This window comes from Levilactobacillus sp. HBUAS70063, assembly GCF_038374745.1.
Classification (GTDB): Bacteria; Bacillota; Bacilli; order Lactobacillales; family Lactobacillaceae; genus Levilactobacillus.
Map to the genome: position 1 here is coordinate 173014 of NZ_JBANSM010000004.1, position 57671 is coordinate 230684.

Annotated in this window: 52 protein-coding genes and 1 other RNA gene (2 of these 53 only partly in view); 40 read left to right on the forward strand and 13 right to left on the reverse strand. The window is 52.7% G+C overall.

From position 1 onward, the window contains the following. The 5 genes from V8I28_RS07655 to V8I28_RS07675 form a co-directional block, all read left to right on the forward strand. Positions 1 to 210, forward strand: the end of a protein-coding gene (locus tag V8I28_RS07655) for an alpha/beta hydrolase (protein WP_341779530.1). The gene continues 534 nt to the left of window position 1, outside the view; 210 of the gene's 744 nt are visible here — the last part of the coding sequence; the start codon falls outside the window, past its left edge; it ends in the stop codon at positions 208 to 210. 19 nt (positions 211 to 229) lie between these two features. Beyond that, positions 230 to 2623, forward strand: coding sequence for a ribonuclease R (gene rnr, locus V8I28_RS07660; protein WP_341779531.1), 2394 nt, complete (start codon positions 230 to 232; stop codon positions 2621 to 2623). A gap of 15 nt (positions 2624 to 2638) precedes the next feature. After that, positions 2639 to 3112: an SsrA-binding protein SmpB gene (smpB, locus tag V8I28_RS07665; protein WP_341779532.1), complete on the forward strand. Its 474-nt coding sequence runs from the start codon at positions 2639 to 2641 to the stop codon at positions 3110 to 3112. A 385-nt stretch (positions 3113 to 3497) separates the two neighbouring features. After that, positions 3498 to 5279: a DUF5776 domain-containing protein gene (locus V8I28_RS07670; protein ID WP_341779533.1), complete on the forward strand. Its 1782-nt coding sequence runs from the start codon at positions 3498 to 3500 to the stop codon at positions 5277 to 5279. Positions 5280 to 5680: 401 nt separating this feature from the next. After that, positions 5681 to 7420, forward strand: a complete 1740-nt coding sequence (locus V8I28_RS07675; RefSeq protein ID WP_341779534.1) for a DUF5776 domain-containing protein — start codon at positions 5681 to 5683, stop codon at positions 7418 to 7420. 63 nt (positions 7421 to 7483) lie between these two features. On the opposite strand, the gene V8I28_RS07680 is transcribed toward V8I28_RS07675, so the two are convergent. Next, positions 7484 to 8065, reverse strand: a complete 582-nt coding sequence (locus tag V8I28_RS07680) for an LURP-one-related/scramblase family protein (RefSeq protein ID WP_341779535.1) — start codon at positions 8063 to 8065, stop codon at positions 7484 to 7486. 124 nt (positions 8066 to 8189) lie between these two features. Here V8I28_RS07680 and V8I28_RS07685 point away from each other — a divergent pair, with 124 nt between their 5' ends. The 4 genes from V8I28_RS07685 to V8I28_RS07700 all read left to right on the forward strand — a co-directional run bounded on the left by V8I28_RS07685 (position 8190) and on the right by V8I28_RS07700 (position 11056). Next, positions 8190 to 8909 (forward strand): uracil-DNA glycosylase, encoded by a 720-nt coding sequence (locus V8I28_RS07685; protein ID WP_341779536.1) that lies wholly within the window; start codon positions 8190 to 8192, stop codon positions 8907 to 8909. Positions 8910 to 8952: 43 nt separating this feature from the next. Then, complete coding sequence (gene pta / locus V8I28_RS07690; RefSeq protein WP_341779537.1) at positions 8953 to 9930, forward strand: phosphate acetyltransferase; 978 nt, start codon at positions 8953 to 8955, stop codon at positions 9928 to 9930. A 147-nt stretch (positions 9931 to 10077) separates the two neighbouring features. Then, entirely contained in the window at positions 10078 to 10554 is a 477-nt protein-coding gene (gene tsaE, locus V8I28_RS07695) for a tRNA (adenosine(37)-N6)-threonylcarbamoyltransferase complex ATPase subunit type 1 TsaE (RefSeq protein ID WP_341779538.1), read from the forward strand. Further along, entirely contained in the window at positions 10547 to 11056 is a 510-nt protein-coding gene (locus V8I28_RS07700) for a GNAT family N-acetyltransferase (protein WP_341779539.1), read from the forward strand. The genes tsaE and V8I28_RS07700 overlap by 8 nt, the downstream gene beginning before the upstream one ends. A gap of 621 nt (positions 11057 to 11677) precedes the next feature. Here V8I28_RS07700 and V8I28_RS07705 read toward each other — a convergent pair. Then, on the reverse strand, positions 11678 to 12214 hold the full coding sequence (locus V8I28_RS07705) for a 3'-5' exonuclease (RefSeq protein WP_057733132.1): 537 nt from the start codon (positions 12212 to 12214) through the stop codon (positions 11678 to 11680). 25 nt (positions 12215 to 12239) lie between these two features. Continuing rightward, positions 12240 to 13004 (reverse strand): exodeoxyribonuclease III, encoded by a 765-nt coding sequence (locus V8I28_RS07710; RefSeq protein WP_341779540.1) that lies wholly within the window; start codon positions 13002 to 13004, stop codon positions 12240 to 12242. A gap of 302 nt (positions 13005 to 13306) precedes the next feature. Between V8I28_RS07710 and murB the strand changes: the two genes are divergently transcribed. Both murB and V8I28_RS07720 read left to right on the forward strand, forming a co-directional pair. Then, positions 13307 to 14215 carry a UDP-N-acetylmuramate dehydrogenase gene (murB, locus tag V8I28_RS07715; RefSeq protein ID WP_341779541.1) on the forward strand — a complete coding sequence of 303 codons (909 nt, stop codon included), beginning with the start codon at positions 13307 to 13309 and terminating at the stop codon, positions 14213 to 14215. Between the two features lie 21 nt (positions 14216 to 14236). Further along, positions 14237 to 16375 (forward strand): cation:proton antiporter, encoded by a 2139-nt coding sequence (locus V8I28_RS07720; RefSeq protein ID WP_341779542.1) that lies wholly within the window; start codon positions 14237 to 14239, stop codon positions 16373 to 16375. A gap of 537 nt (positions 16376 to 16912) precedes the next feature. Here the strand turns inward: V8I28_RS07720 and V8I28_RS07725 are convergent. Continuing rightward, positions 16913 to 17578 (reverse strand): DUF1361 domain-containing protein, encoded by a 666-nt coding sequence (locus V8I28_RS07725; RefSeq protein ID WP_341779543.1) that lies wholly within the window; start codon positions 17576 to 17578, stop codon positions 16913 to 16915. A 246-nt stretch (positions 17579 to 17824) separates the two neighbouring features. Here V8I28_RS07725 and cdaA point away from each other — a divergent pair, with 246 nt between their 5' ends. The 17 genes from cdaA (at position 17825) to V8I28_RS07810 (ending at position 36102) form a co-directional block, all read left to right on the forward strand. Next, positions 17825 to 18673 carry a diadenylate cyclase CdaA gene (gene cdaA, locus V8I28_RS07730; protein WP_341779544.1) on the forward strand — a complete coding sequence of 283 codons (849 nt, stop codon included), beginning with the start codon at positions 17825 to 17827 and terminating at the stop codon, positions 18671 to 18673. Next, positions 18673 to 19641: a CdaR family protein gene (locus V8I28_RS07735; protein ID WP_341779545.1), complete on the forward strand. Its 969-nt coding sequence runs from the start codon at positions 18673 to 18675 to the stop codon at positions 19639 to 19641. Before cdaA ends, V8I28_RS07735 begins: the two co-directional genes overlap by 1 nt. 32 nt (positions 19642 to 19673) lie before the next feature. Continuing rightward, complete coding sequence (gene glmM, locus V8I28_RS07740; RefSeq protein ID WP_341779546.1) at positions 19674 to 21029, forward strand: phosphoglucosamine mutase; 1356 nt, start codon at positions 19674 to 19676, stop codon at positions 21027 to 21029. A gap of 285 nt (positions 21030 to 21314) precedes the next feature. Further along, complete coding sequence (gene glmS, locus V8I28_RS07745; RefSeq protein ID WP_341779547.1) at positions 21315 to 23132, forward strand: glutamine--fructose-6-phosphate transaminase (isomerizing); 1818 nt, start codon at positions 21315 to 21317, stop codon at positions 23130 to 23132. 316 nt (positions 23133 to 23448) lie between these two features. Beyond that, a complete protein-coding gene (locus V8I28_RS07750; RefSeq protein ID WP_255459908.1) occupies positions 23449 to 23571 on the forward strand; it encodes a hypothetical protein in 123 nt (40 codons plus the stop codon). Positions 23572 to 23782: 211 nt separating this feature from the next. Beyond that, positions 23783 to 24487, forward strand: coding sequence for a glucosamine-6-phosphate deaminase (locus V8I28_RS07755; protein WP_341779707.1), 705 nt, complete (start codon positions 23783 to 23785; stop codon positions 24485 to 24487). Between the two features lie 102 nt (positions 24488 to 24589). Next, positions 24590 to 26017, forward strand: a complete 1428-nt coding sequence (locus tag V8I28_RS07760) for a glycoside hydrolase family 73 protein (protein WP_341779548.1) — start codon at positions 24590 to 24592, stop codon at positions 26015 to 26017. Positions 26018 to 26191: 174 nt separating this feature from the next. Beyond that, entirely contained in the window at positions 26192 to 27277 is a 1086-nt protein-coding gene (locus tag V8I28_RS07765; protein ID WP_341779549.1) for an ABC transporter ATP-binding protein, read from the forward strand. 683 nt (positions 27278 to 27960) lie between these two features. Continuing rightward, positions 27961 to 29106 (forward strand): Gfo/Idh/MocA family protein, encoded by a 1146-nt coding sequence (locus tag V8I28_RS07770; RefSeq protein WP_341779550.1) that lies wholly within the window; start codon positions 27961 to 27963, stop codon positions 29104 to 29106. A gap of 7 nt (positions 29107 to 29113) precedes the next feature. Further along, complete coding sequence (locus tag V8I28_RS07775; RefSeq protein ID WP_341779551.1) at positions 29114 to 29536, forward strand: VOC family protein; 423 nt, start codon at positions 29114 to 29116, stop codon at positions 29534 to 29536. 426 nt (positions 29537 to 29962) lie between these two features. Beyond that, positions 29963 to 30271, forward strand: a complete 309-nt coding sequence (locus V8I28_RS07780; RefSeq protein ID WP_341779552.1) for a hypothetical protein — start codon at positions 29963 to 29965, stop codon at positions 30269 to 30271. 297 nt (positions 30272 to 30568) lie between these two features. Next, positions 30569 to 31291: an NEAT domain-containing protein gene (locus V8I28_RS07785; protein ID WP_341779553.1), complete on the forward strand. Its 723-nt coding sequence runs from the start codon at positions 30569 to 30571 to the stop codon at positions 31289 to 31291. Between the two features lie 196 nt (positions 31292 to 31487). Then, on the forward strand, positions 31488 to 32675 hold the full coding sequence (locus V8I28_RS07790) for an NEAT domain-containing protein (RefSeq protein ID WP_341779554.1): 1188 nt from the start codon (positions 31488 to 31490) through the stop codon (positions 32673 to 32675). After that, positions 32662 to 33459 carry an NEAT domain-containing protein gene (locus V8I28_RS07795; RefSeq protein WP_341779555.1) on the forward strand — a complete coding sequence of 266 codons (798 nt, stop codon included), beginning with the start codon at positions 32662 to 32664 and terminating at the stop codon, positions 33457 to 33459. Before V8I28_RS07790 ends, V8I28_RS07795 begins: the two co-directional genes overlap by 14 nt. 12 nt (positions 33460 to 33471) lie before the next feature. After that, positions 33472 to 34368 carry a heme ABC transporter substrate-binding protein IsdE gene (gene isdE / locus V8I28_RS07800; RefSeq protein ID WP_341779556.1) on the forward strand — a complete coding sequence of 299 codons (897 nt, stop codon included), beginning with the start codon at positions 33472 to 33474 and terminating at the stop codon, positions 34366 to 34368. Further along, entirely contained in the window at positions 34365 to 35336 is a 972-nt protein-coding gene (locus V8I28_RS07805; RefSeq protein ID WP_341779557.1) for an iron ABC transporter permease, read from the forward strand. Before isdE ends, V8I28_RS07805 begins: the two co-directional genes overlap by 4 nt. Next, a complete protein-coding gene (locus V8I28_RS07810) occupies positions 35317 to 36102 on the forward strand; it encodes an ABC transporter ATP-binding protein (RefSeq protein ID WP_341779558.1) in 786 nt (261 codons plus the stop codon). The genes V8I28_RS07805 and V8I28_RS07810 overlap by 20 nt, the downstream gene beginning before the upstream one ends. Positions 36103 to 36485: 383 nt before the next feature. Here V8I28_RS07810 and ppx read toward each other — a convergent pair whose 3' ends face one another. The 5 genes from ppx to V8I28_RS07835 form a co-directional block, all read right to left on the reverse strand. Next, complete coding sequence (ppx, locus tag V8I28_RS07815; protein WP_341779559.1) at positions 36486 to 37421, reverse strand: exopolyphosphatase; 936 nt, start codon at positions 37419 to 37421, stop codon at positions 36486 to 36488. Continuing rightward, on the reverse strand, positions 37421 to 39580 hold the full coding sequence (locus V8I28_RS07820; RefSeq protein WP_445928200.1) for an RNA degradosome polyphosphate kinase: 2160 nt from the start codon (positions 39578 to 39580) through the stop codon (positions 37421 to 37423). The genes ppx and V8I28_RS07820 overlap by 1 nt, the downstream gene beginning before the upstream one ends. 2 nt (positions 39581 to 39582) lie before the next feature. Continuing rightward, positions 39583 to 41088: a Ppx/GppA phosphatase family protein gene (locus tag V8I28_RS07825; RefSeq protein WP_341779561.1), complete on the reverse strand. Its 1506-nt coding sequence runs from the start codon at positions 41086 to 41088 to the stop codon at positions 39583 to 39585. 171 nt (positions 41089 to 41259) lie between these two features. Further along, positions 41260 to 42078 (reverse strand): LicD family protein, encoded by an 819-nt coding sequence (locus V8I28_RS07830; RefSeq protein ID WP_341779562.1) that lies wholly within the window; start codon positions 42076 to 42078, stop codon positions 41260 to 41262. A 62-nt stretch (positions 42079 to 42140) separates the two neighbouring features. Next, a complete protein-coding gene (locus tag V8I28_RS07835; protein ID WP_341779563.1) occupies positions 42141 to 42710 on the reverse strand; it encodes a DUF5067 domain-containing protein in 570 nt (189 codons plus the stop codon). A 141-nt stretch (positions 42711 to 42851) separates the two neighbouring features. Here V8I28_RS07835 and V8I28_RS07840 point away from each other — a divergent pair, with 141 nt between their 5' ends. Further along, positions 42852 to 43295, forward strand: a complete 444-nt coding sequence (locus V8I28_RS07840) for a MarR family winged helix-turn-helix transcriptional regulator (protein ID WP_341779564.1) — start codon at positions 42852 to 42854, stop codon at positions 43293 to 43295. Positions 43296 to 43354: 59 nt separating this feature from the next. Next, a complete protein-coding gene (locus V8I28_RS07845) occupies positions 43355 to 43531 on the forward strand; it encodes a hypothetical protein (RefSeq protein ID WP_341779565.1) in 177 nt (58 codons plus the stop codon). A 58-nt stretch (positions 43532 to 43589) separates the two neighbouring features. On the opposite strand, the gene V8I28_RS07850 is transcribed toward V8I28_RS07845, so the two are convergent. Then, positions 43590 to 44039: an OsmC family protein gene (locus tag V8I28_RS07850; protein ID WP_341779566.1), complete on the reverse strand. Its 450-nt coding sequence runs from the start codon at positions 44037 to 44039 to the stop codon at positions 43590 to 43592. Between the two features lie 390 nt (positions 44040 to 44429). On the opposite strand from V8I28_RS07850, the gene V8I28_RS07855 reads away from it, so the two are divergent. Continuing rightward, positions 44430 to 44609 (forward strand): hypothetical protein, encoded by a 180-nt coding sequence (locus V8I28_RS07855; RefSeq protein WP_341779567.1) that lies wholly within the window; start codon positions 44430 to 44432, stop codon positions 44607 to 44609. Between the two features lie 464 nt (positions 44610 to 45073). Here V8I28_RS07855 and V8I28_RS07860 read toward each other — a convergent pair whose 3' ends face one another. Further along, a complete protein-coding gene (locus V8I28_RS07860; RefSeq protein WP_341779568.1) occupies positions 45074 to 45445 on the reverse strand; it encodes a DUF1304 domain-containing protein in 372 nt (123 codons plus the stop codon). 216 nt (positions 45446 to 45661) lie between these two features. Here V8I28_RS07860 and V8I28_RS07865 point away from each other — a divergent pair, with 216 nt between their 5' ends. The 3 genes from V8I28_RS07865 to V8I28_RS07875 all read left to right on the forward strand — a co-directional run bounded on the left by V8I28_RS07865 (position 45662) and on the right by V8I28_RS07875 (position 49345). Further along, positions 45662 to 46156: an alcohol dehydrogenase gene (locus V8I28_RS07865; protein ID WP_341779569.1), complete on the forward strand. Its 495-nt coding sequence runs from the start codon at positions 45662 to 45664 to the stop codon at positions 46154 to 46156. 149 nt (positions 46157 to 46305) lie between these two features. Continuing rightward, positions 46306 to 47688 carry a class II fumarate hydratase gene (locus V8I28_RS07870; RefSeq protein ID WP_341779570.1) on the forward strand — a complete coding sequence of 461 codons (1383 nt, stop codon included), beginning with the start codon at positions 46306 to 46308 and terminating at the stop codon, positions 47686 to 47688. Positions 47689 to 47977: 289 nt separating this feature from the next. Continuing rightward, a complete protein-coding gene (locus V8I28_RS07875) occupies positions 47978 to 49345 on the forward strand; it encodes a M20/M25/M40 family metallo-hydrolase (RefSeq protein ID WP_341779571.1) in 1368 nt (455 codons plus the stop codon). 343 nt (positions 49346 to 49688) lie between these two features. On the opposite strand, the gene V8I28_RS07880 is transcribed toward V8I28_RS07875, so the two are convergent. Beyond that, entirely contained in the window at positions 49689 to 50342 is a 654-nt protein-coding gene (locus V8I28_RS07880; RefSeq protein WP_341779572.1) for a C40 family peptidase, read from the reverse strand. Positions 50343 to 50597: 255 nt separating this feature from the next. Beyond that, positions 50598 to 50968, reverse strand: a transfer-messenger RNA (tmRNA) gene (ssrA, locus tag V8I28_RS07885). A gap of 268 nt (positions 50969 to 51236) precedes the next feature. Here ssrA and V8I28_RS07890 point away from each other — a divergent pair. The 6 genes from V8I28_RS07890 to V8I28_RS07915 form a co-directional block, all read left to right on the forward strand. Beyond that, positions 51237 to 51971 (forward strand): response regulator transcription factor, encoded by a 735-nt coding sequence (locus tag V8I28_RS07890; RefSeq protein WP_341779573.1) that lies wholly within the window; start codon positions 51237 to 51239, stop codon positions 51969 to 51971. Next, positions 51968 to 53434 (forward strand): HAMP domain-containing sensor histidine kinase, encoded by a 1467-nt coding sequence (locus tag V8I28_RS07895; protein WP_341779574.1) that lies wholly within the window; start codon positions 51968 to 51970, stop codon positions 53432 to 53434. The genes V8I28_RS07890 and V8I28_RS07895 overlap by 4 nt, the downstream gene beginning before the upstream one ends. Positions 53435 to 53512: 78 nt before the next feature. Next, positions 53513 to 54661, forward strand: a complete 1149-nt coding sequence (locus V8I28_RS07900; protein ID WP_341779575.1) for a class I SAM-dependent methyltransferase — start codon at positions 53513 to 53515, stop codon at positions 54659 to 54661. A 184-nt stretch (positions 54662 to 54845) separates the two neighbouring features. Continuing rightward, on the forward strand, positions 54846 to 55712 hold the full coding sequence (locus V8I28_RS07905; protein ID WP_341779576.1) for a GRP family sugar transporter: 867 nt from the start codon (positions 54846 to 54848) through the stop codon (positions 55710 to 55712). Positions 55713 to 55843: 131 nt separating this feature from the next. After that, positions 55844 to 57190, forward strand: a complete 1347-nt coding sequence (locus V8I28_RS07910; protein WP_341779577.1) for a glucose-6-phosphate isomerase — start codon at positions 55844 to 55846, stop codon at positions 57188 to 57190. Between the two features lie 298 nt (positions 57191 to 57488). Continuing rightward, a protein-coding gene (locus tag V8I28_RS07915; protein ID WP_341779578.1) for a YfhO family protein crosses the window boundary here: on the forward strand, positions 57489 to 57671 show its 5' end (the start). Its footprint extends 2838 nt past the window's final position; only the first 183 of its 3021 coding nucleotides appear in the window; its start codon is at positions 57489 to 57491; its stop codon lies beyond the right edge, outside the window.

Consider the following 57671-nt stretch of genomic DNA (forward strand, 5'->3'; position numbering starts at 1 on the left):
TTGGATCAGATTAAGCAGCCGGTCTTCATCGCCCAAGGGGATGCGGACCAGATGATTGATCCGCGTTCGGGTCAGTGGTTGGCCGCGGCCTATCGTAGTCAACAAACCGATTTTCACGAGTATGCTGGTGCCGGCCACGTCTTGACGGTCAACTCGGCACACCACGCCCTAGAGGCGGATATATTGACGTATTTACACACAATCTTTTAAAAATAACGAGGAATCGATAGTGCAAGATAATTTAAAGAGTGATTTAACAGCGTTCTTCCGAGCACACTCGGACCAGGACTACACAGTAGAAGATATTTCAGATGCCCTGCATTACCACGGCTCAGCGGCCTTTAAGCTGATCGTGCAAGAGCTGGCGCAACTGGAACGGGACGGCTTAGTTCAAGTGACTGAACGCGGCCATTTTCAGCTCGATCCAAGCCAACGGACATTGACCGGGATTTTCCACGGCAATGACAAGGGCTTTGGGTTCGTGGCTTACGACGAGAATAAGGTTGAACCGGATGCCTACATTGCACCCAACAATACGTTGCGGGCGCTGAACGGGGATACGGTTAAGATCGAAATCGTCCGGGCCGGCGATCCTAGGAGCGGCAAGGGTCCTGAAGGTAAGGTCACGGAAATTGTTGAACATCACTACGAACAAGTCGTTGGTGAGTTCATGCAGACGGACGATGACGCCGGTTACTTAGGCCAAGTTCGGTTGACCGACAAGAAGGTCATGAAGTACAAGTTCTACGTCACCAACGTGGGGTTGAATCCAACGCCGGGTGAAGTTGTGACGGCCGAGATTACGGAGTACCCGAACGAGGCGCATCCCGATGCCATGGTCGGAATTGCTAAGCAGGTCATCGGGAGTGTGGACGATCCGGGAATTGATATTCTCCAGATTGTTTACCAACACAACATTCCATCCGAATTCCCCGAAGAGGTCATGCAGGCCGCCGATGAGATTCCGGATCACGTGCTCCCCGAAGAAATGAAGGGCCGCGAAGACATTACGGACCAAGACCTGGTTACCATTGATGGCGAGTCATCCAAAGATTTGGATGACGCCGTCACGGTGTGGAAACTGGATAATGGGAACTACCATTTAGGGGTCCACATTGCCGATGTTTCCCACTACGTTCAAGAAGATTCTATTCTGGATAAGGAAGCCTACAAGCGCGGAACCAGTGTCTACTTGACCGATCGGGTTATTCCAATGTTGCCACGGCGCTTGTCCAACGGCATTTGCTCTCTAAACGAGGGCGAATTGCGGTTGTGCATGAGCTGTGACATGGAAATCGATCCCGATGGTCACGTGGTTAAGCATCGGATTCACCCGTCTGTCATGCGTTCTAAGGCGCGGATGACCTACACGGCCGTTAACCAAATCTTGGAAGCCCACGACCCAGTTACCATGGATCGCTACAAGGCACTCGTCCCAATGTTTGAACAAATGGGCGAATTGCACCGTATCTTGGTTAAGCAACGCAAGCGTCGCGGGGCCATTGACTTTGATGACCGTGAAGCCGAAATCATCGTGGATGACAAGGGTCACGCCATCGATGTTAAGCTGCGGACACGGGGCATGGCCGAACGGATGATTGAATCCTTCATGTTGGCCGCTAACGAAACGGTTGCGGAACACTACTTCCGCGCTAAGGTGCCGTTCCTTTACCGGGTCCACGAAACGCCAGATGGCGACCGCGTACGGAGCTTCTTCGAATTCTTGACGGCCTTCGGGATTAACGTTAAGGGTGATCCCAACCACTTGCGGCCAAAGATGTTGCAAGGCATCTTGAAGCAAGTCGCTGGTAAGCCGGAAGAGGCCATGGTTTCCGTGATGATGTTGCGGAGCTTGAAGCAAGCACGGTATGCCGATCAATCCCTGGGACACTTTGGGTTGGGCGCCGAGTTCTACACCCACTTCACGTCCCCAATTCGACGGTATCCTGATACGATGGTTCACCGGATGATTCATTACTATGAAGACCACGGGATTAACGATGCCAGCAAGGAAAAGTTTGCGCCCATCTTGGAAGAGATCGGGGTTCACACCTCCGAAGCCGAACGGCGGGCAATTGACGCCGAACGGGATACGAACGACATGAAGATGGCCGAATACATGGCCGATCACGTGGGCGAGGAATTCGATGCTGTGGTCAGCTCCGTCATGAAGTTTGGGATGTTCGTGGAACTGCCAAACACGATTGAAGGATTGATTCACATCAGTCGGATGCAGGATGACTACTACGAATACGTCGAAAAGTACCTGGCCTTAGTGGGTCGGAATACGCGGCGGACGTACAAGATTGGCCAGAAGATTCGGGTCAAGGTCATTCATGTTGACAAGGAACAAAGTGAAATTGATTTCGAACTGTTGAACCCAGAGGATGCCCCGGTCAGCGACCTGCTGCCGAAGAGAGAACACCGTTCACGCGGTGGCCGCAACGGCAACTTCCACGGGCGTAACAACAATCATAATAATAGTAACGGCAACCAGCACGGCGGTAACCGCAATGGCAATCACCGGAATGGTAACCAACGGTCGACCAACCAACACGGCAATGGCAACCATCGTAACAATGGCGGTCAACACCGGAATAATTCACAAGGTGGCCGACACTAAGCGAGGTGACAGCACTTGGCTAAGAAAAAGTCTAAGAAGACGCCGGACAACGTGCTCGCCCAGAACCGGAAGGCCCGTCACGATTACTTTGTGACGGAAACGGTTGAGGCGGGACTGGTATTGACCGGAACCGAGATTAAATCGATTCGGGAACGGCGCATTAATTTACAAGATGGCTTTGCCCAGGTTCGAAACAACGAAGCGTGGCTAATGAACGTTCACATTAACGAATACGTTCAAGGCAATCGTTTCAACCACGATCCGTTGCGGAACCGGAAGCTACTCCTGCATAAAAAACAGATTCACCGGCTCGGACTAGCGGCCCAGGATAAGGGGGTTACCCTGATTCCGCTCAAGGTCTACCTGAAGCATGGTTTTGCGAAGGTACTCATTGGGGTTGCCCACGGGAAACGTGAATTCGATAAACGAGAGACCATCAAGCGGCGGGAACAAGACCGGCAGATTGCCCGGGTCATGAAGCGCTACTAGGTGATTGAGCTGGCGAAACGAAGCCGTGCGAGCGACCGTTTTGTTAGCCGAAAAGGGTCCTGTAAATCTTAAATGATTTACAGGACTTTTTGTCTACCATGAAATTCATCAATTGATTGCAAACTAACAAATTATGCACGAATTATAGTGTGAATAAACATTATGCTTTTATAAGCAACTCAACCGCTGGCAAAGGGCGTATTCTAGGCCATGCCGGGTGATAAAAGACAAGAAAAAACACTCGATTTACTAACCGGACAGATAATCATAAAAGTAACAAAAAAGTCTAGAATTATGTTATTGGATGTGTTATCTTTTAATCATAATAATATTTATAGTAAACAAAAATTGATTGGGGCAATGCAAGTTGAGGGGGCAGATTAAAATGAACAAAAGAGTAAGCGCTTTACTACTAGGGACGGTGCTGGCTGTAGGATTGGGGACGGTCACCACGGGGGCTTCACCCGCACCACTGACGGCGCAGGCCGCGACGACCAGTGCGGTGAGTAGCCGGGCAGACAACATCGCCCAAGGCACCTATGGTACGGTCGATTGGTATTTGACGGCCAGTGGTGAACTTCACCTGGGTGCCGGGACGTTGGGCGAGGACAGTAGCTTAGGCGCATTGGTTGGTCGATTGGCTGCGCAGATTGCAGCGGCTCAGGGGGTCACGGATCTAACGACCACTCAGGTCCAGTCGGCAGCGGATCAGGTCACTAAGGTGGTACTCGATGGTCAAGTCGTTGCACCCGCCGATTCGACGGGACTGTTTGGCCAATTTCGGTACGTGACCGCGTATGAACATTTAGATCGATTGAATACCAGTCACGTAACCAAGATGGAGAGCATGTTTCGTGCGTCAAATTTAGATGGCGAGACCCCAGCGATTGACGTTTCTCACTTTGATACGAGTCACGTCACCAATATGGACTTTATGTTTTACGGTCAGAGATCGGTTGAAGAACTGGATGTATCGGGCTTCAATACGGATCAGCTCCAGACTATGATGAGCACCTTCTACGGCACGAAGGGGCTTAATCAGCTTAATTTTGCGCAGGGAACGTTTAAGAACCTCGCTGGGGCAAGCTTTGCGTTTGCGTCCAGTAACATTCAGATTATCAAGTTACCACGCTTTGCGCCGCCAGCAGCTTGGGGTGGTGGGTCCATGTTTAGCTACGCGTCAATCATCAATGAGCTGACGTTAGGACCAGACGCTCGCTTCGACAAGGTAGGTGGCGTCGGTTTAAATACGCCCCCGCAGGATATGCCCGATGATTTCACGGGACTCTGGCAGGCCGTGGGCAAGGGGACCGTGGGCAACCCGCTGGGCGATGAGTACGCGAAGGGTAAAGACATTACGGATCTGTACAACGGCATTACGAATCCAAGTACCGTGGAAACCTACGTTTGGCAGCCGGTCAACCGCGTGACTGAACCAACCACACCACCGATTACGCCACCGAGCGAGACGGCGCAACCCGTGACGGTCCAGTATTTGGATGAACAGGGCCACCGCTTGGCAGATGACGTGACGTTGACCGGGGCTTTAGGCGCTAGTTACAGCGCCGATCCGCTCACGTTTACTGGCTACAAGCTGACCAAGACGGAGGGGACGACCACGGGCGTCTTTACCAGTCAAGCCCAGACGGTGACGTTCCACTACGCACCGAGCCTGGTTTCCGGCGGGGATGCCGCGACGGTTGCGCCAATCAACGCCGTGGTCTATGCCACGAAGAAGATTGGGTTGTATCGAACCAAGAACTTCTCCAACCAATCGCGTATTCAGTGGTATGCCAAGACAAAACGGACCGATCGACCGATGTTTGTGGTGACGGGATTTGCGACCTCTAAGAACGGGAATCTCCGCTACAAGGTTCGAGACGTTAACCATCAGTCGAAAACGGCTGGCAAGACCGGGTACATCACCGCGAAGAAGAGCTACGTTATCTCGGTTTACTACGCAACCAAGCAGCCACGGATTAAGGTCATCAATGCGCGCGGCATCAACGCCTATAGTCAGAAATCATTGAAGACCGTTCGCCACCATTACCGTAAGGGACAGACACTCAAAATCCGAAAGATTGTGCAATATCATAAGACCACGCGCTTCCAGCTTACCAACGGGCAGTACGTGACCGCTAACAAGAAATTAGTCCTAGCAGAATAGGCATCAAGGGGCTTCGGAATCCCGTTCCGAAGCCTTTTTGCTGTCAAATTTCGAAAAATGCGTGGGCCGGTCTTAATCTTTGCGGCGGGTTGGCGGAAAGGATTGTCCTACGATAGACGAGATGAGGCCCGTCGATGGTAAAAAAAGTTAGGGTTTGCACAATAACGCGAAGCGCGCTGGGTAGTCGGTCGGTGAGACCAGCATTACCCGGGATTAAAGCTGGAACGGAATAGGCGAGACGTGAACCTATTTCACAAGTCAAAACTTACGAGTGATAATCGTTTGGTAAGTTGACGAACCGTGTTATCATGTGATTGGTAAGATTGGTTAAAACATTAAACGATTCACCAGACACTTATGGAAACTTTCCACTTCCCACCAACGAGAGAGGAGGAGCAACCATGAAGAAGGTCCGGGTCTTGTTAGCGCTTGTCTTAGGCTTGAGTGTGTTTCAACCAGTGGTTACGGTGAGGACTCCCACATTGACGCCGACCGCACAGGCCGCCGTTGTCCGGGCCGTACCCACCAGTGGACGTTACGGTGATGTTGACTGGAACTTAACCGCAGAGGGCACGCTTCACTTAGGTGCCGGCAGATTAGGAGAACCGGAAAATTTAGTGGCCAATGCTGGGCAATTGTCAACGCAAATTGTGTTGGCACAGGGCGGTGTCCCTAGTCTGAGCACCACACAGGCTGCGGCCGATCAGGTCACGCGCGTCATTTTAGATGGGACCGTGGTGGCTCCTCGAAACGCGACGGGGCTGTTTCGGCAGTTACGCAACGTGACCGCTTATCAGAATTTAACGCGACTTGAGACGTCCCAGACGACCACGATGAGCGGCATGTTTATGGTCAATGATTTTGATGCGCAGATCACAACGCTAGACGTCAGCCATTTCGATACCGCCCAAGTGACCGACATGAACTTCATGTTTTATGGCTTGCCGGCGTTACAACAGCTGGACTTACGGCGGTTCGACACGTCGCAGGTGATAAACATGATGTCGATGTTTAATGGAACGGCGGCGCTACAGGCGGTCGACTTCGCTAACGGGACATTTGCCCGGTTGCGGAGTGGCATGTATGCCTTCTCCGGCTCCGGGGTCACGCGCGTGGCCTTGCCTAAGTTTGCGCCGGGAAATGATTTTTACGGGAGCGCCTTGTTTTATAGGGCGAAGAGCCTAGAACAGTTAACGCTAGGTCCGCAGTCCCGCTTCAGGAGCGCCACCAATTTAAATACGCCGGTTGCCGATGACCGGTATACCGGAGACTGGCAGGCGGTGGGCACCGGGACGGTCCAGAATCCGCTGGGTGAGCGGTTCGCGAGTGGGGCCGACCTCATCAGCCTGTACGATGGTGCTGACCGACCTAGTGCGGTTGAAACCTACGTCTGGGAACCGGTCGACCGGGTCGTTGTGCCACCAATTGTGCCGCCGGTCGAAGTCGCGGCGCCCGTCACGGTTCAGTATCGAGACGAGCAGGGCCAGCCGTTAGCCGCCGATCGGATTCTGACGGGCCAGCTAGGGGAATCATATACCGTCGAACGGCTGGACTTTGCCGGCTACCACCTCACCAAGACGGTGGGGGCCGTGACCGGAACCTTTTCACCGACGGCCCAGACCGTGACCTTTCACTATGCGCCGGACGTGGTGACCGGTGGGGATGGCGATCACGTCGCGCCAATCAATGCCGTGGTCTATGCCACGAAGAAGATCGGCCTGTACCGTACCAAGAACTTTTCCGATCAGTCGCGTCGGTTCTATTATGCCAAACGAACGCGGACCCAACGGCCGATGTTCGTGGTGACCGGCTACGCGACCTCGAAGAATGGGCATCGGCGGTACCGGGTCAGAGACGTCAACCATCAGAGTAAGACGGCCGGTCAGACGGGCTACGTGACGGCGAAATCGGCGTACGTCACGAACGTTTATTACGCCAAACGGCCGGCCAGAGTCAAGGTGATTAATCGCCAAGGGGTTAACGGCTATCGACGGGCGGCCTTGACGGGCAAGGTTCGTCATTACCGGAAGGGTCAGGTTCTGAAGGTAAAGAAGCTGGTGACCTATCGCAAGACGACCCGATTGATCTTGACGAACGGCCAGTATGTAACGGCCAATAAGAAATTAGTAATCGCAGAATAGACCAAGAAATTTAGCGTAAACGAAACGGCCAGGATTTTACACTGGCCGTTTTTTGTTTTCTGTTTAATTTTTACCCGCGTCCCGTGGCGTCTTGGCCCGGTCGATGATGGGCGCGACGCCGTTGGAAGGTAGCGCGTGCGGGGCCCACGCCGAACGGACGGGGAGCGCCGACCCTTGAGACTTCTTGCCCCAGCGATCGAGGATCGAAGCGAGGCAGATGACCAGCGCTTCGTGATCGGGCTGATCGACGGTCAAGGCGATGGTTCCACCGCCGGACTGACTGACCCGGTCAATACTGGCAATGCTTTCGCGGCCGTGGGTGATGCTGAAGTGACCACTGGTGATGTTGCCCATGATCACCCAGTTTAAGCCGCGGACGAAGAGCACCTCACGAATGACGCCGAAGGTCTTGCTGACGCGGCCCACGGTTTGCCGATGATAGATGAGCCGGAACTTCGGTAATAAGCCCAACGATTCTTGCTTGACCTCGGCCTCAAGGGCGCCGTCAATGGTGTAGACGGAGAGCACATCGGATCGTAACCCCCATTTCCCCACCAGGAGGTAGCGCGAGGTGTTATCGGCATCCCGAATCACTGTGGTTGCTTTGGCCGATAGGGCGGCCTGATTAAGATACAACTTACGCATGGGAACCTCCTTTGAAAAAAGTGTGACAGCTCGATTAAGTTCATTTTAACATGTTTTGCGGGTCACGTTCGACAATATCATTTGCGGCTGGGTTATGATAGAATAAAAGCGTGAGGTGTTGGGAATGAAACCGTTTATTCATAATGATTGGTGGCCGGTGCTGGAACCGGAATTTGAACAGCCGTATTATCAACAATTACGGCAGTTCTTAGTCTCCGAGTATCAGCACTATCAGATTTTTCCGGATATGTACCATATTTTTACGGCGTTCGAGTGGACCCCGTTCAGTCAGGTCAAAGTGGTTATCCTGGGGCAAGACCCGTACCACAATCCTGGCCAGGCGCACGGTTGTAGTTTCTCGGTCCTGCCGGGGACGCCACTGCCGCCGTCATTACAGAATATTTATAAGGAGTTGCAAGACGACTTGGGCATCAAGCCGGTCAATCACGGCTACCTGGAGAAATGGGCCAAACAGGGCGTGTTGCTCTTGAACTCGGTGTTGACCGTGCGGTATGGCAAGGCCTTTTCTCATCAGGGTCACGGCTGGGAACGCCTGACCGATGCGGCAATTTCTAAATTGTCGGAGCGGCCGGAACCCGTCGTCTTCATCCTGTGGGGCAGTGCGGCGCGGTCCAAAATTAAGTTGATCGATACCAAGACCAACATCGTCTTGCAGTCGCCCCACCCCAGCCCATTGTCGGCTTATCGGGGATTCTTCGGCTCCAAGCCGTTTTCCAAGACCAACATCGCATTGACATCATTGGGTGAAACGCCCATCGATTGGCAGTTACCCGAACACGTGACGGCTGACGATGGACCCACCGCAACTAACCAACAAGCATAGGCACAGAATTGATTCGTGGGATATTTTATGGAGGTCATCATCTATGGAACTTTTTGATAGTCTTAAACAAAAGATCAACGGACAACATAAAACCATTGTATTTCCGGAAGGCGCCGACGTTCGGGTCCTGGGCGCGGCCAGTCGTTTAGCCGCCGATGGGCTGATTGAGGCCGTGGTTCTGGGCAGTCAAAGTGAGATTCAAGACACGGCCGTGAACAATGCGATCGACCTGAACCCCCTGACCATCTTAGACCCAGCGGCGATTCCAGCCGATCAACACAAGGCCATGTTAGACGCGCTGGTTGAACGGCGCAAGGGGAAGAATACGCCGGAACAAGCTGCTAAGATGCTGGAAGATCCCAACTACATCGGGACCATGATGGTTTACATGGGCCAGGCCGATGGGATGGTCTCTGGAGCCATTCACGCGACTGGCGATACGGTGCGGCCAGCCTTACAAATCATCAAGACCAAGCCCGGGGTTCGGCGGATCAGTGGGGCCTTCATCATGCAAAAGGGTGATGAACGCTACGTCTTTGCCGACTGTGCGATTAACATTGAATTAGACGCTGCCGGCATGGCCGAAGTGGCCGTTGAGAGTGCCCACACCGCCAAGGTCTTTGACATCGACCCTAAGGTGGCCCTGTTAAGCTTCTCCACCAAAGGTTCTGCCAAGGGTGACATGGTGACAAAGGTCCAAGAAGCCACGAAGATTGCCCACGAAACGGCCCCCGATTTGGCCGTGGACGGGGAACTTCAATTCGACGCGTCCTTCGTGCCAAGCGTGGCGGCCCAAAAGGCACCCGATTCCAAGGTGGCCGGTCACGCCAACGTCTTCGTCTTCCCAGAATTACAGTCCGGGAACATTGGATACAAGATTGCCCAACGCTTCGGTGGCTTCGAAGCCATTGGCCCAATTCTGCAAGGCCTGAACAAGCCCGTTTCCGACTTGTCACGGGGCTGCAACGAAGAGGATGTCTACAAGGTGGCCATTATTACGGCGGCGCAATCCTTGGATTAATTAAGTGCTTTAACGAATAAATATTTAAAACAAGAACTATTAAGTACCCGGATTGCTATTTTTTAGCAGTCCGGGTATTATTTGTAATGGCGAGTTTTCATCGCGATTACAATGTTTCTTAATTTAAGAACAAAAGGGGAAAGCAAAATGTATGAAGTAACGGTCACAAGTCCTGAAGCGACAATGGCACTCGGCCAACGGTTAGCCCCGAATCTTCAACCACGGGATGTTATTTTACTCGATGGCGATTTAGGGGCGGGGAAGACGACCTTTACCAAGGGCTTGGCGCTCGGCCTGGGGATTACCCGTAACGTGAAGAGTCCGACCTTTACGATTATTCGGGAATATCAGGGTGGCCGCATCCCGTTGTACCACATGGACGTTTACCGTCTCGAGGAAGGCGGCGGGGATGAGCTCGGCCTGGATGAATATTTCAATGGCGACGGCGTCAACGTGGTGGAATGGTCCAAGTTCATTGCCGATGAGTTACCGGAAAATTATCTGCGCATCGTCTTTAAGCGTGACGATGATGCCGGCGAGAATCAACGGACGTTGCGGTTCGAACCGCGTGGGACGCATTTTGAAAAATTAGTTCAGCAACTGGAGGACGCCACCCATGAGTGATGAAGTAGCCATTCGCCTGCCGAATGCGGCTGATGCCAAAGCTTTACTGGCACTGTTAGAACGTTTGCAACAAGAGAGTGATACTTTTAGCCTGGCGGACGCCGATGATCCCATCAGTGCCGCTCAAGAGGCGGATCAATTGGAACAAATTAAGGCGAGTCCGAAGCACTTGTTGCTGGTGGCTAGCCTCGGTGACCAACTCCTAGGCGTGCTGTCGATCTCACCGACACCGCAAGGCAACGTGGGCGAGCTGGGAATCGCTGTCGAAAAGAAATACTGGCACCTCGGCATCGGCACGGCGCTGGTGGATGAGGCCCTATACTGGGCGAATACGGCCAGTCAGCTGCAGGCGGTGGGATTAATTGTCCAGACGCGTAATGTGCCAGCCATGAAGCTCTACCAGAAGATGGGCTTCGTCCGAACGTCGACGCCACCCGAGCTGGTGACGGACGATGACGGCGAGCACGTCACGGCGGTGGAAATGGTCTATCCTTTAAAATAGCGCAAACAAAACCGGTAGAGACGGCGTACAGTCTCTGCCGGTTTTTGGTTGTCTTTGAGGATCAAGCGTCAGACTCGGTTTAACGTGGAAGCTGGCCGCCTACCGTTCGCCCCAGATGAGCTGGAACGCGGTGGGCGGACGTTTCGAGCCAAAGCGCGGTCTCGCAACTCGCTTTGAGCCGAAAATGAACGTCTCAAAGACGCCATTCCCTAACCGGCGAGAACCAGCCGCTAAGGGAATCCCACGGCTGAGCTCATCTGGGGCTTCGCTCTCGGCTACGTGTGATGCGGTCAGCCATGACTGGTTCCAATCATCGGCAGATACGCCGTATGGGAACGCCATGTCTGCTGTAACCGTCACCGTGTCGGAAGAGGTCAGGAGTGGAGCCAGCCGTGTCGATGGTGTTGGCTGAGGTTTTGTCTCAGCCTACAGCATGGGGCGACTCGGAAGACTTGCGTTCTTGGCAAGGCTTCTGAGCGAGGTGGAAGCCCGTTCCTTGGCTGGAACCGTCCCCCACAGCAGGCGGAACTCCTGACAGCCGCAGACGCCTGACTTAGCTGATCTTGAACAGCTCATAAGGTGCGAGCGGAAGGCGGACAGCACGTCACAGTCCACTGGTCGTTACGCGTTGACCGTGACGAAGTTCTTGAGCGGCTGGGTGCCGAAGTGGTTGGCCTCGTACAGAAGAATATTCGCGCAGGCCAAGCTATCGTCCAACGCGTTGTGATGGTGGTGGAGGTCAATCCCCAGCTCATCGCAAACCGTGTTTAGTTTATGATTGGGAAATTCCGGGAAAAACTTCCGGCTGGTCTTGACCGTATCGAGCGTCAAGTAGCGGGCCGTGGGTAAATTGTAGTGTTCCAGCGTGCTACGCAACACCCCGTTATCGAAGGGGGCGTTGTGGGCAATGACGAGCCGATCGCGCTGGAAGAATGGGGCGACGTGCTCCCAGACCTCCGGAAAGGCCGGGGCGTTGGCGACGTCGCGTTCGTGAATCCCATGAATTTGAACATTCCGCCAAAAGAAATCGGTATCTGGCTTGATTAGTGAGTAGAATTCATCGACCACCTGGCTGTTGCGCACGATGGTTAACGCCAAGGAGCAGGCGCTGTATCGTTTACCACTCGCCGTTTCAAAGTCCATAGCAACGAAATTCAAAAGGTCATCTTCCCTTCAAAGTAATTTAGACGGTTAAGCCGTCAATGTCGAGTTCGACCGGACAGTGGTCGGACCCCATGACTTGGTCTAGTATTTTAGCGTCTTTTAACTGGTCTTGCAAGCGTTGGCTGGTGATGAAGTAGTCGATGCGCCAGCCGGCGTTGTTGTCGCGGGCGTGGAACCGATAGCTCCACCAGGAGTACCGGCCAGTGGCGTCCGGATTGAAGTACCGGAACGTATCGGTATACCCGGCGGCGAGGAGGGCCGTGAACTTCTCCCGTTCATCATCGGTGAAGCCGGCGTTCTTATGATTGGTCTTCGGATTCTTCAGGTCAATCTCCGTGTGGGCAACGTTGAGGTCACCACAGAAGATGACGGGTTTCTTGGCGTTTAGTTGCTGGACGAATGCTAGGAAGGCCGTCTCCCAGCCCATCCGAAAGTCCAGGCGCTTGAGGCCGCTTCCGGAGTTCGGCGTGTAGCAGGTCAGAATATAGAAGTCGGGGTATTCCAGCGTAATCGTCCGGCCCTCGTGGTCAAAGTCCGGTGCGTCAATCCCGTAGATGACGTTGAGTGGCTTGTGCTTGGTAAATAACGCTGTCCCCGAATAACCCTTGCGTTCGGCGTAGTTCCAATATTGATAGTATCCGGGCAGGTCCAAGTCGATCTGACCGGCCTGTAGCTTGGTTTCCTGAATGCCAAAGAAGTCGGCATCTAGGTCCGTAAATGTCTCGACAAAACCCTTTTTCACGATGGCCCGTAAGCCATTGACGTTCCACGAAATAAATTTCATGATGGCACCTCCAACTGATACCTTCCAGTATACCAGAAGTTAACGGTCAAGCGGGGGTGTGCGCTCGTCGCAAAGTATCGCCGACCGTGAGAGATAGGGACGGGATGTTAATGGTATTTGTGCCAGGCTAGGGCTAGAATGAGAGGAGAATTTGGCAAAATCAGCATTTTTGACGAGAATCAACGCCCCTAACGTGCGGTGATTGGGGGTTCCATGGTAAAATAGGTCTATGACTGTTGCGCGTTGCGGCCGGTAGCGGTTGAGACGGCGCAAACTTTTGGAGAAACGAAGGGAACTTACACATGATGGAAGAGATTACAGCGGCATTTCCAGCGATCGAGATTTTGCGGAATGAGCCTTTGGCGCACTACACGCATACACTGACGGGGGGACCGGCGGATTATCTGGCCTTTCCCACAAACGTGCAGGAGACGAAATCTCTGTTAGCTTATGCCAATCAGGAAAAGCTACCCGTCACGGTGGTCGGTAATGCCAGCAACCTCATTGTTCGCGATGGGGGCATTCGGGGCCTGGTTATGATTTTAACGAAAATGAAGACGATTACGACCACCGGCAATACGGTAACCGCCGAAGCCGGTGCCGCGATGATTAAGACGACGCAGGTGGCTCAAGCCCATGCCCTGAGTGGCGTTGAATTCGCCGCGGGCATTCCCGGCAGTGTCGGGGGGGCGGTCTTCATGAACGCCGGCGCCTATGGTGGTGAGATCAGCGAGGTCGTCACCTCCGCGGAAGTGTTGACGCCTACCGGTGAAATTCGGACGTTATCCGCTGCCGAGCTCGACTTCGGCTACCGGCACAGCTCCGTTCAGGATTATCACGATATTATTCTGTCGGCGACCTTTACGCTTAAGGCCGGGGATGGCGTGGCCATTCAGGCGAAGATGGATGATTTGAACGCCCGGCGTGCCGCCAAACAGCCGCTGGACTTGCCATCCTGTGGGAGTGTCTTCAAGCGGCCCACCGGTCACTACACCGGCCAATTGATTCAGGAAGCTGGACTCCAAGGCTTTCAACTCGGGGGCGCGCAGGTCTCGATGAAGCACGCTGGCTTTATCGTCAACGTCGACCACGCCACCGCCACGGACTATTTAAACGTGATTCACCACGTTCAGGCGGTCATCTGGCGTGAAAACCAAGTTCATTTGGAAACCGAAGTTCGGATTATTGGCGAAGAGCCAACTCAAGACTAAGAGAAGAAGGGGGAACCCTATGTGCCTATAGTTGAAGCAGTGATTCTGTTAATTGTCCTGGTCCTATTTTCCAATATTATCAGTCACTACCTCACGTTTATTCCGGTTAGTTTGATTCAGATTGCGTTAGGCTTAGTGGTCGCGCTGGTGTGGCAGTTCGAAGTGCCACTGGAGACTGACTGGTTTTTACTGTTATTTATCGCCCCATTACTGTATAACGATGGTCGCCGCTTCCCCAAGCGTGAGCTGTGGCGGTTGCGGGGGCCCATCTTTGGAAATGCCATCTGGCTGGTCTTTTTGACCACGCTGTTGGGGGGCTTTCTGATTTACGAATTGATTCCTAAGATGCCGCTGACCGTGGCCTTTGCCCTGGCGGCGATCCTGTCGCCAACCGATCCGGTGGCGGTGCAGTCGATTTCTAAACAAGTTAAATTACCGGCCAGCCTGATGCATCTGGTCAGTGGCGAGAGCTTGATCAACGATGCCAGTGGCCTGATTGCCTTTAAATACGCCATCGCGGCAACCGTGACCGGAGCTTTCTCGGTCGGAACCGCGGTCGGAGATTTCATTTATATTAGTATCGTGGGCTTTCTGTCCGGGTTAATCTTCATGACGGCCATCCAACTGTTAATGGATATTTTACGCCGGCAGGGGATTGACGATGTGATTTTTAACACGGTGTTGCAGATTGCCACGCCGTTTGTGATTTACTTAGTAACCGAAGAGATTACCCATGCGTCCGGCGTGATTGCCGTGGTGACGGCCGGGGTCCTGTTCCACGCCCGGGAGAGTCGGATCGTGGAGGATTCACCGGAATTAAAATTGGTGACCGAAAAAGTTTGGGATATTATTATCTATTCATTAAACGGAATTGTCTTTGTGATTCTGGGAATCGAGTTGCCGGTGGCCACCTCGCAAGTCATCAAGGGCGGCCAGTTCAACACCTGGCAAGCCTTGTTCTTTGCCTTCATGGCGTGGGTGGTCCTAGTCGGCATTCGGACGTTATGGACGTACGGGTACATCCTGTTCCAGCGGATAACCCACAATCGTAGCGGCGAACAGCCTAGCTTTCGGACGGCCATTTTGTCCGGTCTGTCCGGGGTCCGGGGCGCCGTGACCATGGCCGGGGTGCTGTCCGTGCCCACGGTAATTGCCAGTGGCGCGAGCTTTCCGGCCCGAGCACTGATGCTGTTCGTGGCCTCCGGGGTCATTATCATTAGTCTGGTGGCAGCGACCATCATGTTGCCGTTGATTTCCACGGATAAGCAGCCCTTGCAGACGCGAGCCAGTGCCAGCGATGACATTGCCAACGACTTGAATCTTGACGATGAAGAGGATGAAGAGTTCCCCGAGGAACCCGTTCGGCAGATTAGTGAAGAGGAGGCCCGAGCCTACATCATGCGCCTGGCCATTTCCAAGATTGAGGAGCTGCGACGGCCCAACAATCAGCGGGCAGCGTACGATTTAATCTTGGATTATCAGTTCATTATTCGCCGATTGGAAATGAGTTACCGGGCGGATACGGTCATGCAAAAGGTCTTGGATGACGAATTGAAGCTGCGGCAGGTCGCGATTGATGGCGAACGCGCCACGCTGAAGGAACTGCGGCAGGGCGAAAAGATTACCCAGACCAGTTACGTGGGAGCGTTGCGCCGAATTGAAAATCTTGAAGGCCGGTTGACCCAGTTCTCCGGGCGCACCGTGCCGGGGGTCATGAATTATTGGCGCCGGTTCTTCAAACACTTATGGCGGGACGCGGCCTACTGGTTGCACTCCGAAGATACCGACCGGTTACACGCGGAAAATAATTTGATTGAACGCGAGACGGCCAAGGCGGCAATTAAGGCGCTATCGGAATATCTGGCCCGCACGGATATTGACGAAACTCAGTTTGATAATCAAGCCGTCTATCACTTGCTGGTTCAGTACCGTAATCGGATTGAACGGGCCAAAGCAGCCACGGCCCCGCACAAAAACGATGATTATCAACATCAGATTAATAAGCTGCGGGTCCGGGCATTGGGAGCCGAGCGAACCGGGATTCAGTCGTTGCTGGAAGCCGGTAACATTACCTGGACCAAGGCGACCCACCTCCGGCAATACGTCAACTACGCGGAAAACGTGTTGGTCATGTCGTTGAGCGATGAGGACGCGGATTAGTTGCCTTTAAATTTGAATAACTAAAGGTCGAAAGATAGAAATCGACTAAAACTAGGGTCATCGCGCAACTCATGACGTTAAGTTTAGTCGTTTACAATTTCGTAGTGGAAAGCGACCGCCTTATCATATTGCCAAATAGGGGTTGGATCGCGGTGGGCGGACGGGCCGCGCCACAGTGTGGTCTCGACATCTCGCTTTGGGCCGAGAAATCACGTCTCAAAGGCGCCAGTTCCCTAAGCGGCATGAAGCCGTGCCACTAAGGGAACTCCCACGGCTGAACCCATATTTGGCTCACTTACGGCAGGCGCAGGCTCCTGGTCTCACTAATCTTAGTGGACAGAACACTGCCGTTCCGGGCATCAGCGCGTTAGTTCTACTTTCAACCTTTAGTTTGAATAACCTAAAAGCGGTCGAGATGTGGTCTCGACCGCTTTTAGCATAGTCTGAAAAGTAGTGGCTGGTCCGACAGTTTGCCGGAACCAGGTGATGACGCCAATTAAAAAGGACACGACGTTAAATGGTCAGTGTCCGCGAAGTCTAATCGGGTAACTTATCTTGCCGGCTGTTGTGCATAATCAAATAGAGAATCCAGTAGCAGAAGAGCTGGATGAAGGTGAGCAACCCCACAAAAATCCACATATTGCTGGTCCACATGTCCATGATGGGTCGGATGAACTGCTCGGGGTTAATGAACAGGTAGACCGTGTGAATTCGCAGGAAGCGCCCGATGTATAAGCCCACCGAGGTTAGGAAGGTCAACAGGAGAACTACCGTCACTCGGACGATGCGATTGCCCTTGGCCATTCGCACGCTGATGACTTGGCTCACGTAATTTAGACTCCAGAAGCCCAGTAGCGTACAGCTCATGGCACTGATAATCATATAGGTAAAGTAGATCCACAGGTGTGGTGTGACTCGGAGTAGTCCGCTCAACGCATACGGCCGTAGCAACGAGAGGTGAAACAGATCCGTCAGCAAATACGGGGCGTTGGGGTAGAATAGGAGCCATAGCAGCACTAGCGGCCAGAACAGCCAGGCGCTCTTGGGCTTGGTTTGGCCCAGGTGGAAGCTGAGCTCAATCGGAATGTAACCGAGGAAGGTGTTCAGCAATAAGAAGGAGAAGGGGTCTTTGGCCCGAAAGTACAGGAAAATCAGCCAGGCGACAAAGAATATTCGAATTTCCCAGCGGGCCCGCCGATTCATTAGCCATCACCCATCCTTTCATCAGATATCTACCTCTATTCTACAGCCTTTGCGGCTAAAACGAACAGAATATGACTTCTAGTTTACCAGAATATTTTTAGGAAAAGCGCGATTTGTGCGGAGCTTAACGTTTCCGTAAAATTTAGGACGTTCACTTGGGTTTTGCGGGTCATTCTGAGGATTCGGGGCGAAATGTCAGCGGCCCCGTGCTATAATTAAATCTGAATTCAATTTGGAGGGAAAGTCATGAACCTGGATTGGGGCAATCTCCTTACAATAGGAAATTTAGTCAACCTACTCGACATTTTGGTCGTCTGGTTTGTCATTTATGAATTGATCGTGATGTTACGGGGCACCAAAGCCATTCAGCTTTTCCGGGGCGTCATCCTGATCTTGCTGGTGAAATTCGTCAGTTCTTACCTGGGACTCAACACGGTGTCGTGGTTGGTCGACCAGGTGATTAACTGGGGGGTTATCGCCATCATCATCATCTTCCAGCCCGAGATTCGGCGGGGACTGGAGCACCTGGGTAGAGGGTCGCTGTTCGTGCGGATTCGCCATGAAAATGAGGCGGCCAACCGGATGATTGAGGGCCTCGACAAGGCCATCCAGTACATGTCTAAGCGTCGAATTGGGGCGTTAATGACCATTCAGCGTGATACGGGACTGGAAGATTACATCGAAACGGGGATCGACCTAGATGCGGAGTTAACCGGTGAATTGCTGATTAACATCTTCATCCCCAACACGCCGTTGCACGATGGGGCGGTGATTATCCGTGACAACCGGATTGCGGTGGCCGCGGCCTATCTTCCGTTATCCGAAAGCAACCTGATTCCTAAAGAATTGGGGACCCGACACCGGGCCGCCGTTGGGATTTCCGAAGTCACGGACGCCCTGACGATCGTGATCTCCGAAGAGACCGGTGAAGTGTCGATCACCAAGAACAATGAATTACTGCGGGGATTGACCCAGGCGGATTATCTGAAGTTCTTGCGTGATGAATTGGTTAATGAAGAAGCGGCCAACAACGGCAACGTCTTGGTTAAGGCGTTGGATTGGTTCGATCAACGGTTCAGAGGAGGGCGGCGCTAATGAAAAACGAGCGTTACACAACGTGGCTGTACCGCATCCTTGCTTTAATCCTAGCTATCCTGCTGTTCTTCTACGTCAACAGCACCAAGTCGTCGACCAGTACGCAGTCAACGAGTTCGACCAATAATACCTCGTTGACGGCGACTAAGACCATGAAGGTGTCGGTCCCTTTACAACTCAACGTCAACAGCAATAAGTACTTCGTGACGGGGTACCCACAGAAGGTCAAGGTGACCTTGCGCGGGCCGCTGGCGTTGGTCACCACGACCGCGAATACCCAGAACTTCAAGGTCTATGCGGCCCTGAGTGACCTGGGCGTGGGTAAGCACAGGGTGACCCTCCATCAAGAGGGGTTGAACCATGAGATTGAGTCCAGTATTTCACCGGCCAAGATTACGGTGGATATTGAACCCCGCAAGACGGTGTCGTACCCCGTCAAGGTCCGCTACAACAGTCAAAATATTGCGGCGGGCTACTCGGCCGGGAAGGCCACCTCGGACGTGACGCGGGTCAAAGCGACCGGCGCCGCCAACGAGATTTCGCGGATTAAAGAAGTCATCGCGCAGCTGTCGGTTCCCCAGAATACCAAGAAGACGGTAAACAGTCAGGCCGTGATTGAGGCGTTGGATAGCAGTGGCAATACGGTCAATGTGATCTTGACGCCGTCCACGACCACGGCGAACCTGCCGATTACCTCGGATGGCGAGAGCAAGAAGGTTGGCTTAGACCTGAATGCGAAGAATGGGTCGTCCGGAACGACGTATAAACTAACCAGTAATGTTTCCAAAGTTACCGCCTATGGGAGTGCCTCGCAGCTCAAGGATCTCGATAACGTGGCCGTTGACGTCGATGTGAGTGACGTCAAGAACAATACCACGAAGACGGTAACCCTTGATACCAGTGATAATAATGTGACGGCTTTCGATCCGTCCACCATTAAGGTGACCATCAAAGCCACCGCAAATTAACGAAAATTGTTTGAGAAATGAGGAAGATTACGATGAAGTATTTTGGAACTGATGGCGTCCGGGGCGTTGCGAACCAAGAGTTAACCCCAGAATTAGCGTTTAAAGTTGGTCGGTTTGGCGGCTACGTTTTGACCCAACACGCGGATAGTGAGAACAAGCATCCCCAAGTCTTGGTTGCCCGTGACACGCGGATTTCCGGTCAGTTGCTGGAGAATGCCTTGGTCGCCGGTCTTTTATCGGTCGGCATCGAAGTGCTCCGCTTAGGCGTCATCTCCACGCCGGCCGTGGCTTACTTAGTACGGACGCAAGGTGCCGCTGCCGGGGTCATGATCACGGCCTCCCACAACCCCGTTGAATACAATGGGATCAAATACTTTGGGAATGACGGCTACAAGCTGTCCGACGAGATGGAAGAAGAGATTGAGGCCTTGCTGGACGCACCTAGTGACGACCTGCCACGGCCCGCTACGGATGGTCTGGGGACCGTTGAAGACTACTCCGAGGGTAGCCAGAAGTACATTCAATTCCTGGAACAGACCATTGCCGATGACCTGGAAGGCCTACACATCGCCGTGGATTCCGCTAATGGGGCGACGAGTGGCCTGGTTTCTCGGTTATACGCCGACTTAAACCTTGATTTCGATACGATTGCCACCACGCCTAATGGCCTGAACATCAACGATCAGGTGGGGTCGACCCATCCCGAGCAATTACAAAAGTTCGTGGTTGAGAAGGGCGCTCAGATTGGGCTGGCCTTCGATGGCGATGGCGACCGGTGTATCGCCGTGGATGAAAATGGTCAAATCGTCGATGGCGATAAGATCATGTACATCTGTGGAAAATACATGGCGGAACATGGCCGGTTGAAGAAGGATACGATTGTGACCACTGTTATGAGTAACCTGGGTATGTACAAAGCCATGGCCGCCCACGACCTGAAGTCCGTGAAGACCAAGGTCGGGGACCGTTACGTCGTTGAAGAAATGCGGAAGTCCGGCTATAATCTTGGTGGCGAACAGTCCGGCCACGTGGTCTTCTTAGACTTTAACACGACCGGGGATGGTCTTCTGACCAGTCTCCAACTGCTCCACATCCTTAAGGTGACGGGCAAGAAGTTGTCCGAATTGGCCGCCGATGTGACCACCTACCCACAGAAGTTGGTGAACATCAAGGTTGCCGACAAGCAGGCCGCCCAGGAGAATCCTAAGGTTCAGGCCATCATTGCCACGGTGGAGAAGGAAATGGCCGGCGACGGTCGCGTCCTAGTTCGCCCTTCAGGGACTGAACCATTACTACGGGTCATGGCTGAAGCCCCAACCGAGGAAGCCGTGACGACCTACGTTGAACGGATTGCCGAAGTGGTTCGGACCGAAGTCGGGGTTGACTAACGTCGGCCGCAATTAAGTAGATTGTAAAGCACCATGAAAGAGGGCACCTTGCCACGTTGGTAGGGCGCCTTTTTCATGAAAAACCGGTATAATTATTATGATATACCAGTTCGGTATTTTTTGATTGACAACCCTCGATAAACGCTGTAGAGTAAAGACATTCAGAAATGTTTTTCAAAACGTTTCAGTCTATACCAATTTCAAAGAAAACAGATACATTTCTAATTAATTTAACGACCCTCTCAGTGGTTGCTGGGACCGGCGTCGAGAAAAGGAAGAAAACTTATGTGTGGAATTGTTGGTGTTACTGGTAATGACAATGCCGTTAAAATCTTACTGAATGGTCTCGAAAAGCTCGAATACCGGGGCTACGATTCGGCCGGAATCTACGTGAACGATCAAAAGGGCCAGGACTATCTGGTGAAGACCAAGGGCCGGATTTCCGAATTACGTTCTAAGGTGACCCCCGATGTTCACGGGTCAACCGGGATTGGCCACACGCGTTGGGCCACTCATGGGGTTGTGAGCGTGGACAACGCCCACCCTCACTTCTCCAACGATGACCGGTTCTACCTGGTCCACAACGGTGTGATTGATAACTTCCAAGAACTCAAGGCCAAGTACTTGAGCGATGTTCCTTTCAAGAGTCAAACGGATACCGAAGTTGTCGTTCAATTGATCGACAAGTTCGCCGTTGAAGAAAACTTGGATGCCAAGGCGGCTTTCCTGAAGACGCTGAGCTTGCTCAAGGGGTCTTCCTACGCATTCCTAATGATGGACCGCGAACAACCAGATACGTTATTCGTTGCCAAGAACAAGAGTCCTTTGCTGATCGGGGTTGCGGACGGTTTTAACGTGGTCTGCTCCGATGCCTTGGCTATGTTGAAGGAAACGCATGACTTCTTGGAATTGATGGACGGTGAAGTCGTGACGATTACGCCGGACAAGGTTGCCATTCAAGATGCCCAAGGGAATCCGGTAGAACGGAAGCCATTCCACGTGGACATGAACGCCGACGAAGCCGACAAGGGAACCTACCCATTCTACATGCTGAAGGAAGTCGATGAACAACCCAACGTGATGCGTAAGTTGGCCCAAACTTACCTGTCAGAACACGGTGTCCCACAGATCGACAAGAAGTTGCTGGATGCCATGGAAGCGGCCGATCGCCTCTACATCGTCGGTGCCGGAACCAGTTACCACGCTGGCTTAGTCGGCAAGCGGTTATTTGAAAAGCTCGCCCACATCCCAACGGAAGTTCACGTGTCTTCCGAGTTCGCTTACGAACAACCGATGCTGTCCGAGAAGCCATTCTTTATCTTCCTGACCCAGTCTGGTGAAACGGCCGACAGTCGTGAAGTGTTGGTTAACGTCAACGATGCCGGTTACCCGAGCCTGACGATTACCAACGTGCAAAACTCCACGTTGTCACGGGAAGCCACTTACACGCTGTTGCTTCACGCCGGTCCAGAAATCGCCGTGGCCTCAACCAAGGCCTACACGGCACAGATCGCCTTGGAGGCCATCTTAGCTAAGGCCCTCGGTGAAGTCACTGGCCAGATTGTGGCCCAGGACTTTAACATTCGTCAACAATTAGGGCTGGTCGCTACGGGGATGCAAGCTATCGTCGACGAAAAGGACAAGTTGGAAAAGATTGCCAACGATTATCTGATGCAATCCAACCGAGCCTTCTACATCGGTCGGGGCATTGACCACGCCGTTTCACTGGAAGCAGCCTTGAAGTTGAAGGAAATCTCCTACGTTCAGGCCGAGGGGTTCGCCTCTGGTGAATTGAAGCACGGGACGATTGCCTTGATTGAAAAGGATACGCCAGTGATTGGCTTCATCACGCAGGCCAAGACGGCTGGTTTGACGCGGAGCAATCTGCAAGAAACCATGGCTCGGGGTGCCAAGACCTTAACCATCGTGCGCGAAAGCCTCGCCATCGACGGGGATGACCTGGTCTTGCCAGACGTTGATGAAATGTTGATGCCATTACTGAGTGTGGTACCGGCACAATTGCTGGCTTACTACACCAGTTTGAACAAGGGCCTTGACGTGGATAAGCCACGGAACCTGGCCAAGAGTGTCACGGTTGAATAACCTTTAAGTGAATCAAACGAAACCGTCCAATTGCTGGGCGGTTTTTATTTTGGCTGAGATTAAATTAAAATTCTAAAGGTTGAAAGTAGACTTAACACACTGCTTCCCGTAATGACGGTGTTCTGTCCACTAAAATTAGTGAAACCAGTGGCCTACGCCTGCCAGGGGTTTCGCCTGCTATGGGGACGCCTCCAGCCTGAGAGGCGTCCCCATAGCAGGCGGAGGGACAGCAGAGAAGTAAGCACTTCCCTTGCGTCTGGCAAGCTTTCGTTGTATAGTACATTCATGAAAACTTTGAAAAAGTGAGGTGAACAACATGAAGTATACGAAACGAGTCGATGCTCATAAGAACCAAAAACAACGGGACGCTACGTTTGAGAAATTCAAGAAGCAACAGAACGCATTAAGCGCTAACCGACGGGGAGTTCGCCGGAAATAGGGTGGTCACTGTTTAGCGCAGTGAGCATCCTTTTTTGTTAGGTTGGTAGACGACTTAGTGGCTTAGTCACTGGTGGGGTGAGCTTTTCTCGGCACTTTCAAAAAAATCATGAAAATTTGAGCTGTTTACTTGAAAAATTGGTATAGAGCATTTATAATTGGGCTATACCATTAGGAGAGGGAGATTGAATGAAATGAAGCAATTAACCAACATGAACGTTCAAATCGTCAGTGACAAGCAGGCCGGTGGTCAAGCTGGGTTCAAGATTTTCCAACAGGCATTAGCCGATGGGGCGAAGGTCTTGGGACTGGCTACGGGGAGCACCCCAGTTACGATCTATGAACAACTTGTGGCGAGTGACCTGGACTTTAGCCATTTAACGTCCGTCAACCTGGACGAATACGTCGGCTTAAAGGCAGATCATCCGCAAAGCTACCATTACTTCATGCAACAACATTTATTTAATCAAAAACCATTCGCTAAGTCCTACGTTCCCGACGGCGCCAACCTTGATGCCGCGGTGGCTACCCAAGCCTACGATCGAATCATTGCCGAAAATCCAATTGACTTACAATTGCTGGGCTTAGGGCAAAACGGGCACATCGGCTTTAATGAACCGGGAACCGATCCTCACTCAACGACACACAAGGTGACGCTGACGCCATCGACGATCGAGGCCAATGCCCGATTCTTCGATAACGAAGACGAGGTGCCACGTTACGCCTACTCCATGGGGATTGGGTCGATTTTAAAGGCCAAGGAAATCCTAATTGTGGCCTACGGTGAAGCCAAGGCCGCTGCGGTGGCGGCCATGATTCAAGGCCCCGTAACGCCGGAAGTACCAGCCAGCTATTTGCAGACCCATCCGAACGTTCACGTCATCTTGGACGAGGCCGCAGCTAGTCAGCTGGACTAACTAACGTCAACCGGCGACGAATTCTTACTAATTTTCCTTTAAGCACTTCGCCAAATTATGGTATTCTTAACTTGGAAGCGATTTTAAGGGGGAAATGGTAAGATGAAGCGAACAAAAAGATGGCTCCTGACCGCGCTCGTGATGGGTGTCGGTCTCGGGAGCATTGGGAGCGTTGGTCATGCGGCGACCACCGATCCCCAGGGGTTTATCACCCAGTTGACGAGTCCGGTGACCTCGGTGGCCAACCAGTATAAGCTCTACCCGTCCGTCATGATGGCTCAGGCGGCATTAGAGAGTGGTTGGGGGACCAGTACGCTAACGACCCAGGCCAACAACTACTTTGGCATCAAGGGCAGTTATAATGGGCAATCCGTGTCGATGAAGACGGCGGAGTACGATGCCAATGGGCAGTTGTACTACACCACCGCTAACTTTCGGAAGTATCCGAGCGCCAAGGCGTCCATGACGGATAATGCCCAGTTGTTGCGCAATGGAACGGCATACAATCCGAAGATTTATAGCGGTGCCTGGCGGGAGAATGCGGCGACTTACAGCGATGCCGCTAATTCATTGACCGGCGTTTACGCGACGTCACCGAGCTATGGTTCTACATTGATTTCGTTGATTAAACAATATAATTTGGACACGTTGGATGACAGCGGCAGTAGCTCCGGGAGCGCCGCGGATTCGGGAGCGTCTTCGACCACCACGACTAAGCCCACGGTGACTTACGCCACGGCTAAGTATTACGGTGCCACGGGGACCCAAACCGGCCGATTGAGTGCGAAGCATACCAGCTACGTGCTGTACAATCACGTGAAGAATACCCGGGCTAACATTACCAAGACCTCTTGGAAGAAGCTCAGCGACTACACGGGTCAACCCGTTTATTTAGACATGCGAGCGGTGAAGACCGACCCCAAGTCTGGGAAGAAGACCACGTGGTATCGCATCCGCTTCTCTAGCAAGACTACGGCCAAGAAGTACTGGCTGTACACGGCCGGGTTAACCTTGCCCACGGTCAAATACACCAGTGGTACGGCCACGGTCAAGGTCAATAGTGGACTGAAGGGGAATTATTACAATCACGTCTTCAATTCACCGTACTTAGCGAAATCCATGGGCTCATTGAAGAAGTTAACGGCCAAGTCGTACATCGCGGACAATCAAGCGGTGAAGACCCAGGATGGGTACAAGACCACCTGGTACCGCATTAAGGTGGGGTCCAAGAAGTATTGGATTGCGTCCACCGAGGCGGCTGCGAGCCCGCAATATGACTACGTGGTGTACACCGCGGCGAGTGGGACGAAGAAGTTAAGTAGTAAATTTAGCAAATATCACGTGTACAACCACGTGAAAAAGACCCACTTTGATCAGCAGACCCTGAAGTGGCCCAGCGGCAGCAAGAAGGGGACCAAGGTGACGGTTGATTTGAAAGGGACGAAACCGGCGTATAAGACGACCTGGTATCGTATTCAATTCAGCGGTAATAAAACCAAGTACTGGGTTGACGCCCGGGCGTTACAGTAGGGTTAGAGAGTCGTGAGCGATTGCGACTCTTTTACTTTGGCTAAAGAAATCTCTAAGGCCAACGAGAAATTACCCACAATCCCTCGTTTTTTGGTATAATACACAAGACTGAGCTCATGGATTATGGTGAGCCTTACTAGAAAACGTTAATAACTGAGTTAGGAAGTTTAATTCATGGATAATTCTTACAAAATTAAGGTCCAAAACGTCACTAAGGAATATGACCTGTATAAGAGTCAATCGGAAAAATTGCGGTCATTCTTTTCCTTGAGTAATACCAAAGTGTCGCATTTCTGGTCACTGATGGGCATTTCATTGGAAGTTAAATCCGGTGAAACGCTCGGTTTGATCGGGGTCAACGGTTCCGGTAAGTCCACGCTGTCGAACATTATTTCCGGAATCATTCCGCAGACGACGGGGATCGTGGACGTTCGGGGGGATACCTCGATTATCGCCATTGGTGCCGGTTTGCGGGGCAACCTAACCGGGTTGGAAAACATTCGGTTGAAGGCGTTGATGCAAGGGCTGACCAACCCCGAAATTGACGCGTTGATGGATGATATCGTGGGCTTTGCCGATATCGGTGATTTCCTGTATCAACCCGTTAAGAGCTATTCCTCAGGGATGAAGTCACGACTGGGCTTTTCGATTGCCGTTCACGTCAATCCCGATATTTTAATCATTGATGAAGCCCTGTCCGTGGGTGACGACACCTTCTACCAGAAGTGTGTGGACAAGATCGCCGAATTCAAGGACGAGGGTAAGACCATCGTCTTCGTCAGTCACTCCCTGAAGCAGATTGAGATTCTGTGTGACCGGGTGGCTTGGATTCACTACGGCACACTGAAGGAACTGGGCGCCACGAAGGAAGTCGTTAAGCACTACCGCGAATTCACCAAGTGGTTTAAGGGGCAGACCAAGAAGGAAAAGAAGCATTTCCAACGTCAAATGAAGGAAAATCAGAAGGCCTTTGACATTGACGCCTACCAGAAGCAGGTCACGGAGGAGCGGCAGGCCGCGGAGCCAAACGCCACCAACATGGCCGCACAGGTTAAGAAGGACTTTTACGGGTCGGTCATCAGCGAAAAGATGGGCTGGGGCACGCGTCTCTTGACGTTGGCCGTGGCACTTATCTTCGTCCTGACGTGTCTGACTAATATTTCGGGGCATTCACTAGGAGATGTCATCCAGCACCCTAGCAACCTGATCCATCCCGAAACGGTTCTCCACGATTCGAACGAAACCCAAAGCGTTAAATAAAATTAAAAAACTATGATAAAACAGATAGATTTTTATCATTTTTCATGGTATCTTTAACTTACCATTTATTTACCCCTTTATTTAATTTCCCAATGAATTGAATAGAGGTTTATCTCTCATTTGGTGAAGACTAAATGGCGAGCGCCACCGGAGACGGTGACGCTTTTTTGTATAAGAGTGCGACCCCCGGCGCTTAGGTCCTGAGCATTAGGGAGTTAAGAGGCTTCTGTTCGGCTATGCCGGGCAGGAGTCTCTTAACTTTCTAAGCGCAGGGACCTGCCGGGGCGAGCACGTTTCAGAGGCCGCTAGTTTCTGGAATAGAATGGCGAGAGCAAGTGTAACGTCCCAAATCGATTTTATCAGCAACGGCTACCGAGCCGGTGCTTATCGGGGTTAAGCGGAGGGGGCTACCCGAGGGAACGCGTTTCAGAGGCCGCCAGTCTCCGAAGAAGAATGGCGAGAGCAAGTCCAACGCTCCAAGCCGATCTGAGCCTTAATAACGGCTGCCGAATCGAGATTAAGCGAAAAAGGCTACAGGCCACTCCAAACATGTAATCCCCCAATTCCCCCAATTTGGGCAGTATTTTCTCAACCAATCCACTGGCCAATTAAAAAAAACGGGTTATCATTTTAGTTGTAACCGGTTACAACTAAACTTTCGAAGTTATGAGAGGTGGGATTCAATGGACATTGAACCGATTAACGTTGCCGTTGTGGGCTGTGGCGTCATTAGTGACATCTACCTGCAATCTCTCCAAGATAAATTTAAAATTACGCGGGTGGTCGCCTGTTACGACCGTAATCCCGAGAAGATGCGGGCCAAGGCGGCGAAATACCACATTAAAGCGATGAGCTACGCCAATATTTTGGCGGATCCGTCGATTCAACTAATCGTGAACCTGACCACGCCGCAGGCCCACTACGAGATTATCAAGCAGGCGTTGACGCACGGGAAGCACGTATTTTCCGAGAAAATGATGGCCGTCGAGCTGGACGAGGGACGTGAACTCTGCGAACTGGCCGAGGCCAATGGGGTCCGTCTGGGCGTGGCGCCCGATACCTTCCTGGGTGGCGGCATTCAGACGGCCCGGTACATCGTCGATCACGGGTTGATTGGGGAACCGCTATCGGCGGTGGTCTCGTTGAACCGTAACTTTCGGGTGTACGCCGATATTTTCCCGCATATGAATCAGCGTGGTGGAACGTTACCGTTTGACACGGGCTGTTACTACTTGACCGCGTTGGCCAGCATTCTGGGGCCGGCGAAACAGGTCAGCGCGTTCGGTCGGTGTTATCAACCGGCGCGAGTGGGGCAGCGGACCGACAAGCCGTGGTTTGGCGAGAAGACCACGGTGGCGGCCGATAATATTTTGACGGCGACCGTGGCTTATCAGGATGGTGTGTTGGCGACCGTGCACTTTAATTCGGAGAATATCCTGAATGAGGAACCGCAGATGACCCTGTACGGCTCCGCTGGCATTCTCAAGATGGGTGATCCCAACAACTTTGGGTCGACCAATTATCTGGTCAAACAGCGCAACGAACCGGTGGCCTTCCCCTTCACGCATGGGTTCCTGGAGAATTCTCGGGGTGTCGGGGCCGCCGATATGGCGTGGGCGATTCGGCAGAACCGCCCGCACCGCGCCAGTATGGAGATGGCCTACCACGTCTTTGAGCTAATTCACGGCATGTATCGTAGCGCCGATTCGGCAGAAATCTATCAGTTGCAGTCCACGTTTACCCGACCGCAACCGCTGCCGACCGGCTATTTGGCTAACGGTTTCTGGGGGCCAACCGAGGAGAGTGCCCTGGCCGTTGAGAAAGGATGAGTAAACGATGGAGATTAAACAGTTAGCGCATGCGTCATTCAAGGTGTCAAACATGGCCGCCGCGGTCGATTTCTACTGCAACGGCCTGGGTTTTAAGGATAAGTTTGAGTTGCCAGATGAACAGGGACGGCCGTGGATAAAATACCTGGAGATTCGGCCGGGCCAGTTTCTGGAATTGTTCTACGATCAGGACGAGTCGCCCAAGGCCACGCACGGCTACGATCTGAATGGCTACCTGCACCTGAGCCTAGAGGTACCGGACATCGAGGCCACCAAGCGAGAATTGCAGGCGAAGGGGTTACCCGTGAATAGCGCGGTGAAGTTTGGTCCCGACAAGTCCTACCAACTCTGGTCGGCCGATCCCGATGGCAACCAGATTGAGTTCATGCAATACACGCCCGATTCCTTCCAGTTGAAAGGAAAAAATTAGTGCTGGAGTGTCCTAAAATCAGCAAAGTTTGAGAAAATTCGTCACGGCGGCGGCCCTTAATCGCGTAATTTCGTAACCGCTTTCCAAAAGTTAAAAATAATTGTTAAATAATTTTCAGCTTTTGTAAACAACGTGTAAATGCCGTCACACCGGCCTTACGTTACTTGTGGGGCGGCGCAATCAGCGCGGATAATCATCAAAAGCCACAATTATTTTGCGAAAAGCATTGACAGCGCTTACAAAGAACGGTATATTATAACTCGTAAGGTATTAATAATTACCTTCTAATCAATTCTCTTTCTCTCTTATGCCGACCACTACCATTCCCTGGTAGTGGTTTTGTTTTGGGCAAAAACCTTGTATAATTAACCTCGGTGTTTCATTTAAGCAATCATTAGATAACTTGAGAGCGAAAGGTGAGAATTGATGAAAAGTCATGAAACGTTTACCTTAATCGAAGAGATTACGCGGTTGGACGGGAGCAAATACATGGAAATCAGCAATATGGTCCAAAACGGGCGTGCCGAGTTGGCCGTTGAACGTGGCTTGATCAAGCAGGTGCGGATTCTGCAATTGAATATTGCCCACACCCCGCACGTTCAAGCCTACGAAGACTACGTGAATGAAAATTATGAGATGCCCGCCGAGGACTTTAAGACTTTTCAGGAATGGAAAAAGCCGGCAGACATGCAAAAAGAAGTGGCCGCCATTCTGCATGAAAATCACATTGGGTAAGGCCCAGTTCAGCCAGCGTTTGACCGGAAAGTTAGGTATCCGGGCAAACGCTTTTGATTTGCCTTTTCATTTATCAAACGATAATTGAAAACCAAGAGGCGCCCGAATCGGTCGTGAGTGGGGCGGCGACGTCACCTTTGGGCGGTTTAGCGACCGTTTCACACTCATTAATCACTCGATAAGCCTATCGGACCGCGCTTTTTGGAGTCTTAATGTTGGAGCTGAATCGTGAAACATGCTACTATGTAATCGGATTCATTAATAGACTAGTTTTACATATATTGGGAGGGACATCTTGTGAAAAAGTCTTTGACAGTGTTGAGTGCGTTATTAATGTTGACGAGCGTTGGTGCGGGGATTCCGGCGGTTCAGTTGGGGACCACTCCCACGGCGCAAGCGGCCAAGTTGAATGCGGCTAAGTTGGCTAACGGCAAGTACAGCGTCAAGGTGGGCATCTACAAGACTGGAACCACGACGGCTTCCGAGGCGGCCGGTTACTTTAACACCAAGGCGGCCGTTTCCGTGAAGAACAAGAAGGCCACCGTCACGTTGACGGTGACTAAGGCGGGCAACCAATTTATCAAGGCGATGACGCTGGACGGTAAGACGGCCACGGTCACCAAGAAGACTACGGGGAATACCTATAAATTCAGTAACGTTAACCTGAAGACCAACCACACGCTAGGCTTTACGCTGACGGTACCGATGAACGGTAAGGAAGTCACCATGCAACAGGCGGCCACACTGAAGTTCAAGACCAGCACGCTGGCGGCGACCACCAAGGTTAAGCTGAGCACCAAGAAGGTTAAGGCCAAGGCTAAGAAGGTCACGGGGACCACGACCAAGGGCGCCAAGGTCACGGTTAAGCACGGGTCAACCACGTTAGGCAAGACCACGACCAAGAAGAAGGCTTACACGGTTAAGTTGAAGAAGGCGGTCAAGAAGAGCTGGAAGCTCAAGGTAACGGCCACCAAAGCCGGTTATAAGACCGTGACGAAGACCATTACGGTGGCCAAGTAGTGCGATAACGAGTGAGAAATGAGGAGGCCGGGACGCGAGTGTTCCGACCTCTTGTCGTCGTTAGGGCGGCCTCTGGGGAGCAACGTTTTAAAATAAAAGCGGGTACATCCGGTGTGGCAGGCCACACGGGGATTAAATGAATTGGGGTGAGTGAGCCATGCGAAAATGGCGATGGTGTTTACATATTTGGGGAATCGTGGCAGTGACTTTGCTGGCGATTCTCGGGTTACAGGTGAGTGGCACGCAACGGGCGGCTGCGGCCACGACGTTAGAGGATGGCCTTTACGTGGTGCCGGTAAAGATTATTAAGGCCGACAGCACCGCGACGTCTACGGCCAATCAATTCTTCGGTAATGAAGCAGCCGTGCGGGTCAAGGACCAACAGGCCACGGTGTTGTTGACCAGTAATGGCGCTCAGTATATTCGGTCGATGACGGTCGCCGGGCAAAAGGCCACGCTGGTGAAGACGGTGAACGATCAGGCCATTTATCAGATTAACCTGACGAAGCTGACCAGCCCGCTAGCCGCCAGCTTTAGCCTGACGACGCCGCTGGGCAAGATGCAGGAGTCCGCGCGCTTGGCGTTGACCTGGGCCAAGGCGGAGAAGGACAGCACCAGTACGGCCACGGCCGATCTGCTCGACCAGGCCACGGCGCTGACGGCCAAATCGGCCAGCTCGTCCAGTAGCGCGGTGAGCGTGCCGAAGACAACGACCACGACGAAATCGACCACGGCCACTTCGACGACTAAATCGGCCGATACGGCCAAGACCGCACCGACCACCCAGTATTGGAAGTATCAGGTCTTGAAAGGTGATACCATGACCACCTCCGATGCCAATCAGTACTACACACACGTGGCCAAGGTCACGCCGGATGGGACGGGCTATCGGGTGACGCTAACCGTCAGCTATGCCAAGTCCCTGAAGCTGGGGGCCAAGGCCGTGGTGCCCAAGACCATTGATGATGTGGTCGTGCCGGCCAGTCACGTGACGTACGGTCAGACCAGTAAGGCCTACACTATGACGTATTGGTTCACGATTCAAGACACGCGTGAGTTGACGGCAAAATTAATTCCGGGTCGGATTCACGTCACGGTACCGATGATGTCAATCAGTGAGACCTTCCCGATTCGGTTCCGGTTTGCGGCCAGTGGATCTACCTCGGCGGCCACGGCGGCGGGAGTTGCGGCCTTGCCCAAGACCACGGCTAAACGCACGGCGGATCGGGGCAGTCAGCCCGTAACCAGTGCGCACCGGGCCGCGAAGAAGACGTTGCCCGCCACCGGTGAAGCGGTGGGGGCCGGTCTCGATTGGGCCTTACTGGGGCTCGTCGGCTGCGGCGGACTCCTAGCTTGGGGGGTGAAGCGGCATGCACAGGATTAGACAGTGGGTGCTGGCCCTGGGGGTCCTCCTGGGTTTGGTCGGACTGGCTACGGTGACGGCTCAGGCTCAGACCATTGACTATGCGGCCCTGAAGTATGGCACCAAGCAGACGTCTATGGCCAGTGGGTATTTCGTCCACCCTGCGACGATTCGCGTGGTCAATCACGCGTACGTGGTGACCATGGATCTGAAAACGGCCAAGAAGCTGACCAGTTGGCCGGTGACCGTCCTTTCCGTCGACGGCCACGCGCCGGAGAACGTCCGCAAGGTCAAGGATAGCGCGGGCAATTCGCACGTGTACTACAGCTTCACCACCACGAATCTAAAACGCAATATCAACGCGAAATTAGCGATTGACGTGCCGGACGTGTATAAGGCCAAACACAAGATTACGTTTCGATTTAAGACCGACCAACTTCCGGCACTGAGCGCCGCGACTACGCGAACGACCACGGCTAAGACCACTACCCAGCAGGCGCAGAAACCGGCCACATCGCGATCGGCCTCGTCAGCCAAGGCTAATTCACAGGCGGCGTCTGCAGCTGATTCCGCAGCGGCCAAGTCGAGCACACCATCGTCCAGCGTGAGCGCTCAGTCGCGGTCGTCAAGTTCGACCGTCAGCAGTCATCGTGAAGCCGCCCAGGCCAAACCAGCAACCACGTCAGCCAAGGACGCCGACCAGGTGCCGCAACAACGGACGCACTGGGGCCGGTTGGTCGGCGGCATCGTTGCCATTCTCGTGTTAGTCGGGGGCGGCAGCTGGTGGTATTTCGGAAGACATTAGGAGGTCTGGCAGATGCGGAATCCAAGAAAAATCGGACTGTGGGCGTTGACCGTGCTCGTCGTCATCGGTATAGTGGGGGGCGGCCTGGCCTGGCAACATCACCAGCAGAAGCAACGCCAGCCGCGAATTGTGGCGACGACCTTTGCGGTGGTTCAGATTGCCGATAAGCTCAATCTGCCATTGGTTGGGATTCCCACCACGGCCAATGAGATTCCCCAGCGGTATCGTCACGTGACCAAGGTGGGCAGTCCCATGAATCCGAGCGTGGAGAAGATTACGGCACTCAAGCCCACGGCGGTCTATTCGGTAACGACGCTGAGTGATCAGTTTGGTAAGGCCTTCAAGGCCCAACACGTGACACCACACTTCCTGAACCTGACCAGTGTGGCCCATCTGGAACGGACGGTCACCCAACTGGGAAAGCAGTATCATCGCCAATCAGCGGCGACCAAGCAGATCCAAAAGATAGACGCGGCCAAACGAACGGCGAAGCGCCGGGCCAAAAAGCACGCGGCGCCGCGTGTTCTGGTAATCATGGGACTGCCCGGGGCCAGTTACATGGTGGCCACGAATCGTGCTTACGTGGGCGATTTGGTGCGCTTAGCGGGTGGGCAGAACGTCTTTACCAGTCAGACGCAGGAATACTTACAACCGAACGATGAGGCCATTCAGAAGGCCAATCCGCAAGTCATCTTGCGTCTTGAGCACGCCATGCCCAAGATGGTCACCAGTCAGTTCAATCAGGAATTTAAGACCAATCACATGTGGGCCACCACGGACGCCGTAAAACATCACCGGGTCTATGATTTGCAGGAGCCGGTCTTCGATGCCACGGCGAACATGCGGGTCACCACGGCCCTGGATCAGGTCAGTCACTGGCTGTATCCTGCAAAGGGGGCTGGCGCATGAGTAAGCATGCAGGTTGGTGGTACGCGGGCGTGTTGGTCTTACTCGTGGGCACCCTGGCCGTGGCGGTGATGGCTGGGACCACGTGGATTGGGCCTAGCCGACTCCTAGCAACCCTGGGGCATCCGGCGAGTCGCGACTTCGTGACGGTCGTGAATCTGCGGTTGCCGCGCATCATTGCTAGCCTCATCTGTGGGGGAAGTTTGGCGGTTGCCGGGGCGCTGTTTCAGGCCGTCTTCCGCAATCCCATCGCTGATCCCAGTATCCTGGGGGTCAGTTCGGCGGCCGACTTCTTCAAGCTGGGTGGGGCGCTCCTCCTGCCCTGGTTGCCCGGTCGAAATTGGGTGCTGGCCTTGCTCGGCGGTCTAGTCGCGCTGGCCATCTTAACCAGCGGTAAGGCGCTGGGCAATCCCTACCGCCTGATCATTGTCGGGGTCGCCCTGGACGCGACCTTTGTTGGGCTGTCACGGTTGGTGAGCAGCGGGCAGGCCGCCCAGGTCATGGCCAGCACGTTTAATGGGGTGACCTGGCCGGATGCGCTGATCTTACTGATTCTCGGTGCCCTGGGGCTGCTGGTGGCGCTTTTGCTGGCACCCTGGGCCAATTACCTCAAGCTGGCAGATGTGGCCCTGCAGACGATTGGCATTCCCGTCAGCGTGATTCGCTGGAGCCTCCTGTTGTTGGCCACCTATCTCGCGGTGAGCGTGACGGCCATCGTAGGCACCATTCCGTTTATGGGGATTGTGATTCCGAATCTGGCGCGGCGAGTCGTGGGGCACGACTATCAAACGCTGTTGCCATTTGCCATGCTGGCCGGCGCCTGGTTGATGCTAGCCGCCGACACGCTGGGCCGCACCGTCATGGTTCCCAGCGAAATCTCGGCGGCGACCCTGATGGCCGTCATTGGTGGACCATTTGTCATTATTCTTTTGCAACGGGGGCGAGGCTTTCATGGAATTACAACGGGTTAGCTACCGGTACCCCGGGCAAACGACGGGGGTTGCGGCACTGACGGGTCTTTTTCCGGCGGGCAAGGTGACCACCATCATTGGTCCCAACGGCGCCGGAAAGTCCACGGTGCTCAAGCTCCTGTCCCGCCAACTGACGCCACAGCAAGGCACTATTCTCCTGGATCACCGGTCGCTGGGGCAGTTTGCGGCTAAGCAATTGGCCCAGCGTCTGGCGGTGGTCAGTCAGCGACATGAGCTGTACGACGATATGACGGTGGCCGCCGTGGTCAAGCTGGGTCGATTACCCTACCACGGCTTGTTGGCTACGGTGCCGGACGACGAGGTGGCGACCTACCTCGCGCAGACGCAACTGACGGATTTGGCCGCAGAACACCTGCAAAATCTCTCCGGGGGGCAACAACAGCGGGTGTGGTTAGCGATGGCCTTGGCCCAAGAGCCGCAAGTCCTCTTGCTGGACGAACCCACGACCTATCTGGACGTGCACTATCAGCAAGCGTTGATGCAACAGCTCCGTCGGTTGGCCGCCGCGGGGCTGACCGTGGTTCAGGTGCTCCACGACATCAATCAGGCCTTTGCGGTGAGTGATTGGCTGTGGCTACTACGGGACGGCCAGCTGGTCGCCACGGGCACGCCGGACCAATTGCGCCAGGCGGATCTGCTCGCGCGGACGTTTCAGACGCCAATCGAAATCGTCGACGTACCGCGGTTGGGACCGTATATTGTGCAGGTGCCGGGAGAAGAGGCTACGCCGGACAATTTGTCCTGATACTAGTACCAATGTAAAATTAAGGGATTTTGTTGCGCAATTTTGCCGGCCTTAAGGAAATGTTAGAGATTTGGGCGGCAAAACTGATGGTCGGCAATGAAAAAGACACGCAAGGCCGATTTGGTCTTGCGTGTCTTTTGGATACGTGATGGATTTTGCGGTGATGGGGTGACGGATTTTGGAGGTAAAGGTCTAACCTGAGATTGTGTGGCGGCCATTACTTTGGGTTAGAAGTGTTCGCTCCCATGTTCCATAGCCGAAACGTGCGCCCAAGGGCAGGTCCCTGCGCCTAACCCCAATAAGGTCAAAAGCCAAACCCGGGCTTTTAACCTTATTGACGTTAGTGCTCAGGACCTAACCGCCCTTGGGCGCACTCTTTTCCTTTATTCTACCCCATTCTTAATCTCATTAATCCGGTTAAACAGAATCCCATCCCGTAACCCTGCGTTGGAGAAGGTGATCTGTTGCGAATCCAACAGCCGCATCAGTAACGTGACGGGGATGAGACCGCCAATGATGATGTCGGCGCGGTCCTTGGACAGGCCAGGAACCTTCTTCCGGCCGGCCAGATCTAGTCCTAACAGCTGGATGAGGGTGGCGTAGACATCTTCGGCCGATAGCTTGTAGCCGTGGACGTCTTCGAAGTTCAAGAAATTCTTCTTGCGCCGGTTAATCTTGGCCAGCGTCCGGTTGGCGCCGCCCAGACCGATGATTGGCAGGTTGGTGGCTTCTCTTAGCCACCACACGTCGTTGAAGACGTTGTTGACGAAGGTCATGGCCTCAAATAATGAATCGGCCTTGACCACATCACTTTCCAGGTAGCTCTGCGACAGGGTGACGGACCCCAGCGGGATGGAGACAACCTGTTTCATCTGCTGATTCTGAACCAGAATCAATTCGGATGAGGCGCCACCAGTGTCGACCAGCAGACCGTTGACGATCGGCAGGGTGTTAATGACCCCTAGGTAATCGTAGCGGGCCTCCGTGGCACCGGAGATGACGTTAAACGACAGGCCAAGTTTGTCCTTGACTTGCTTTAAAAATTGCTTTTGGTTGCTGGCCTGACGGACGGCCGCGGTTGCCACGGCCTGAATGTCAGGGTTATCCAATTGACTATAAATCTTTTTGAATTCACTCAGCGCGGTGAGCGTCCGGGCAATTGATTCGGGCTGAAGAATCTGTTCTTCACCCATATTTTCCGACAAACGCACGTAACGTTTGACCTGTTCAATGGTCTTGTGATTGCCGGCACCGTCAATTTCGCTGATGGTCATCCGAACTGAGTTTGAACCTAAGTCGATAACGACTAAGTTTTCCATTACTGAGGACTCCGATCGATGGGGGATTTTGGTTGATTCTTAGGACTAAGCATGGGTTTAAATTGCCGCGGCGCGTTGCCGGCCTTGAGCGGGCTGTCTTCGCCGTGCTGCCGCTTGTTCGAGGCCTCCTGCATGAAGGCTTCTTGGGCATTGAGCGGATCTAAGCCACGCCGATCGACCCGCGTGAAGGTTCGGTCTGCGAGCAGGACCCGCGTCTTGACGTTATCATGCCAGAGTGTGGCGAAGATGTCAAAGACTCTCTGCCGCAAATTGGGCTGCAAGATGGGAAAGAGTAATTCGACCCGGCGATTCAGGTTCCGCGTCATGAGGTCGGCACTGGACAGATAGATTAACGGGTCGCCGTTGTTGGCGAAACCGTAGATCCGACTATGCTCAAGGAACCGGCCCACGATGGAGTGAACCTCGATATTCTCACTGATTTCGGGGATACCAACGTTTAAGCAGCAAATTCCACGAACCAGTAGCTTGATGTGCACCCCGGCGTGGGAGGCCTCGTAGAGTTTAGCAATCATGTCGGAATCGGACAGGGAATTCATTTTCATTTCAATCCAAGCGGGTTGCCCGGCCTTGGCGTTGGTGATTTCCTGGTCGATCTTGCTGACGATGAATTCGCGAATACCATCGGGCGACATGTGGAGCTGATGGAAGTATGGCGGTTCGGAGTAGCCCGACAGCATATTGAAAATGTTGGAGGCGTCAATCCCCATATCCGTGTTGGTCGTCATCAACCCCAAGTCGGTATAGAAGTGGGCGGTCACATCGTTATAGTTCCCGGTTCCCATGTGCATGTACCGCCGAATACCATCGGGTTCCCGACGCACAATCAAGGTCAGCTTACAGTGTGTCTTCAGGCCAATCAGACCGTAGATGACATGACAGCCCATCTTTTCCAGCTGTTGGGCCCAGTGGACGTTGTTTTCTTCATCGAAACGCGCCTTCACCTCGACCAGCACCGTGACCTGCTTGCCATTCTGCGCGGCGGACCCCAGGTATTTGATGATTGGCGAGTTGGCCGAAACCCGGTACAGCGTCATCTTAATCGCGAGAACCTCATCGTCGTAGGCCGCCTGGCGAATCAACTCGGTCACCGCCGAGAAGGAGTCGAACGGGTGATGAACCAGGACATCGTTGTGCCGAATGGTCTTGAAGATGTCGTCATCGGCCGTCGCTCCCGGCGTCTGGGCCGCGGTGAACGGTGGATAGAGCTGATCGTCGTGGTTACTGATCTGCTTGGTCCACTTGCTCAGGAAGGTCAGGTCGATGGGCCCGCCGATACTGTAGACGGCGTAGTCTGCAATCTTGATGGAACTGGCCAAGCGTTTCTCCAGCGAATCGGAAATGCCCGCCTCAACCTCCATTCGTACGGCGCCCCCGTGTTCCCGGCGCTTCAGTTGCTGTTCGACTTCCTTAAGCAGATCAGAGGTATCCTCTTCAGCGACGTCCAGGTCCATGTCTCGGATGACCCGGTAGTTGGCCGCTTCCTTGACCTCGTAGCCGATGAACAGGTTACCGATGAAGGCCTTAATAATATCTTCGAGCATGATGAAATCATTCTCAGCGCCCGGGAGCCGTACCGTCCGCGGGAAGATATCGGGGACTTGAACGGTCGCAAAGCGCTTGTCCTTCTTGTTGCCGTCCTTGAAGAGCCGCAGGGCAATGTTCAAGGTGTTATTACCGATAAATGGGAAGGGCCGGGAGCTGTCGACCGCCATGGGCGTCAGCGCCGGTGAAATCTCATCGTTGAAGTATTTCTGAATGAACCGGAACTGCTGGGAAGAGAGCTCCTTGACCAGCTTTAAATGCACGTTGAGGTTGGCCAGCAACGGCAACAGCATCCGGTTGAGGGTGGAATATTGCTTAACCACCTGGTCGTGGGCCTTGGCGTTGACCGCCAGGAGTTGATCCTCGGCCGTCATACCGGACGCGTCCGGCTTGGGATAGTTGACCGCGGCCAGCTTGGATAGCGAGGCGACCCGGACCATAAAGAATTCGTCCACGTTACTCTGGGTAATCCCCAGGAACCGCACGCGCTCTAACAAAGGATTGGCCTTGTCACGGGCTTCTTCGAGGACCCGATCGTTGAAATCTAACCAGCTGAGTTCCCGGTTGGTGTAGTATTTAGCGTTCTTATAATCCACTGTCATTTGTGTAACCTCCTCTGTTTAAACACGGGTTGTAGACCGAAGACGTCGGTGAAAAACTGAGCCTTGAAGTTGAAGGCCCAACGAATCAACGAGAGGTCATCGTCACTAAAGGCAGTAATAATCACCTTATTGGTGCGGACGGAAACGGAAATCCGTTGAATCGTCTGTTGGTGGGCGTCATCGAGGGCATCGGCTAAGCGCAAGATGGCGGCGAGCTTGGCCACGGTCAGGCGTTTTTCGGCGGTTAACTGCTGGAAATGCGTGATGTCCTCGGCGGGCGTCCGCGTACTGTGATAGCGCGAGACGGCCGCGATGATCTGGGTCTCTTCGGCGGACAATCCTAGCATCTCGGATTGTTTTAACACGTAGTCCGAATGGAGATAGTGTTCATGCGTATCAATGAAGCCCCCGATGTCGTGAACGATTGCGGCAATCTGCAGGAGCAGGCGGTCGCGGGGCGTCAGCCGGTGGAGCGTCTTCAGTTGATCGAACAGGTGCAGGGCGAAGTGCCGAACCAACTCCATGTGGTGGGGTTCCACCCGGTAACGTTGCGCCAAATCATTGGCGGAGGCCAGAATCTGATTTTCAAAGTGGTACTTGTGGTTTCCGGCCGCAATCTCTTCGTTGGTGGTCAGGCCATCTAAGACGTTGAGGTTCACCAGGTAGAGCTTGTCGGCGTGGACCACGGTCAGGAGTTTTTGAATCAATAAGACTTCTGGTAGGACCAGCTCGACGTTTTCTTCGGTCAGATGCAGGCGTTCCATCAGGTATTGATCGGAAGCGCCGGTGACCTCGCGGGTGAATTCGTTGAATTGCTTGAGTGGCAGGGCGTAGCTGATATCTTTTTTAGGAATGAAATAGTTATTTAGTGGCGCCGCGCCAATCAGGATGACCTGATTGTTGGTGGTCTGTAGCTGTTCGGGTAAGAAACGGTAGAAGTCATCGACCTTACTGTTGATGTAATCGTCCAGCACATCGACCGGGTTCGGGGCCGTGGCCCGCAGACTTTGAAGGACTTCCTTAATCCGCACGGGTCCCAGTTTCATGTTGTGGGAGGCCACCAGATTGTCGTGGGCGAAGAAGGAGAGGGTGGCGCTCCCCGAATTCAGGCCAATGATGGCCGCGTGCTTCTTCACCAGGTGGTGGTAGTCGGCGAATTTTAAGGCAATCGCCTCGTTACGCACGAACGACTCTTCCCCCAAGGAGAGCCATTGAATACTCAGACCGGTTCGCACGAAGATCTGGTCGCGAATAAACTCCGCGTTGGGCGCCGTTGACAGGGCCTGCGACCCCCAGACGCGGTAGTTGGTCACGCCATAATCCTTAATAATTTGTAGAAATCCACGGAGAACCTCAGCCGCCTCGGCGACCGTTTTAAAATCGATTTCTTCATGGTTGTAAATATTTTCCCCAATGGCAACGGTCGATTTGACCCGCTCGGTCTGAGCGCCAGTCTTTAGGTTCACGATTGACAGTTCCATGCTGGAAACATTAATGAGCATTGCGCCAAAATAATTATCAGCCATAAACGTCATCTACTTTCTATAATATTTCGTTCGGTATGACCAGACGGCCCGCAAGAAACGGCCAATCTGGCAAATAAGGTTTCAGGTGTTTCTAGGGACTAGTGGCTGATAATCAACCATATGTCAGAAGAATGGTTGAATTCCACATCATTGCGTAAAGACCTGGTTGTCCATAATGACCTTTTCCAGATGCTTTTCGGTGCGCTGATTCTCCGGAGGTAACGTCATGTAATCCCCGTACATCCGCGTTAGAATGCTACTATACATTTTAGGCACCTGCACCGTCAGATGCTCGAACGGCATCGGCGTTAGGTCGGATACCTCCGCAACGGTGTAAACCTCTTTGTTGTAGGCGTATTGCGAAGCGAGGTTCTTAACCTGTCGGAGGCTGGTGTCCCCCTGATAGGTGGTCATAAGTGCCTGTCGTTGGACTTTCAAAGCCTTGACATCGGCCAGTTGTTCGGGCGACAGGGGACTCTGCAACTTACGTAGCGGGTTGTCCACCAGGTGGTAGCGAAGCTGAAAAAGAATCCGCGTGTTGAGAAGTTGAAACTTGGTCATTTGCTCACGCTGTTGGCCGGTGTCGAGCGGAATTCGGTCGAGTGGAAAGATATCGATGAAGATGCCCTTCCGCGCGGCGTTGACGTTGTTCTTTTCCTCAATGTAGGTGTTGCGATCGAGGAGTTTCGCGTAGCTCAGGCCGTAATTCTCGTCGCTAGCGGGGGTCTGTAGGAAGTAATGGGTGTCGGCCAGGCGTGCTGGCGCGGCGGCCAAGAGCCGGTCGTAATCCGCGCGCAGCAGGCCCACGTCCATGTCGTCATCCCAGGGGATAAAGCCCTGATGACGAATCGTTCCCAGCAAGGAGCCCCCCATCATAAAGTAGGGCAGGTGAAGCTCAGTGCATAGGGTAATGAATTGTTCGAGATTGCCCAGTTCCACCTGGTGAATCCGGTCGATTAGCGTCATAAAAGGTTCCTTTCTGGTGATAAGATTGGTGAATGGCAAGACGAGGGGCAGGGAGCCACAGTCTAATCCAACGTGTAGTGGCTGGTGTGAACCACCTGATTGTGCGTGTCCTTGAACGTCACGGTAACGGGGTTCGAATTCTTCGGCTCGAAGGTGGCCAGGCCATTCACGGATTTACCGGCCTTGACCGGCATGACGGTGTGATTCAACAGATTGTTATCTTTAGTCTGGCTGGTGGTGAAGGCCAGATTGCCGGTTCCCAAGGTTTTGCCGTTTTGGGTGGCACTGACGGCGCCAGTCCACAGGTCGCTAGGCACGATGGCCTTACTTTGGTGGTTAGTTACGGTATAATAGATAACGAATAAATTCCGATTGGCCGTGGAACTGGCCGTGACCTCGGTCCCCGTTAACTGATAGGTCACGTGGTCAATGGTGAATTGATTGTGCTGAAAGGTTGCGGTTTTCGCCTGAGATAGACTGCTACTTGACTGGCGAGAACTACTGGCTTTCTTCGAGGTCTGTGCCGCATGGCTGCTACTACTGGAAGCCGCGTGCTTTTGGGTCGTCGCGCCGCAACCGGTGAGTAACAATAACAGACTTAAAACGGTTCCAATTTTTAATGATTGATGCATACTTTCCCCTCCAAATGCTACTCCTTTATTTTAGCATAGGTTGGTCCAGACCACCTGCTATTTCGGATGAAAAAAACTGGTATTTGCTGGGCGTAAATGCTAATATAAAAATCGTATTTTGAGAAATGTAGGTGGGTAATCATGGCTGAGCAGGAGCAGTCTTTATTGGACGCTTTCATCGACGTCTACATGAGTTCACTCAAGTATTTGGATGAATTTGTTTCGGAACCAGCAAAGGCGTTTCATCTGTCGTTTGAACAATACTTAATCCTTCGAGAAGTTACCCGTAACCAGAACGTGACGTTGATGGACATTGCCAGCAAGCGTCAGGTGACTCGGAGCGCGATTTCCCGACAGATTAAGGTGCTATTGAAGCAGGGGTACCTGCGCCAACAGCCGGATGAAAACGATCGCCGGCGACTGTACCTCATCGCGACCGAAGCGGGGGTTCACGCGGAACGGGTGATTCGTCAGCGCATTAACCAGCGCTTCCAAGGCTGGGTCGACGTGTATGGCAATGACCGGGCCCGTGAGATTTTGAAGTTCATTCAAGACTTTAGCCAGGTTACCCGCATGAAAAAGTAGGAATGGCCTACTAACCGTCCTCACACTTCGGCATGAGGGATAAAAGGAGATTGAAGTCAATGAGCAAAAAGCGCATGAGTGACGAAGAGGCCAAGCGCTGGCGCAAGATTGTCTTCATGGATGATGACCACGCTGATAAGCGTTCGCCGCGGTCCACGCGATCTTACGTTTACGGTGAGGGCACCACGCACAAGACGTGGTGGCATCGGCTAAAAGGGCGATTGACCCGTCACTAATTGAAAGAATGGACCACACGACCCGCACAGAGTGTTAGGGAGTGTGGTCCATTTTGGGTTAAGACGTCACTGCGGGCGCATCCGAAAATTCCGTGACCTGTTTGACCGTCACGTTGTCGTTAGACCCTAATAGCTTGGCGACGGGGCAACGCCGTTCGGCCAAATCAATCATGGCCGCCGCGGCCTCACGATCCACGCCGGGCAACTTGACCTCCGCCGTCAAGTAGAACTGGAACCCGCGGGTGTCGCGCGCCATTTCAACAATGGTGTGGACCTGCGAGGTGTGCGGGAGTCCCCGCCGTTCTTCGATGGCTTCGAGCGTCGCGTTGAGACAGGTACTTAGCGCCAGCCCGATGAATTGTTCGGGGTTGGCTCCCGGCTGATCGTTGAGGGGGTGGCTGGTCAAGACGTCTAAGCCACCGGGAACGTAGGAATGACTCTCCAGACCGCCATCGTTGGCCGCAACGGTGCGGTACAGTGGTGGAAACTTTTCGCGGTTAATCGCCACGATTAGCACCTTCCTTCCTAGACTTTAGCTAACTTAAGATTACGCCGTTTTTGGGGAAAAAACAATTGAAAAGCAGTGGTTTGGAAGGGCTTTCTAAAAGGGTAAACCACTGACCGTTAATATATTGAAGTATTCCGCTAAGATAAGAAACGGCGGGAGAGCAATCGGTTGCACACTCCAACTATACCAATTTGATAATTTACGAGCTTTTGCTGGCAATTTAGTTGGCAGTTAGTTTAGTGAAACCCCTAATTGTCGGGGGAAAGACTACGGCCGGCTTATGTAAATGTTTTGTAATAAATTGAAATTAAGACTAGACCGCTTGCCCAAAAATGCTATAATGGGGTCAACAGGTAGTAGAACACTGGCACAAGGTTTGGGGGATGCCATATGTTAACAGAAGAACTGTTGGATGAACGCAAGAAGTTTCAGATGATGACTTGGCGAGCGCAGAAACACGGGGCGCAAGTCATTGAGCAGGATGTCATGCAGCAATTTACTGCGGCGATTGCACAACAAGAGGCGATCGTGGCAGCCGCGAATCGCCGTGAAACATCACCGGTTGGTTAGTCCACCGGGGATATCTAAACGCAATTGGGGTAAACGTTGCGGGTTTAATGTGGACCTATGCTAAGCTATGCGCAATAGATAGGGGGCAACATTATGAAGCATCCAGTCATGTATTACGTTTACTATGCGTCGGGATGGCTATTTGTGGGGGTCATGGCTGATGTGATCTTTCACATGATTCGCCTGTGGTTGATTGCGAGTCACATTTGAACGACATAAAGGCACGATCTTCACTGCGGGAAGGTCGTGCCTTTTCATGATCTCAGGGTAATAAAAAAGCTAGTTACGAATGGACGCAACCAGCAGAATAGAAGTATGTGTACGGCTTCAACGGTGTTAATAATGGCTAAATGTCTAATTAACTCCTCCAACGATTGAAGACCCGCGGCAGGCTCTCACCTGAATATGTAAACTCATTATAACCTGCCGAACCGCTTCTGTAAACCACATTTTTAAAGATTCGGTTAAACTCCTAAAGTTAGTAAAACGAGTAACGTCACGAGTGACGGCATTCCTTGTAGCCAAAAAATTTCCTTTTTGGCGGTGAGACTCCCATAAATGGCCACAATCACGATGAAAATGAGTAAAATTGCCGTGGCGATGAGTCGGGCGTGACCGGTCAGAACCCATTGAAAGGCGATCAGACTCAGCCCCAACATGCCGTTGTAAATACCTTGGTTGGCCAGTGCGGTTCGGGCCTCTGGGCGTTTGACAAAGTCCAAGGGCATACCGAATGCTTTGGCCTGGGTTGCCGGCTGACCCCACATTTCGAGAGCCATGATGGCGAGGTGTTCGAGGGCGACCAGGTAGATTAGTATATTTAGAATGATTTGCATTAGTAATTCCTTCTTTCTGAGCAGATAAGGTGGTAAAATTGATAGTGTCCAGGGGTCATTGATTAAATGTAAATTTGTTGAGACTTTAAGCTAATTTTTAGTTTGGCGTGTAGAATAATAATTAAGCAATTTGTGCCAGGGGAGTTTTTTGGTTTCAAGGGAGCATGAATCGTGTGACACCAACCTTTATGGCAAATTTGAATGGAGGAATTATCTATGAGACTCCTAGACTTAAGTGGACAACAATTCGGCAGACTGACGGTTATCCGGCGAGACGGCACGGCCAAGAACGGCAATGCCACGTGGCTGTGTAAGTGTAGCTGTGGCAATTTGGTCACGGTGGACAGTTACCGCCTGCGCCACGGGATTACCGTGAGCTGCGGTTGTTACCGGCGGGATATCAGCAAAGCCCGTCTCACGAAAGATCCCCGGACGCGTAAACAGATTGGTAATGCCACGAACCTACCATTAGTTAATGGCTCTAACGTTGCGGCACTGACTAAGATTAGCTCCCGCAATATCTCCGGTGTAATCGGGGTCAGCTTCGATAAGCGCTCCGGTAAGTGGGCGGCACGTCTATTCTACCATGGTCGTTACATTTTGAATCAAACTTTTAGCGACTTTAATGATGCCGTGGCCGCTCGGCGCCAAGCGGAACAACAGTTAAACCAACAAGAAAACTTTAAGGTTGAAGAATCTGCTGAGGGCTAATCAGCGGACAAACCAGTGTGTATAGAAGCCAAGCAGCCGACCCCGAATTTGTGGGCCGGCTTTTTTGGCTTTCCGGGTGTGAAAGATTGACGGCGTCCAACTAAATTGGGTATGCTGGTGCTAGTTGAGAAGACGAGAGGAAGATTAACATGGAATATCGTGAAGAAGCAGACACCTTGGGAACGGTGCGGGTGCCCGCAAATGCTTTGTGGGGGGCTCAGACCGAACGGAGTCGGCATAATTTTACGACGGGACCGTTGATGCCCTTGCCGTTGATTCGGGCCCTGCTCCAGATTAAGCGGGCCGCGGCCACGGCCAATCGAGACCTGGGCGAATTGCGAGAAGAAAAGGCCGAATTGATCATTCGAGCGGCCACGGATCTGCTGGCCTTGTCCGATGACCAACTGCGGCCGGACTTTCCCTTACACGTCTATCAGACGGGGTCTGGCACACAGACGAATATGAATGTTAACGAGGTCATCGCCCACCAGACGACGACCTACGATCCGACCAGTGGGGTACTCCCTAATGATGACGTCAATCACGGGCAAAGCTCAAACGACGTGTTTCCCACGGCCATGGCGATTACAGCGCGGGTAGCGGTTCGCCGGTTGGAAGACGCCGTCCAACATTTGATGGATGAGCTGGCGGTCAAGCAGGCGGCCTACCAAAATGTTGTGAAGATTGGGCGAACCCACCTTCAAGACGCCACGCCGCTGACGTTTGGCCAGGAGGTCAGTGGGTGGGTCAGCATGCTGGACCACGACTGGGACTTCTTGAAATCCCTGGATGATTCCTTGCTGGAGCTCCCGATTGGCGGTACGGCCGTGGGAACGGGGCTCAACGCCGCCCCGGGCTTCGCAACATCGGTGGCCGAGCAACTCAGTCGCGCCTACGATCAGCCCTTCACGGCCAAGACCAATAAATTCTTCGGGCTAGCGGCCCATTCCGGCCTCAACGTGGTTCACGGCGGGCTAAAGACGTTGGCCAGTGATCTCTTAAAGATTGCCAACGATGTCCGGTTCCTTGCCAGTGGCCCGCGGGCCGGCTACAACGAATTAAATATTCCGGCCAACGAGCCCGGGTCGTCCATCATGCCGGGGAAGGTCAATCCCACCCAGGCAGAGGCCCTGACGATGGCGGCCACGCGGGTGATGGGTAACGACGTGACGCTGACGGTGGCGGCCTCTCAGGGGAATTTTGAGATGAACGTTTATAAGCCTGTTATTATTGAAACTTTTCTGGAATCGACCACACTGTTGACTGGAACCGTGACAGCCTTCGCAGATAAATTGGTCCACGGCCTAACGGTCAACGCCGATCGGATGGCAACGTTGGTTGATCAGTCCTTGATGACCGTGACGGCGTTGTCGCCCTACATCGGCTACCACGCCAGTGCCGAAATTGCCCAGTTGGCCGAACGCGAGGGCCTGACGCTTAAGGCCGCGGCGGTCAAATCCGGTAAGGTCACGGCCGAGCAGTTCGACCAGTGGGTGGACCCGCTGGCCATGACGCATGTCAAACGGTCGTAAGCCCTAGCGCTTAGTCCCCGGCAGTTAGTGACATTGGCGGTGACTGATCGCCTGGCCATTCGGCCCACGTTAAAGCAGACTCGGTTTGCCAGTGTGATTATGACGGGCAATCGTAGGGACTGCTAAGACTTGCCGCGGGTCAACTGGATTTACGCCGGTTTCGCAGGGGAACGGCCGCTAAATGATAAAACGGTTAAATTGGCTTGACTTTTCTCTCATCAAATATTAATGTTAAAGACAATCACGCCCCGCTTAGCCGTGGACGCGTAATCACAAGGAGTGAATGTCTATGCCAGAAGAAACGACCGATGTCTTACAAACCGCGATTGATCAGGCGTTACAAGCCGATCGGCCCCGGTTAGCCAAGTATTTAAGTATTGAAACGGTTGCGGCCAAACATCTCGGAATCGACGAGACGGTCAGCGTTATCGAACAGGCTTTTCAAGAATTGGGTGCGGTGGTGACGGTCTGGCGGGACATTCCCGGAAGTAATCCCTTTGTCTTTGCCACGTTACCCGCGGGACCTCAGGGTAATGCGGATAAGACCTTATTGTTCTACAACCATTACGATGTCCAACCGGCGGAGCCCTTGGCGGAATGGGACAGCGAACCCTTCCGATTGACCGAGAAGGATGGCCGTTACGTGGCCAGAGGCGTGTCGGACGATAAGGGTGAACTGATGGTTCGGCTGTCGGCGGTCAAGGCGCTGCAGAATGCCGGGGGCTTACCCTGCAACCTGAAATTTATCGTGGAAGGCGAGGAAGAAGTGGGGAGTCCCCACATTCAACCGATGACCGAGAAACACGCGGCGGATTTGGCGGCCGACGCCATTATTTGGGAGACCGGCGGCAAGGATGCCGACGAGAATTTCCAAGTGACCTGTGGCGTTAAAGGGATTGTCAGCTTCAACGTGACGACAAAATCGGCCGAAAGCGACCTGCATTCCTCACTGGCGACCTTCGTGGACAATGCCATCTGGCGCTTAGTTCAGGGACTCGCCACGTTACGCGGACCCAAGGGTGAGGTTCTGGTAGATGGCTTTATGGACGGGGTCAAACCCTTGACGCCCACCGAACAAGCGGCCATCGATCAGTTACCCTTTAATGAAGCGGCCACGCGCCAGAATTTCGGCTTGAAGCTACCGTTATTGGCCGACCGACCGGCCGCAGCACTGGTCAACCGCCCGTCGATTACGATCAATGGCATCTCCGGTGGCTACGAGGGGGATGGCCTAAAGACCGTCCTGCCCAAGCAGGCCCGTGCGCAGCTGGACTGCCGCTTGGTGCCGGGACAAGACCCCCGGCACGTTGCCGAGTTAATTCAGCAGCAACTGGAGAAGAATGGTTTCGGTGATTTACACGTCTCGTACAACCAAGGGGAGCCGGCCTTTCGTTCGGATCTCACGGATGCCTTTGTTCAGACGGCAATCGCCACGGCCCATGAGGTGTACGGGGATGCCGTCAAGGTGGTGCCGAATGCCGGGGGAAGTGGGCCCCAAGCGCCGTTTGCCGCGGCCGTGGGCGCCCCCATCGTGTCGATTGGCTCGACTTGGGCCGGTTCCGGGGCCCACGCGCCGAATGAAAATGTACGGGTCAGGGATTACGCGCAGGCCACCCGCTACACGGCCCGCGTCTTACAGAATTTTGGTCAAAGTTAACAGGCAAACAATCAGTTGACGGAGAGCAGCGATTGTTGTAAAAAACTAACGGTTGAAAGATAGAGATCGACTAAAACTGTTGGTATCGTCCAATTTATGGCGTTAATATTAGTCACTTACAGTTTCGCAGTGGGAAGTGGTCGCCTTGCCGTTCGCGGAATCTAGGCTGGAACGCTGGGGAAGGCCGGAAGCCTGTCGTCTCAAAGTCACCAATTTTAGTGGACAAAACACCGTCGTTACGGAAAGCAGTGTGTTAAGTCTACTTTCAACCTTTAGATAAAAAAACTAGCGTTATCGGCTTACCGGAGACGGCAGGCTGATAACGCTAGTTTTGGAATTGAATTTAGTTTACCACGATGTAGTAGCTGGCTGGCCAATAGGTCTGGCTGAAGACACCAATGCCATCGGATTCGTTTTGGGCGGCAACGTATTGGCCGTTCCCTAGCGAAATCCCGTCATGGTACGGTGCACTGTCGGAGCCCCAGAAGAGGATGGCGCCGGCCGGAGCATTGGCCACGTCGTAGTGGTGAGTGCCCAGGTTGGTTTGTTGGTAAGTCGTCCGGGCGCTCAGGCCAAAGGCGTATTGCACCAAGCCGGAGCAGTCGAAGCCACTCAGAGAGTTGCCGCCGTAAACGTAAGGCACACCGCTATTGGCGACGGCTAAGGCCTTGGCAACGGCACTGCTAGAGTTAGCCGCCGTGGTGGTCGTCGTTGAAGTGGTCGTATTCGTTCCGGTTGAAGCGGCCGTGTTGGTTGCGGTTGCTTGGCTACTGGTGTTGGTATGTTGGTAACTGGTATTTTGCGCAGTGGTCGTGCCAGTCGTGTTGGTACGGTTCGTTGACGCGGCGGGGGTGCTAACCTGCGTGGTTTGAGCCGTGCTGGTGTTGTTTCCCGTGGTCATGTGCGCGGAAGCCGTGGTGGTGCCGGTAAAGAGTAGTGCAGCGGCACCCAAGGTGGTCAATAAAACTTTAGTCGTTGTGGTATTGATAAATGTCACTCGCAATCTTCTAAGTATTTGGTAGCCAATTAGCTGACTACGGAATTAAGTATAGCGAAGAAAAATTGCGGGGGCGTATCAGTCAAGTGACAAACTAACACCGGTTAGATGACAGGATATGTCAGACGCGTCAAATGATTGGACTGTCAAGTGGCTGATAGGTTTAGTTACTTGGTGGGTGAAATATCCGCACGGTGGGAGTCAACGATTTTGGGCAAAATAAAAACCCGTTAGTCACGCAACTAACGGGTTCATCGATGGAGGCGGCGGGGATCGAACCCGCGTCCTAGCATATTGCCAACTTAACGTCTACACGCATAGGCAGACTACTTAAAGTTTCACTGAACAACTTGCCGCCTGTCAGGGCCAACATGCTCAGCTAACCTGATTTTTCTCTTCTACCGTACTTCAGGTGGGAGTCGTTAGCGTAAGTCCGTTAAATTTAGGACCCAGATCTAGACCACGGACAAGCCTAGGAGGATCTACGTTAAGCGCCTATTAAGCAGCTAAAGCGTAAGAATTGTTATTATTTTTTGCAGTTATAATAAACTGGACCTTTTAACGTAGATGCCGCTACGGCGCGCAGTCAAGCTTCAACCTATACCAGTCGAATCCAGAACGCCCCCATAAATTGATACTCATCTAGTTTAACATACCCGTGGGGGAGTGCAAACAATTTTGCCCAGTCGCGTCTAATTTAAGGAAAAAATCGCGAAGTCAGTATAGTATAATGGGTAGGTAAGCAACCAGATGGCACAGGCTGGCTGGAAAAAGTTACAGAAACTTCATGGTTCCATCATGGGGATTTCCGATTGACCGAGTAGTTTTAGGACACTATGACTCACTAACTTTTTGCCGGCTCCGAATACAGTAGCCTAACCTTGGGAGGTAGCAATGAAGTTATTAATGATTGAAGATAATCACTCAGTTTCACAGATGATGTCGATGTTTTTTAAGAAGGAACAGTGGGACGCAGCGTTTGCGTACGATGGTAATGAAGCCGTTGAAATGTTTAAGGCCGCACCCAACGATTGGGACATGGTGACCTTGGACTTGAACCTGCCCGGCATGGACGGCATGCAGGTGAGCGCCGAAATTCGAAAGATTTCGCCAACTGTTCCAATTATCATGCTGACGGCGCGGGATTCCGAGAGTGACCAGGTCTTGGGTTTGGAAATGGGCGCGGACGATTACGTCACGAAGCCATTCAGTCCAATCACGTTGATTGCCCGGATTAAGGCCCTCCACCGGCGAGCGGAATTGGGTCCCATTTCGAAGGGGCCTGAGACGGCGCCATTGGACGATACCGAATCGTTTGACGTGGTCACGGAGAACTTCAAGTTAAATACCAAGACGCGCGAAGCCTATTTGAACGGCAAGCAGATCCATGACCTCACGCCAAAGGAATTTGACTTGCTCAAGACGTTGGCGCAAAAGCCGCGGCAGGTCTTCTCGCGGGAGCAACTCCTGCAGTTAGTCTGGGATTACGAATACTACGGCGACGAACGGACCGTGGACGCCCACATTAAGAAATTACGACAAAAAATTGAGAAAGTTGGTCCCCAGATTATTCAGACCGTTTGGGGGGTGGGTTATAAATTTGATGATAGTGGAGCCGATCAGCAATGAAGCTAATGTATCAACAAATGCTGGGATTCTTTGCGGCGATTATGATTATCCTGATTATCATGGGCGTTTCCTATTCCCAGATGACCCGACACATGGTCTACAGCAATACCTGGAATTCGCTTGAAAAGTATTCTAACAGTTTAATTGAACAGTCCTTACGCATCAGTTCACAAGACGCGAACACGGTTAACTTTGATACGACCTCGCTGGAGAGTAGCGAACAGCTTCTGCAAAACCAGGCGATTAGTACCACGATTTACAGTGCGAATAACAAGGTCGTCTTTCCCGCCAGCGTCTATCAGCAGTCGATCAAGGCGTCTGACTGGAAGAAACTCAAGAATAATCAAATTATTCACAAAGTGGTCGATCGGCGGGTGCGCAACAAGAATGGACGGGTTAGCCCGGCCATGACGGAAGTGATGAAGCCGTATTTCTACAATCATAAATTGGTGGCCGTGGTGGTCATGGGGGCGTTTGTCTCCGACATCAATACCAGCGTGAACCAGATTAATCGCAACCTGATTCGCGCGTTGCTGGTGTCCATCGTGGTGGCGATTGTGGCCAGCTATATCCTGGCGCGGTACTACACCTCGCGGATTAATCGCCTACGGAAGGCCACCAATCAGGTTGCGAAGGGCAACTATGACGTGGAGATGACCAGTAAGAACCGCGATGAAATTGATGATTTAATCAATGATTTTAACGGTATGGCCCATTCGTTAAAGGACTCACAAGAAGAGATTCAACGGCAGGAACAACGCCGCCGCGAATTCATGGCGAATGCCTCGCATGAAATGCGGACCCCGTTGACGACCATCAACGGCTTGTTGGAGGGACTGGCTTACGACGCCATTCCGGAAGAAAGCAAGGAAGAAAGTATTGACCTGATGCGTAGCGAGACCAGCCGGCTCATCCGCCTGGTTAACGAGAACTTGGACTACGAAAAGATCCGATCCAACCAGATTTCGCTCAATCTTCACGAGTTCAATGCCGTGGATGCGCTCCATAATATAGTAGAACAATTAAAACAAAAGGCCGATGATATCGGGGATACGTTGGAATTACAGGCACCTAAAGAAATTCCAGTGTATGCCGACTACGACCGCTTTGTCCAGATTATGTTTAATATTGCACAAAATGCCATTCAATTTACCCAGCACGGGACCATAACCCTGTCGGCCCAACGCGGATATGAAGAAACCATCGTGAAGGTGGCCGATACCGGGATGGGGATGACCGAAGAGCAACTGCAAAATATTTGGGAACGGTACTACAAGGCCGATCCGTCCCGGAAGAACACCAAGTACGGGGAATCCGGACTGGGACTGTCCATCGTCCACCAGCTGGTTCAGCTCCATCATGGTAAGATCAGCGTGACCAGCAAGGAAAATGTGGGGACGACCTTCACCGTGATCTTCCCCGACCAACACCAGACCAATTCGGAGCGGGCCAAGACGGATTAATGCCGGGCCGGCCAAAAGACTTGCTGTGTTTATTGGGTTCCCGTGATACAATGGGGGGAACCATTAAGGAGGAAACTATTGAAACGTGTACAAATTACCGGGAAGTCCGTCCGTAAATTCGAGGACGGCTATCCCATCGTATCTTTAACTGACTTAGAGAATGCCCAAGACTTTGACAACGGGGCCTGGGTGCAACTTGAAAATCACGGTCATTTCGTGGCCACGGCCTACTTTGCCAAGCAACACCGCGGGATCGGGTTCGTCATGAGCCTACGCGAGAATGAGAGCATCGATGAACGCTTCTTCACCGGCAAGTTCCGGGCGGCCGTTGCCAAGCGCGCGGCCTTTGCCGACAGTCCGGCTTACCGGCTGTTTAACGGCACCGGCGACGGCCTCGGCGGCTTGGTCGTGGATGTTTTCAACGGCCAATACGTGTTCCGTTGGCAGAACAGCGCCATTAAGCAACAAGCCAAGCTGATTTATGCCGGCTTTGAACGCATCATGGGTAAGGGCCAGACCATCTTGGCTGAGGTTCCCGGTCAGGAACACCTGCAAGTGGTTAGCGGTCAATTGGGCGACCAACCCGCTACCATCTTGGAAAATGGGATCACGTATCCCGTTGACTTGACGCTTAGCCGGCAACAACTCGCGTTGGAATTCCGGGACATTCGCGCCTGGGCCAAGGCCACGAGTCAGCAACGGCGGGTTCTGAACCTCTTCAGTGCCGAGACGGGTCTGGTGACCGCCGCGATGCTGGGTGGGGCGATTGAGGCCGTGACCGTTGACCCGACGAATCGGGCCACGACGGCCATTCAGGCTCAGTTGGCGGCTAACAACTTCGATCAGGCAGCCGTGGAGATGCGGACGATGGACGTAGCCAACTACCTGGACTATGCGGTCAAGCACGACCTGACCTTCGATACGATCTTTATCAATCCACCGGCCTTTATTCGCGGTAAGAAGCGGGCCTTCACGCTGGAACAGGACTTACAGGGCGTCGTTGAACAGGCGCTGAAGCTGGCCAAGGCGGGCACGCAGGTCGTCATCACGACCACGACCCCCACTTACAGTATGAAACGTCTGCGGGAGACGATTCATGACGCGGCACAAAATTATACCGGTCATGTAACTGTTTCCAACACGTATCTTTCACCAAACGACTTTTTAACCAATCACGCCGACCGGCATAGCGAGGCCTTAAAGGGTGTTCAGCTGACTGTCGATTAAGTGAAAACAACTTGAAAAGAATTGCAAATCATCCCAACTGGTAAGATAGACCACTTACCAATTGGGATTTTTGTTAAGTATTTATAGTTTACATTTAGAATCGAAAACAGTAGACTTACTAATGCAAATAAAAAACGCTTACACGAAAAGTCATTAGAATTGAAACGAGAGTTGAGGTTTACAAATGGGTATTTTACTAGCTTTAATCCCCACTGTTTGTTGGGGTAGTATTGGGTTAATCAGTGGGAAATTAGGGGGGACATCCTACCAACAAACGTTGGGGATGACCGCCGGGGCCGTCCTGTTTGGCCTGTTCTCGGTCTTTTATTTTCACACGGCAATTTCAGGGATGGCCATGATTGTTGGGGTCGCTTCCGGTCTCTGCTGGTCTGTCGGTCAATTTGAACAATTCCAATCCATGAAGTTTATCGGGATTTCCCGGACGGTACCCATCTCAACGGGGCTACAGTTGGTCGGGACGGCGTTAGCGGGTGTGCTGCTGTTCCACGAATGGAAGACCACGCGAATGGTGACCATGGGAACCATCGCGGTGATCGTGTTGATCGCCGGAGCTGCATTGACCTCTCTGCGGGATTCACGGGCCCAAGCGGCCGGTTCCAGCCAGCCGATGCAGGCCGGTAAAGGGGCCACTGCCATTATTATTTCGACGATTGGGTATGTCCTGTACACGGTTATCGTGAACGCCTCGGGACTGCCTTCAAAGACGGTCATCTTCCCACAATCGATTGGGATGATCCTGGGTGCCACCATCTTCGTGCTGTTCTCCCACCAAAAGGTGATGCACAAGGCCACGGCCAAGAACATTATGACCGGGGTAGTCTGGGGCATCGGGAACTTTTTCATGTTCATGGCGATTCCGTCAATTGGTCTAGCCATCAGTTACTCACTGGCTCAATGTGGAATTGTGATCTCAACCTTCGGTAGCATTTGGCTGTTGGGTGAAAAGAAGACGAGTCGTGAAATGGTCTACATTACTATCGGGTCCTTACTGGTCGTTGTCGGTGGGGTAACCCTCGGTTTAATGAAATAGTTTACATTTGGTTGATAGCGATGGTTATCGACCTTTTTCTTTACAAAAAACTTTGGACTATACCATTTACATCTTGGCAGTTTGCGTTATAATGGACTAGTCAATAACAATAAAAGTGAGGTTTTCTGAATATGGCACATATCGCCTTTGATCTTTCGAAACTTGAACCATTTGTTCATGACAACGAATTAGGAGAAATGCAAGCAATGGTGACGGCGGCTGATACCGAGTTACGCCAAGGAACTGGTGCGGGGAGTGATTTCCGTGACTGGTTAACGTTACCTAAGGACTATGACAAGGAAGAATTTGCCCGGATTAAGGCAGCGGCGAAGAAGATTCAATCCGACTCCGCTGTGTTAGTGGTTATCGGTATCGGGGGTTCCTACCTGGGTGCTAAGATGGCCGTTGATTTCTTGAATGATACGTTCTTCAACTACTTGCCAGCCGACAAGCGTAACGCACCACAGGTCTTCTTTGCCGGCAACTCCGTGAGTGCCGATTACGTTCATGACTTAATCAACTTGATTGGCGACCGGGACTTCTCCGTGAACGTCATTTCGAAGTCTGGGACGACCACGGAACCGTCAATTGCCTTCCGGATCTTCAAGGACATGTTAATCAAGAAGTACGGTGAAGCGGGGGCCAAGGAACGGATTTACGCCACGACCGATAAGAAGCGTGGTGCTCTGAAGACCGAAGCCAATGCGGCTGGTTACGAATCCTTCGTCATTCCAGATGGCGTTGGTGGTCGTTACTCCGTCTTAAGTGCCGTTGGTTTACTACCAATCGCGGCTTCCGGTGCCAACATCGACGAGTTAATGCAAGGGGCTGCGGACGCCCAAGACGCCTACACCAACCCTGACTTAACCAAGAACGAAGCTTACCAATACGCCGCCTTACGGAACATCCTGTACCGCAAGGGCTACACGACCGAGTTGCTGGAAAACTACGAACCACGCCTGCAATACTTAGCAGAATGGTGGAAGCAGTTGACCGGTGAATCCGAAGGTAAGGATCAAAAGGGGATTTACCCATCTTCCGCTAACTTCAGTACCGACCTGCACTCCTTGGGTCAATACATTCAAGAAGGACAACGGAACCTGATGGAAACGGTCGTCATGATCGACAAGCCACGGACCGATGTGGACGTGCCAACCGCCGAAGACGACTTGGATGGCTTAGGCTACCTGCAAGGTAAGAACATGGGCTTTGTTAACCAAAAGGCCTTTGAAGGGGTGGTCTTAGCCCACACCGATGGTGGCGTGCCTAACATGAGTGTCCACATTCCGGATACCACGCCATATACCTTGGGTTACCTCATCTACTTCTTTGAAGTGGCCATTGGAATTTCTGGTTACCTGAACGGGATTAACCCATTCAACCAACCGGGTGTTGAAGCTTACAAGACCAACATGTTTGCTTTATTAGGTAAGCCTGGCTTTGAAAAGTTAGGTAAGGAACTAAACGCTCGTCTTTAATCAATACGAATTTGAAGTCGTCAGTTCGCTGTGAACTGGCGGCTTTTTTTGCGGATCGGGGTGCTAAAAGCTGGTTGTACCGGGAAATCGTGATGGAAAGCAGGTTAATAATAAACTAATTAAATACTAAAACGGGTGTTAGTAGAAATATTACAGGAAGTGAAGATTTTGTTACAGATTGGGCTAACCCCTTGAGATGTCAGAATGGCCCCCGTATAGTTGTAAGAGGGAATGTTAGGAATTAGTAACAAGATTCAATCGGAGCAACAGGGACTTTAAATTAGGGGAGAGAATTTTAGTGAAGGTTTCAAAAAAGAACTATTGGTTGTATACGCTAATTTTTATGGGATTAGTTGCCTGTCTTTATGGCATTTTTCTTCTGACGGTCAAGTCGTTCATCTGGGAAGGGGACGGCTTAGCGCAGCATTATCCCGTTTTAGAAAAGTTTTATACTTGGTTACATTCGGGAAGTTTATCAGGG

Bases quoted from the DNA above. Each gene is read 5' to 3' on its own strand.
- V8I28_RS07670 (WP_341779533.1), top strand. From the start codon at position 3,498: ATGAACAAAAGAGTAAGCGCTTTACTACTAGGGACGGTGCTGGCTGTA.
- V8I28_RS07675 (WP_341779534.1), top strand. From the start codon at position 5,681: ATGAAGAAGGTCCGGGTCTTGTTAGCGCTTGTCTTAGGCTTGAGTGTG.
- V8I28_RS07680 (WP_341779535.1), bottom strand. From the start codon at position 8,065: ATGCGTAAGTTGTATCTTAATCAGGCCGCCCTATCGGCCAAAGCAACC.
- V8I28_RS07685 (WP_341779536.1), top strand. From the start codon at position 8,190: ATGAAACCGTTTATTCATAATGATTGGTGGCCGGTGCTGGAACCGGAA.
- pta (WP_341779537.1), top strand. From the start codon at position 8,953: ATGGAACTTTTTGATAGTCTTAAACAAAAGATCAACGGACAACATAAA.
- tsaE (WP_341779538.1), top strand. From the start codon at position 10,078: ATGTATGAAGTAACGGTCACAAGTCCTGAAGCGACAATGGCACTCGGC.
- V8I28_RS07700 (WP_341779539.1), top strand. From the start codon at position 10,547: ATGAGTGATGAAGTAGCCATTCGCCTGCCGAATGCGGCTGATGCCAAA.
- V8I28_RS07710 (WP_341779540.1), bottom strand. From the start codon at position 13,004: ATGAAATTTATTTCGTGGAACGTCAATGGCTTACGGGCCATCGTGAAA.
- murB (WP_341779541.1), top strand. From the start codon at position 13,307: ATGATGGAAGAGATTACAGCGGCATTTCCAGCGATCGAGATTTTGCGG.
- V8I28_RS07725 (WP_341779543.1), bottom strand. From the start codon at position 17,578: ATGAATCGGCGGGCCCGCTGGGAAATTCGAATATTCTTTGTCGCCTGG.
- cdaA (WP_341779544.1), top strand. From the start codon at position 17,825: ATGAACCTGGATTGGGGCAATCTCCTTACAATAGGAAATTTAGTCAAC.
- V8I28_RS07735 (WP_341779545.1), top strand. From the start codon at position 18,673: ATGAAAAACGAGCGTTACACAACGTGGCTGTACCGCATCCTTGCTTTA.
- glmM (WP_341779546.1), top strand. From the start codon at position 19,674: ATGAAGTATTTTGGAACTGATGGCGTCCGGGGCGTTGCGAACCAAGAG.
- glmS (WP_341779547.1), top strand. From the start codon at position 21,315: ATGTGTGGAATTGTTGGTGTTACTGGTAATGACAATGCCGTTAAAATC.
- V8I28_RS07750 (WP_255459908.1), top strand. From the start codon at position 23,449: ATGAAGTATACGAAACGAGTCGATGCTCATAAGAACCAAAAACAACGG.
- V8I28_RS07755 (WP_341779707.1), top strand. From the start codon at position 23,783: ATGAACGTTCAAATCGTCAGTGACAAGCAGGCCGGTGGTCAAGCTGGG.
- V8I28_RS07760 (WP_341779548.1), top strand. From the start codon at position 24,590: ATGAAGCGAACAAAAAGATGGCTCCTGACCGCGCTCGTGATGGGTGTC.
- V8I28_RS07765 (WP_341779549.1), top strand. From the start codon at position 26,192: ATGGATAATTCTTACAAAATTAAGGTCCAAAACGTCACTAAGGAATAT.
- V8I28_RS07770 (WP_341779550.1), top strand. From the start codon at position 27,961: ATGGACATTGAACCGATTAACGTTGCCGTTGTGGGCTGTGGCGTCATT.
- V8I28_RS07775 (WP_341779551.1), top strand. From the start codon at position 29,114: ATGGAGATTAAACAGTTAGCGCATGCGTCATTCAAGGTGTCAAACATG.
- V8I28_RS07780 (WP_341779552.1), top strand. From the start codon at position 29,963: ATGAAAAGTCATGAAACGTTTACCTTAATCGAAGAGATTACGCGGTTG.
- V8I28_RS07795 (WP_341779555.1), top strand. From the start codon at position 32,662: ATGCACAGGATTAGACAGTGGGTGCTGGCCCTGGGGGTCCTCCTGGGT.
- isdE (WP_341779556.1), top strand. From the start codon at position 33,472: ATGCGGAATCCAAGAAAAATCGGACTGTGGGCGTTGACCGTGCTCGTC.
- V8I28_RS07805 (WP_341779557.1), top strand. From the start codon at position 34,365: ATGAGTAAGCATGCAGGTTGGTGGTACGCGGGCGTGTTGGTCTTACTC.
- V8I28_RS07810 (WP_341779558.1), top strand. From the start codon at position 35,317: ATGGAATTACAACGGGTTAGCTACCGGTACCCCGGGCAAACGACGGGG.
- ppx (WP_341779559.1), bottom strand. From the start codon at position 37,421: ATGGAAAACTTAGTCGTTATCGACTTAGGTTCAAACTCAGTTCGGATG.
- V8I28_RS07825 (WP_341779561.1), bottom strand. From the start codon at position 41,088: ATGCTCATTAATGTTTCCAGCATGGAACTGTCAATCGTGAACCTAAAG.
- V8I28_RS07830 (WP_341779562.1), bottom strand. From the start codon at position 42,078: ATGACGCTAATCGACCGGATTCACCAGGTGGAACTGGGCAATCTCGAA.
- V8I28_RS07835 (WP_341779563.1), bottom strand. From the start codon at position 42,710: ATGCATCAATCATTAAAAATTGGAACCGTTTTAAGTCTGTTATTGTTA.
- V8I28_RS07840 (WP_341779564.1), top strand. From the start codon at position 42,852: ATGGCTGAGCAGGAGCAGTCTTTATTGGACGCTTTCATCGACGTCTAC.
- V8I28_RS07845 (WP_341779565.1), top strand. From the start codon at position 43,355: ATGAGCAAAAAGCGCATGAGTGACGAAGAGGCCAAGCGCTGGCGCAAG.
- V8I28_RS07855 (WP_341779567.1), top strand. From the start codon at position 44,430: ATGTTAACAGAAGAACTGTTGGATGAACGCAAGAAGTTTCAGATGATG.
- V8I28_RS07860 (WP_341779568.1), bottom strand. From the start codon at position 45,445: ATGCAAATCATTCTAAATATACTAATCTACCTGGTCGCCCTCGAACAC.
- V8I28_RS07865 (WP_341779569.1), top strand. From the start codon at position 45,662: ATGAGACTCCTAGACTTAAGTGGACAACAATTCGGCAGACTGACGGTT.
- V8I28_RS07870 (WP_341779570.1), top strand. From the start codon at position 46,306: ATGGAATATCGTGAAGAAGCAGACACCTTGGGAACGGTGCGGGTGCCC.
- V8I28_RS07875 (WP_341779571.1), top strand. From the start codon at position 47,978: ATGCCAGAAGAAACGACCGATGTCTTACAAACCGCGATTGATCAGGCG.
- V8I28_RS07890 (WP_341779573.1), top strand. From the start codon at position 51,237: ATGAAGTTATTAATGATTGAAGATAATCACTCAGTTTCACAGATGATG.
- V8I28_RS07895 (WP_341779574.1), top strand. From the start codon at position 51,968: ATGAAGCTAATGTATCAACAAATGCTGGGATTCTTTGCGGCGATTATG.
- V8I28_RS07905 (WP_341779576.1), top strand. From the start codon at position 54,846: ATGGGTATTTTACTAGCTTTAATCCCCACTGTTTGTTGGGGTAGTATT.
- V8I28_RS07910 (WP_341779577.1), top strand. From the start codon at position 55,844: ATGGCACATATCGCCTTTGATCTTTCGAAACTTGAACCATTTGTTCAT.